Annotated in this window: 53 protein-coding genes and 2 pseudogenes (1 of these 55 cut by a window edge); 23 read left to right on the top strand and 32 right to left on the bottom strand. The window is 72.3% G+C overall.

From position 1 onward, the window contains the following. Positions 1-144: 144 nt before the first annotated feature. The 5 genes and pseudogenes from RMN57_RS27270 to RMN57_RS27250 form a co-directional block, all read left to right on the top strand. On the top strand, positions 145-1,008 hold the full coding sequence (locus RMN57_RS27270; RefSeq protein WP_313765933.1) for a helix-turn-helix transcriptional regulator: 864 nt from the start codon (positions 145-147) through the stop codon (positions 1,006-1,008). Beyond that, positions 1,001-1,204, top strand: coding sequence for a DUF397 domain-containing protein (locus RMN57_RS27265; RefSeq protein WP_313765932.1), 204 nt, complete (start codon positions 1,001-1,003; stop codon positions 1,202-1,204). Before RMN57_RS27270 ends, RMN57_RS27265 begins: the two co-directional genes overlap by 8 nt. A 41-nt stretch (positions 1,205-1,245) precedes the next feature. Further along, a complete protein-coding gene (locus tag RMN57_RS27260) occupies positions 1,246-1,464 on the top strand; it encodes a DUF397 domain-containing protein (protein WP_313765931.1) in 219 nt (72 codons plus the stop codon). Between the two features lie 56 nt (positions 1,465-1,520). Further along, positions 1,521-1,715 (top strand): DUF397 domain-containing protein, encoded by a 195-nt coding sequence (locus tag RMN57_RS27255; protein WP_313767983.1) that lies wholly within the window; start codon positions 1,521-1,523, stop codon positions 1,713-1,715. A gap of 32 nt (positions 1,716-1,747) precedes the next feature. Then, positions 1,748-2,032 (top strand): annotated as a pseudogene (locus RMN57_RS27250) (transposase); the annotation flags it as partial. 7 nt (positions 2,033-2,039) lie between these two features. Here RMN57_RS27250 and RMN57_RS27245 read toward each other — a convergent pair. After that, entirely contained in the window at positions 2,040-2,804 is a 765-nt protein-coding gene (locus RMN57_RS27245) for a maleylpyruvate isomerase family mycothiol-dependent enzyme (protein WP_313765930.1), read from the bottom strand. 224 nt (positions 2,805-3,028) lie between these two features. On the opposite strand from RMN57_RS27245, the gene RMN57_RS27240 reads away from it, so the two are divergent. After that, positions 3,029-3,532 carry an N-acetyltransferase gene (locus RMN57_RS27240; protein WP_313765929.1) on the top strand — a complete coding sequence of 168 codons (504 nt, stop codon included), beginning with the start codon at positions 3,029-3,031 and terminating at the stop codon, positions 3,530-3,532. A 373-nt stretch (positions 3,533-3,905) separates the two neighbouring features. Here the strand turns inward: RMN57_RS27240 and RMN57_RS27235 are convergent, their stop codons facing one another. The 3 genes from RMN57_RS27235 to RMN57_RS27225 all read right to left on the bottom strand — a co-directional run bounded on the left by RMN57_RS27235 (position 3,906) and on the right by RMN57_RS27225 (position 7,492). Further along, a complete protein-coding gene (locus tag RMN57_RS27235) occupies positions 3,906-5,057 on the bottom strand; it encodes a damage-control phosphatase ARMT1 family protein (RefSeq protein WP_313765928.1) in 1,152 nt (383 codons plus the stop codon). A gap of 524 nt (positions 5,058-5,581) precedes the next feature. Then, positions 5,582-6,475 (bottom strand): DUF2268 domain-containing putative Zn-dependent protease, encoded by an 894-nt coding sequence (locus tag RMN57_RS27230; protein ID WP_313765927.1) that lies wholly within the window; start codon positions 6,473-6,475, stop codon positions 5,582-5,584. Between the two features lie 309 nt (positions 6,476-6,784). Further along, on the bottom strand, positions 6,785-7,492 hold the full coding sequence (locus tag RMN57_RS27225; protein WP_313765926.1) for an LAETG motif-containing sortase-dependent surface protein: 708 nt from the start codon (positions 7,490-7,492) through the stop codon (positions 6,785-6,787). A gap of 417 nt (positions 7,493-7,909) precedes the next feature. Here RMN57_RS27225 and RMN57_RS27220 point away from each other — a divergent pair, with 417 nt between their 5' ends. Together RMN57_RS27220 and RMN57_RS27215 are read left to right on the top strand one after the other, a co-directional pair. Then, a complete protein-coding gene (locus tag RMN57_RS27220) occupies positions 7,910-8,110 on the top strand; it encodes a hypothetical protein (protein WP_313765925.1) in 201 nt (66 codons plus the stop codon). Then, on the top strand, positions 8,106-9,113 hold the full coding sequence (locus tag RMN57_RS27215) for a heme A synthase (protein ID WP_380234803.1): 1,008 nt from the start codon (positions 8,106-8,108) through the stop codon (positions 9,111-9,113). Before RMN57_RS27220 ends, RMN57_RS27215 begins: the two co-directional genes overlap by 5 nt. Positions 9,114-9,253: 140 nt before the next feature. Here the strand turns inward: RMN57_RS27215 and RMN57_RS27210 are convergent, their stop codons facing one another. Further along, positions 9,254-9,592 carry a hypothetical protein gene (locus RMN57_RS27210; protein ID WP_313765924.1) on the bottom strand — a complete coding sequence of 113 codons (339 nt, stop codon included), beginning with the start codon at positions 9,590-9,592 and terminating at the stop codon, positions 9,254-9,256. A gap of 72 nt (positions 9,593-9,664) precedes the next feature. On the opposite strand from RMN57_RS27210, the gene RMN57_RS27205 reads away from it, so the two are divergent. Beyond that, the gene (locus RMN57_RS27205) at positions 9,665-10,306 is read left to right on the top strand and encodes a DUF2461 domain-containing protein (RefSeq protein ID WP_313765923.1); all 642 of its coding nucleotides are present in this window, start codon (positions 9,665-9,667) and stop codon (positions 10,304-10,306) included. A 99-nt stretch (positions 10,307-10,405) separates the two neighbouring features. Here the strand turns inward: RMN57_RS27205 and RMN57_RS27200 are convergent, their stop codons facing one another. Then, positions 10,406-11,347: a heme o synthase gene (locus RMN57_RS27200; RefSeq protein ID WP_313765922.1), complete on the bottom strand. Its 942-nt coding sequence runs from the start codon at positions 11,345-11,347 to the stop codon at positions 10,406-10,408. A gap of 455 nt (positions 11,348-11,802) precedes the next feature. On the opposite strand from RMN57_RS27200, the gene tkt reads away from it, so the two are divergent. From tkt to pgl, 5 genes are all read left to right on the top strand, one after another. Continuing rightward, the gene (tkt, locus tag RMN57_RS27195) at positions 11,803-13,902 is read left to right on the top strand and encodes a transketolase (protein ID WP_313765921.1); all 2,100 of its coding nucleotides are present in this window, start codon (positions 11,803-11,805) and stop codon (positions 13,900-13,902) included. Between the two features lie 109 nt (positions 13,903-14,011). After that, on the top strand, positions 14,012-15,154 hold the full coding sequence (gene tal, locus RMN57_RS27190) for a transaldolase (RefSeq protein ID WP_313765920.1): 1,143 nt from the start codon (positions 14,012-14,014) through the stop codon (positions 15,152-15,154). A 91-nt stretch (positions 15,155-15,245) separates the two neighbouring features. Then, complete coding sequence (gene zwf / locus RMN57_RS27185) at positions 15,246-16,772, top strand: glucose-6-phosphate dehydrogenase (RefSeq protein WP_313767981.1); 1,527 nt, start codon at positions 15,246-15,248, stop codon at positions 16,770-16,772. Beyond that, positions 16,769-17,893, top strand: a complete 1,125-nt coding sequence (gene opcA, locus RMN57_RS27180; RefSeq protein WP_313765919.1) for a glucose-6-phosphate dehydrogenase assembly protein OpcA — start codon at positions 16,769-16,771, stop codon at positions 17,891-17,893. The genes zwf and opcA overlap by 4 nt, the downstream gene beginning before the upstream one ends. Before the next feature lie 73 nt (positions 17,894-17,966). Next, on the top strand, positions 17,967-18,755 hold the full coding sequence (gene pgl, locus RMN57_RS27175; protein ID WP_313765918.1) for a 6-phosphogluconolactonase: 789 nt from the start codon (positions 17,967-17,969) through the stop codon (positions 18,753-18,755). Between the two features lie 88 nt (positions 18,756-18,843). Here pgl and RMN57_RS27170 read toward each other — a convergent pair whose 3' ends face one another. The 12 genes from RMN57_RS27170 to uvrA all read right to left on the bottom strand — a co-directional run bounded on the left by RMN57_RS27170 (position 18,844) and on the right by uvrA (position 33,389). Beyond that, positions 18,844-19,131 (bottom strand): RNA polymerase-binding protein RbpA, encoded by a 288-nt coding sequence (locus tag RMN57_RS27170; protein ID WP_030308030.1) that lies wholly within the window; start codon positions 19,129-19,131, stop codon positions 18,844-18,846. A 206-nt stretch (positions 19,132-19,337) separates the two neighbouring features. Next, positions 19,338-19,574: a preprotein translocase subunit SecG gene (gene secG / locus RMN57_RS27165; protein WP_313765917.1), complete on the bottom strand. Its 237-nt coding sequence runs from the start codon at positions 19,572-19,574 to the stop codon at positions 19,338-19,340. Between the two features lie 88 nt (positions 19,575-19,662). Further along, the gene (tpiA, locus tag RMN57_RS27160; RefSeq protein WP_313765916.1) at positions 19,663-20,448 is read right to left on the bottom strand and encodes a triose-phosphate isomerase; all 786 of its coding nucleotides are present in this window, start codon (positions 20,446-20,448) and stop codon (positions 19,663-19,665) included. A gap of 4 nt (positions 20,449-20,452) precedes the next feature. After that, positions 20,453-21,658 (bottom strand): phosphoglycerate kinase, encoded by a 1,206-nt coding sequence (locus RMN57_RS27155; RefSeq protein WP_313765915.1) that lies wholly within the window; start codon positions 21,656-21,658, stop codon positions 20,453-20,455. Positions 21,659-21,805: 147 nt separating this feature from the next. Next, positions 21,806-22,810, bottom strand: a complete 1,005-nt coding sequence (gene gap / locus RMN57_RS27150) for a type I glyceraldehyde-3-phosphate dehydrogenase (RefSeq protein WP_313765914.1) — start codon at positions 22,808-22,810, stop codon at positions 21,806-21,808. A 300-nt stretch (positions 22,811-23,110) separates the two neighbouring features. Beyond that, positions 23,111-24,091, bottom strand: coding sequence for a DNA-binding protein WhiA (gene whiA, locus RMN57_RS27145; protein ID WP_209411690.1), 981 nt, complete (start codon positions 24,089-24,091; stop codon positions 23,111-23,113). Then, positions 24,082-25,200: a uridine diphosphate-N-acetylglucosamine-binding protein YvcK gene (yvcK, locus tag RMN57_RS27140; RefSeq protein WP_380234806.1), complete on the bottom strand. Its 1,119-nt coding sequence runs from the start codon at positions 25,198-25,200 to the stop codon at positions 24,082-24,084. Before yvcK ends, whiA begins: the two co-directional genes overlap by 10 nt. A 77-nt stretch (positions 25,201-25,277) precedes the next feature. Continuing rightward, on the bottom strand, positions 25,278-26,180 hold the full coding sequence (gene rapZ / locus RMN57_RS27135) for an RNase adapter RapZ (RefSeq protein WP_238863106.1): 903 nt from the start codon (positions 26,178-26,180) through the stop codon (positions 25,278-25,280). A gap of 124 nt (positions 26,181-26,304) precedes the next feature. Next, a complete protein-coding gene (gene uvrC / locus RMN57_RS27130) occupies positions 26,305-28,482 on the bottom strand; it encodes an excinuclease ABC subunit UvrC (RefSeq protein WP_313765913.1) in 2,178 nt (725 codons plus the stop codon). Positions 28,483-28,626: 144 nt separating this feature from the next. Beyond that, positions 28,627-29,649 (bottom strand): DUF5937 family protein, encoded by a 1,023-nt coding sequence (locus tag RMN57_RS27125; protein ID WP_313765912.1) that lies wholly within the window; start codon positions 29,647-29,649, stop codon positions 28,627-28,629. A gap of 251 nt (positions 29,650-29,900) precedes the next feature. Continuing rightward, positions 29,901-30,353 (bottom strand): Rieske (2Fe-2S) protein, encoded by a 453-nt coding sequence (locus RMN57_RS27120; RefSeq protein ID WP_313765911.1) that lies wholly within the window; start codon positions 30,351-30,353, stop codon positions 29,901-29,903. 135 nt (positions 30,354-30,488) lie between these two features. Then, positions 30,489-33,389 carry an excinuclease ABC subunit UvrA gene (gene uvrA, locus RMN57_RS27115; RefSeq protein WP_313765910.1) on the bottom strand — a complete coding sequence of 967 codons (2,901 nt, stop codon included), beginning with the start codon at positions 33,387-33,389 and terminating at the stop codon, positions 30,489-30,491. Positions 33,390-33,657: 268 nt separating this feature from the next. Between uvrA and RMN57_RS27110 the strand changes: the two genes are divergently transcribed. Together RMN57_RS27110 and RMN57_RS27105 are read left to right on the top strand one after the other, a co-directional pair. Further along, complete coding sequence (locus RMN57_RS27110) at positions 33,658-34,392, top strand: maleylpyruvate isomerase family mycothiol-dependent enzyme (protein WP_313765909.1); 735 nt, start codon at positions 33,658-33,660, stop codon at positions 34,390-34,392. A gap of 45 nt (positions 34,393-34,437) precedes the next feature. Next, entirely contained in the window at positions 34,438-35,091 is a 654-nt protein-coding gene (locus RMN57_RS27105; protein ID WP_313765908.1) for an MBL fold metallo-hydrolase, read from the top strand. A gap of 74 nt (positions 35,092-35,165) precedes the next feature. On the opposite strand, the gene RMN57_RS27100 is transcribed toward RMN57_RS27105, so the two are convergent. The 4 genes from RMN57_RS27100 to zapE all read right to left on the bottom strand — a co-directional run bounded on the left by RMN57_RS27100 (position 35,166) and on the right by zapE (position 40,518). Further along, complete coding sequence (locus tag RMN57_RS27100) at positions 35,166-36,149, bottom strand: TerC family protein (RefSeq protein ID WP_313765907.1); 984 nt, start codon at positions 36,147-36,149, stop codon at positions 35,166-35,168. Between the two features lie 238 nt (positions 36,150-36,387). Continuing rightward, on the bottom strand, positions 36,388-36,969 hold the full coding sequence (locus RMN57_RS27095) for a TerD family protein (protein ID WP_313765906.1): 582 nt from the start codon (positions 36,967-36,969) through the stop codon (positions 36,388-36,390). Positions 36,970-37,248: 279 nt separating this feature from the next. Beyond that, complete coding sequence (gene uvrB / locus RMN57_RS27090; protein WP_313765905.1) at positions 37,249-39,342, bottom strand: excinuclease ABC subunit UvrB; 2,094 nt, start codon at positions 39,340-39,342, stop codon at positions 37,249-37,251. A 90-nt stretch (positions 39,343-39,432) separates the two neighbouring features. Further along, entirely contained in the window at positions 39,433-40,518 is a 1,086-nt protein-coding gene (gene zapE, locus RMN57_RS27085; protein ID WP_380234769.1) for a cell division protein ZapE, read from the bottom strand. Between the two features lie 75 nt (positions 40,519-40,593). On the opposite strand from zapE, the gene RMN57_RS27080 reads away from it, so the two are divergent. The 4 genes from RMN57_RS27080 (at position 40,594) to msrB (ending at position 43,976) form a co-directional block, all read left to right on the top strand. Continuing rightward, positions 40,594-41,379 carry a pyrimidine reductase family protein gene (locus RMN57_RS27080; RefSeq protein WP_313765904.1) on the top strand — a complete coding sequence of 262 codons (786 nt, stop codon included), beginning with the start codon at positions 40,594-40,596 and terminating at the stop codon, positions 41,377-41,379. A gap of 143 nt (positions 41,380-41,522) precedes the next feature. Beyond that, positions 41,523-41,984 carry an indole-3-glycerol phosphate synthase gene (locus tag RMN57_RS27075; protein WP_313765903.1) on the top strand — a complete coding sequence of 154 codons (462 nt, stop codon included), beginning with the start codon at positions 41,523-41,525 and terminating at the stop codon, positions 41,982-41,984. Positions 41,985-42,134: 150 nt separating this feature from the next. Next, positions 42,135-43,544, top strand: a complete 1,410-nt coding sequence (gene murC, locus RMN57_RS27070; protein WP_313765902.1) for a UDP-N-acetylmuramate--L-alanine ligase — start codon at positions 42,135-42,137, stop codon at positions 43,542-43,544. A gap of 21 nt (positions 43,545-43,565) precedes the next feature. Further along, on the top strand, positions 43,566-43,976 hold the full coding sequence (msrB, locus tag RMN57_RS27065) for a peptide-methionine (R)-S-oxide reductase MsrB (RefSeq protein WP_313765901.1): 411 nt from the start codon (positions 43,566-43,568) through the stop codon (positions 43,974-43,976). A gap of 51 nt (positions 43,977-44,027) precedes the next feature. Here the strand turns inward: msrB and RMN57_RS27060 are convergent, their stop codons facing one another. The 8 genes from RMN57_RS27060 to RMN57_RS27025 form a co-directional block, all read right to left on the bottom strand. Continuing rightward, positions 44,028-45,194: a cytochrome P450 gene (locus RMN57_RS27060; protein ID WP_313767978.1), complete on the bottom strand. Its 1,167-nt coding sequence runs from the start codon at positions 45,192-45,194 to the stop codon at positions 44,028-44,030. 110 nt (positions 45,195-45,304) lie between these two features. After that, complete coding sequence (locus tag RMN57_RS27055) at positions 45,305-45,952, bottom strand: ATP/GTP-binding protein (protein WP_313765900.1); 648 nt, start codon at positions 45,950-45,952, stop codon at positions 45,305-45,307. Beyond that, positions 45,930-46,292 carry a DUF742 domain-containing protein gene (locus RMN57_RS27050; RefSeq protein ID WP_313765899.1) on the bottom strand — a complete coding sequence of 121 codons (363 nt, stop codon included), beginning with the start codon at positions 46,290-46,292 and terminating at the stop codon, positions 45,930-45,932. Before RMN57_RS27050 ends, RMN57_RS27055 begins: the two co-directional genes overlap by 23 nt. Beyond that, positions 46,289-46,720: a roadblock/LC7 domain-containing protein gene (locus RMN57_RS27045; protein ID WP_313765898.1), complete on the bottom strand. Its 432-nt coding sequence runs from the start codon at positions 46,718-46,720 to the stop codon at positions 46,289-46,291. The genes RMN57_RS27050 and RMN57_RS27045 overlap by 4 nt, the downstream gene beginning before the upstream one ends. Then, positions 46,717-48,705, bottom strand: a complete 1,989-nt coding sequence (locus RMN57_RS27040; protein ID WP_313765897.1) for an ATP-binding protein — start codon at positions 48,703-48,705, stop codon at positions 46,717-46,719. The genes RMN57_RS27045 and RMN57_RS27040 overlap by 4 nt, the downstream gene beginning before the upstream one ends. Before the next feature lie 127 nt (positions 48,706-48,832). Then, the gene (locus RMN57_RS27035; protein ID WP_313765896.1) at positions 48,833-49,867 is read right to left on the bottom strand and encodes an MBL fold metallo-hydrolase; all 1,035 of its coding nucleotides are present in this window, start codon (positions 49,865-49,867) and stop codon (positions 48,833-48,835) included. Positions 49,868-50,041: 174 nt separating this feature from the next. Next, positions 50,042-50,788 (bottom strand): hypothetical protein, encoded by a 747-nt coding sequence (locus RMN57_RS27030; protein WP_313765895.1) that lies wholly within the window; start codon positions 50,786-50,788, stop codon positions 50,042-50,044. A 239-nt stretch (positions 50,789-51,027) separates the two neighbouring features. Further along, positions 51,028-51,951 (bottom strand): GNAT family N-acetyltransferase, encoded by a 924-nt coding sequence (locus tag RMN57_RS27025; protein WP_313765894.1) that lies wholly within the window; start codon positions 51,949-51,951, stop codon positions 51,028-51,030. Between the two features lie 257 nt (positions 51,952-52,208). Between RMN57_RS27025 and RMN57_RS27020 the strand changes: the two are divergent. The 3 genes and pseudogenes from RMN57_RS27020 to RMN57_RS27010 all read left to right on the top strand — a co-directional run bounded on the left by RMN57_RS27020 (position 52,209) and on the right by RMN57_RS27010 (position 55,453). Then, positions 52,209-53,502: pseudogene (locus RMN57_RS27020) on the top strand (DUF692 domain-containing protein). Between the two features lie 45 nt (positions 53,503-53,547). Further along, on the top strand, positions 53,548-54,582 hold the full coding sequence (locus tag RMN57_RS27015) for a TIGR04222 domain-containing membrane protein (RefSeq protein ID WP_313765893.1): 1,035 nt from the start codon (positions 53,548-53,550) through the stop codon (positions 54,580-54,582). A gap of 88 nt (positions 54,583-54,670) precedes the next feature. Continuing rightward, positions 54,671-55,453, top strand: coding sequence for a TIGR04222 domain-containing membrane protein (locus tag RMN57_RS27010; RefSeq protein ID WP_313765892.1), 783 nt, complete (start codon positions 54,671-54,673; stop codon positions 55,451-55,453). Between the two features lie 95 nt (positions 55,454-55,548). Here the strand turns inward: RMN57_RS27010 and hemQ are convergent, their stop codons facing one another. Both hemQ and hemG read right to left on the bottom strand, forming a co-directional pair. Beyond that, positions 55,549-56,274 (bottom strand): hydrogen peroxide-dependent heme synthase, encoded by a 726-nt coding sequence (gene hemQ, locus RMN57_RS27005; RefSeq protein WP_313765891.1) that lies wholly within the window; start codon positions 56,272-56,274, stop codon positions 55,549-55,551. Then, positions 56,271-56,610, bottom strand: partial view of a protoporphyrinogen oxidase gene (gene hemG, locus RMN57_RS27000; RefSeq protein WP_313765890.1) — the 3' portion only. The gene runs 1,097 nt beyond the window's last position; only the last 340 of its 1,437 coding nucleotides appear in the window; its start codon lies off the right edge, out of view — the gene reads right to left on this strand; its stop codon occupies positions 56,271-56,273. The genes hemQ and hemG overlap by 4 nt, the downstream gene beginning before the upstream one ends.

The raw sequence follows: 56,610 nt of genomic DNA, 5'->3' as shown, positions 1-56,610 counted from the left end.
TGATGTAGACCATAGCGCACAGGGCTTAAAGCTTTAGGTGGATGCCGAAAAATTCACCCTCGGGTGACAGGCGTACCCCATCCTCGGATGGACCATGTGCGGCCGGCGCGGCAGACTGACCCCACTGCCCGCCGAGAGGACACCATGGCTGTTCGCACCAACCCGACCCTTCATCAACGTCGGCTCGGCGCCGAACTGCGCAGGATGCGAGAGCAGGCCGGCCTTGGTGGCGGTCAGCTCGCCAAGATGCTCGGCATCAGTCCTGGTCAGATGACTCAGATGGAGACGGCGAAGATCGGCGTCAGCCCCGAGCGCCTTCGCACGGTGGCCGCGGCGTGCAACTGCGCCAACCGACCACTCATCGACGCCCTCGCCGAGATGGCCTCGGATCGGCGAAAGGGCTGGTGGGATGAGTATCGCGAGGCCCTGACAACGGACTTCCTCGAAGTCGCGGAACTCGAAGGCCGAGCCGCACGGTTGAATGTCTGCACCACCACCTACATGCCCGGCCTGCTCCAAACCGGCGCCTACGCATCCGCAGTGTTCGCTCGGGTTGTTCCGCCTCTGCCGCCGCAAGACCTTGAGCTCAGGACGACCTTTCGACTCAAGCGGCAACAACTCATCCGCTCTGGCAGGACTCCCCTACAGGCCTTCATCCACGAGGCCGCGCTACGAATGCGGTTCGGCGGCCCACAGGTCCTCGCCGAACAGCTTGACGCCCTAATCGAAGACTCCGAGCGGCCCGGCATCTCGGTCCGCGTCGTGCCGTTCGCCCTCGACACCTTCCCGGGCTCGGGCGAGAACCTCACGTACGCCGAAGGCCCTGTCTCCGAGCTCGACACTATTCAGATGGACGTCTCCCAGGGCGCACTCTTCTTCGACTCGCCAGCCGACCTGGCCAAGCATCGAGCCATCTTCTCGCGACTGGACTCCACGGCGCTCTCCGAACAGGGGTCACGCGACTTCATCCGGTCCATCATGAAGGAGGCGAGGGCCGCGAATGCCTGACTCGAAGTGGCAGAAGTCCAGTTACAGCGCCTCGAACAACGAGTGCGTTGAGGTGCGCACCGTTGACGGCCTGATCGAGATCCGCGAGTCCGACGACGCCGACACCATCCTCCGCACCACCCCCGCCAACTTCGCCAAGCTCCTCCAAGCAATCAAAGCCGGCGAGTACGACCACCACGCTGGCCCCACCCCCTGACTCCTCCGGCCCTCGCTCAACCGAGCGAGGGACGGTCGCCCTTGGAAGGTGAAAACGTGGATGGCCCCGCGTGGCAGAAATCCAGCTACAGCGGCGCATCCAACGAGTGCGTCGAAGTCCGCGCCACCAACGGCCTGATCGAGCTCCGCGAATGCGACGACCCCACCACCGTCCTCCGCACCACCCCCACCAACTTCGCCAAGCTCCTCCAAGCAATCAAAGCCGGCGAGCTCGACCACCACGCTGGCCCCACCCCCTGACTCCTCCGGCCCTCGCTCAACCGAGCGAGGGACGGTCGCCCTTGGAAGGTGAAAACGTGGATGGCCCCGCGTGGCAGAAGTCCAGCTACTCCAGTGCCAATAACGCTTGCGTCGAGGTGCGCACCGCTGACGGCCTGATCGAACTCCGCGAGTCCGACGACGCCGACACCATCCTCCGCACCACCCCCGCCAACTTCGCCAAGCTCGTCCAAGCAATCAAAGCCGGCGAGCTCGACCACCACGCCAACTGATTGCCCCCAACAGCCCGTCCCGGCGTAGGAAGTTGGACCGGCCGACTTCCTACGCCGGCCTCCGGCCCACCTCACAGCATTCGCCCCGCCGAGCTGACGCTCGGCGGGGCGAATGCTCAGGAATCCTTAGAGGACATCCAGCCCGCACCGCCCGCCGCGGGAGCGAGACCTCCAACCGCCTCGGCCGGCACCGCTGGGTGATCGAGCGCACCAACGCCCGGCTCGGCGGCTTCCGCCGGCTCCACCGCCGCTACGAACGCAAGGCCGACCACTTCGCCGCCTTCGCCGGCATCGCGGCAGCCATCATCTGCACCCGCTCAGCCCTTAGCCCCAGTTCTGCAGCCGCTGGAGCAGGTCGGCATCGCCCTCCATCCGCAGCGAGCCGGCCGAGATGCGCATGTACATGAGCAGGGCCATCTCACTCGCCGTGCCGTAGATGGCGGCGGTGGGCTTGCTCTCGGCGGCCTCCGCCGCGGTGAGGCGGGTGAAGCGGGAACCGGCGGCGTCCACCGTCTGGCGCCAGGAGCCGGCCTCGGCTGCGTGGTAGTCCATGGTGGCGGGCTCGCCCGGCCACGGGACCGTGACGGTGCAGACGGTGGCGAGGAACTCCTCGATGGCGTCGACCGCCTCGGTCGTCGGCAGCTCCTGCGGGGTACCGGAGGCCAGCTGAGCGTCGTAGGTGTGGATCAGCGACTCCGGGACGCGGCGGCGGGCCGCGGCGGCCACCGTGTGCGGCGAGGCCAGCGGCTCCCACCAGGCCCAGCAGCCCCGGTCCGGGCCGGCCTCGCGCAGAGCAGCGAGCAGCTGCTCCGTCGAGTCGGCCAGCCAGGTTATGAGGGCCTCGCGCTCCCGGGGCGCCGCCAGCCCGTCCTTGCTCGGCCGCTCGTCGCCCGGCGCGGTGTTCTGCACGATGTAGGCCCAGAAGCGGTCCCCCTCACTGAGGTGGTTCGCCAGGTCGTACAGCGTCCAGCCCGGGCAGGACGGGACGTCGGCGTCGAGGCTGGGGGCCGCGGCGACGGCGGCGCGGAACGCGGCGGAACGCTCGTCAATCATCCGCAGCAGAGCGGGGAAGTGGAGATGCTCAGTCACGCAGACCTTGTATCACCCGGACCGGAACTCTCGCACCCGCTTTTAAGCCCCCAAAATCAGATGTCCTCTCAAGCAGCCGTTGCCATACCGATATTGGAGTCTGTCGATCGAACGGGAGTCTCGATCGGGTGATCGCGGGCCCTGCCCGGCATGAGAGCAGGGCCTGCCGGTACAGGGGGAGGTCCAGGGGAGCGGACGGCCGCGCGCTGCTACGGTCGGGTGCCATGAGCTGGCTTCCCGATGACTTCGTCCACCCCGTCCTGGTACCGCTGCCGGGCGGTGGCCATCACCTGCGGCCGATCCGGGAGACGGACACCCCGCTCGACTATCCGGCTGTGATGGGTTCGCGCGAGCGGCTGTGGACCATGTTCGGCCCGGCCTGGGGCTGGCCCGCGGCCACCATGACCTACGAGGCCGACCAGGCCGACCTGTTGCGGCACGAGAAGGAGATCGCCGCACACCAGTCCTTCAACTACGCGCTGTTCGACGCGGCGGAGACGGCTCTGCTCGGCTGTGTCTACATCGACCCGCCGGAGAGGGCCGGCGCGGACGGCGAGATCTCCTGGTGGGTGGTGGACGAGCTGGTGGGCAGCAAGATCGAGCAGGCCTTCGACGCGCTGGTGCCGCAGTGGATCGCCGCCGACTGGCCGTTCGAGCAGCCGCGCTTCCTCGGCCGCGAGATCTCCTGGTCGGACTGGCTCGCCCTGCCGGAGCACCCCGGCACGTGAGTGGTTGCCGCCCGTACCGACCTCGAAGGCTGTCGATCGAACGGGGGTCTCGATCGGGTGGTCGCGGCGGTTTCCGCGCGTGAAAGCAGGGCCTCCAGGTAGCTCGGGGGCTGCGATCCCATTCCGAGTGGTTCCCGGAGGCCCTGTTGTCCCTGTTGCACGTTCCCGAGCATTTCCGATGACTTCTCAGATCCAGGTCTGAGCTGCTGCGAGGAGAAGTCTGCGGGCGTCCGTGTCATACAGAGCGCTCGACGCGAGCAGATCGAACACCCTTCGGTACTGCGCGACTTCCGCTGGACGGCTGAGCCGCAACTCCGCGCTGACGACCTCCGCGATCACCTGCTGGTCGTCGAAGCCTCTGCGCGCGTTCCGGCTACCGGTGGAGGGCGACCTGGACGACGGCGTGGCGGCCGCTGGTCCGCCATGGCGTCCCGGTGCTGTCGAGGTGGGTCACGGTGTCGGGGGCAACGCCGACGACCACGTCCGACTTCAGCGTTCGCAGGGCCGCGACGGGCGTGGGGAAGTGGCCGGCCGTCTCGGTGAAGGAGGTGGTCGGCGGCCAGAGCTGATCGCCGACCAGGCGGCGGTAGTTGAGGTCGCCCTTGAGGATCGCCATCGCCGCACCGGTGAACTCGGCCCGGAGGTCGGCGGGCATGTCGTGGTACGGCAGCGGTGCACAGAAGAACGGATGCGTACGGACCACGAGAGCGCCGCTGTTCATCGCGTGCCACAGCCGCCTTCCGACCGCCGCAGCGGCCTCCGAGGGCGCGGTGCGCAGCCGTTCGACCGAGGCGAGGACGTCGGTCATCGTCGCGTCCGACACGAAGTACGGCTGGGGCTTTACGTACAGGACAATTCGTCCTGCCAGGCCGCCGCTCAGGAGGTGGTCGATCAGCACCAGGTCCGGCAGCAGCTCCCGGCCGGCGTTGTCCGCGACGACGCAGATCCGCCCGCCCCTCGTACGCTCCAGCTCGGACCAGAGAATCGCACGCTCGTCGGCGACCAGATCGGATGCGGTCGGCCCGCCGGCCTCGGCGGTGATCTGGAAGCTGAGATCCGCCCGGTTGCCCCACAGGGCGGACGACAGCAGGGCATCTGCCCTCCGCATGGTCGGCAGACCGTCGAGTTCGCTCAGAGCGGCCAGCTCCTCGTCCACCGCCGCCCCGGCCAGCTCCGCGCTCTTGAACGGCGCGAACGGGTCGACACCCTGCCAGGCACCGGGCCGGAAGTAGCCGATGGCGTCGAGCAGCCGACGGTAGAAGTAGCTCTCGGCCCACAGGAACGGCGCCTCGCTCCAGGGGCGGCCCCACAGGCCCGCGCCCCACTCCAGCCACTGGGCGTGGTCGTGGTCGCTCTCCGCCGGCGGCTCCAGAACGCCGGTGGTGCTGTCCGCGAGAAGCCGCTCCACCGCTGCGCGCTCGGCAGGGCCGTACGGCAGTGCATCGAGAACCTGCTGGACGAGCTTCGGGTGCCGCTCGTGGAACACGCCCCAGGCGAAGGACCCGGGGGCATCGATGCGAATCACGGGTGCGGTCATCACGTGGGTGCTCGTCTCTCTCGCCCTCGGCTGAAGCCGGGGGTGTCCCCGAAGGAGTTCGGATGAACGGACGGTCGAGCAACCGGTGGTCTCGCCGGCCGGGCCGACGGAACCACCGAGCAACAGCACTGTGGCATCGGTGGCTTTGCCGACCAGAGTCCGACCGGCACCCGCGTCGGTCGACGCGCGGATCAAGACCAGTCGCCGACCGCCCCATCGGCTGCCGCCGACACTAGACGATCACCGCCACCGGGAGCGCGACCGTCAGCACCCGACCCGCCGACCGAGAGCGCTTGGAAGAGAGGAACGCCCGTCCCGACAGTTCGTTATCGGACGACCGCGATCGGATCAGGCGCTGGGCGCAGGATGTGCACGCGATGTTCGGGGCCGCCGCACCCGGCGGTGCCATCGCCACCCAGGCCCCGCTCCGGGCCGGGGTCTGCAGTGTCCGGCCCCGCGGCCGAGCGGGGTCGGACACGGGGTCCTTCCGGGCGCGGTTTGCCACGGGACGGTTACGCGCCGGTCGGCACGCCCGCGTTGACGAGGATCTCGCGTGCCGACAGGGCGACGCTCTGGGCAGCGGTCAGACCGGAGGCCGCCAGGTGTGCGTCCACGATCCGCAGTCCAGCCGAGTACCCGGCGAAGTCCGGCAACCCCACGGGCTGGTACCCCATGAGTTGTGCGGTGGCGTCGCCGAAGACGTACGCGGGCAGGTTCTGCATCCCGGCCACGTCGATCCCGGCAGTGACCTTTTCGTAGGTCCTCTCCAGCTCGGCTCCGGTCAGCGCCTTCGTCCACGGGCCCATGGCCTCCTCACCGGCCAGCTCCCGCACGAACGCCTCGGCCAGTCCCTCGGCGACGACCTGCTCGCCAACCGTGACGGTCGCCGGGTTCCAGACCACGTTCGCGTAGCGCACGTTGTGATGGAGCTCGTGTGCGGCGGCGGGGCCGATCTTCTGCAGGCTGGTGTCGGTGGGCCAGATCGTCAGCTGGATCGCGCCCGGGAACCCGCCCGAACCGAAGAAACCGGCACTGCGGACCGTCAGGTGGTGATCGTCGGGGTTGCCGAGCACCACCACGACGTGCACGGTCTCAGCGTGTTTCACGCCGGGCACCGCGCGGCTGATTCGCTCCCACGCGGTGGCGAGGGAGTCCTCGATCCGGGTCCACACCCCGGTGTCCTGCATCCGACGTACGGCCGGCAGATACCGTGGGTCCTCACGGTCGATCCGGAAGCCACTGCCCAGCTGCTGGTGCATCCCCACCAGATCCACATCGCCCATCACCCTGGACATCACGCCCTGGAGCGGGCTGTAGATCTCCCGTAGGGCGTCCGGCCGTTCCTCCACCGGGCGTTGCAGGAGGTCGGTCATGGCGGACGCCGTGTCGTGAACAACGATCTTCATGACTCGGACCGTAGGGTCTTCCGCTACGTGAGGGTCAAGAGTCGGGTTGACCATGCTGGTGATGGTGGAGCATGGCGAGAGCACCGGCCGTTGGCAGATCCCTGCGGCCACCTGAGCCGAGTTCGGTGTCGGCCATCGCCGGTACCCGACTCCGGCCATGCCCACCACGCACCCCACGACGACCAACGCCGGTCTCCTTGAGCAGGTCTCGGAGACCGGCGTCACTCACCGCTGCCGGTCACTCACAGCTCACCAACGGCGCCCTCGATGGTGCGAGCGAGGGGCCGCCAGGAGCGCCTCTTGCGGAGGTCAGCTCTCGCTGCTGCCGCGGCGCTTGCGGGCGACGAGGACGAGGGCGCCGCCGAGGAGGAGGACGCCGCCGCCGACGGCGGCGATCAGCGGGGTGGCGTCGCTGCTACCGGTCGCGGCGAGTGCGGGGACCGGGGCCGGGGTGGTGGTGCTCGGCGCCGGGGTGGGCGTGCGGGTCGGGGTGGGGGTCGCCGTCCGGGTGGCGGTGGGCGAGGCGGTGGGGCTCGGCGTCGCCGTGGGGGTCGGGGTCGGCGTGACGGTCGGCGTCGCCGTGGGAGTGGGCGTGGGCGTCGGCGTCTTGGTGGGAGTCGGGGTCGGCGTCGGGGTCGGGGTGTGGCAGACCTCGATCGTCTTGGTCTCGCTCTTGTTCCAGTCGGCGTTCTTCGGGTCCTCGGTGGTGGTGACCGTGAAGGTCGCGGTGACCGGCTTGTCGTGGTCCTTCACCGGGAAGGTCTCGTGGAACTCCTTGCCGAACACCTTCTGGTCCAGGACCTTCTCGCCGTCGACCGTCAGGCTGACGACGTTCTTCACACCCTCCTTGTCGCTGTAGTTGGTCAGGTCGATGACGATCTTGTCGCAGGTCACCTGCCACTTGGGCGAGTGTGCCGAGGCGTTCCCCGCCAGGGCGAGGGGCAGCAGGACGGCGGCCGCCGCCGCCCCGGCCAGTGCCGCGCCCGTGATCCCCCGCTGCCGCTGCTGTCGCGCCATTTCGTTGTCTCCTCCGAACGGTCTTGTGCAGCAGGCGTGTTGAGCGGTCTGACGGGTGGCCCGCTACGACTTGTCCGGGGGACTCTATCGGCACTCCCGCACCGCCCCACACCCCACCGCACGACCGGATTTCGGCTGTCCGTCCGGCCACGGATGTGCATCGGAAGCCCACCACATCCACGACCTCGGAGAACATCGGATCGACACACTTGATCGGCTTCCGTCATACCGGCCGGAAAACGACGCCCCCGGTAGTCGAACCCGACCATCGGGGGCGTCGTAACGGTCAACCGCGGCCGCTCGGCGGACGGCTCAGGCCCCCCGGCCGAGCGGCGACGGGTCTGCACGACGATGGCGCCGCCCGCGGCGACGACGACCGCGCCGCCGACCGCCAGCGGGAGGACCGGGCCGGAGCCGGTGTGCGCGAGGTTCCCGCCGCCGGAGGTCGCCGTCGCGGTCGGGCTCGCCGGAGCGGTCGGCGCGCCCCCGGGGGCGGAGGCCGAGGGGGAGGCCGACGGGCTGCCCGAGGCGCCCGGGGTCGGCCGCCGGGCGCGCGGCACCGCGCCGCACCGGGCCCGGCCCCGCCCCAAGATCGCCTGTAAGGCCGCCTACGATTGACCCCGTGCGTACCCCCTTTTCCCTGCTCGCCGAGCGCTGGCAGCCGTCCGCCGCCATGGTCAGGCGCGCCGCGTTCGCCGCGCTGGTGATGAGCGTGGTGATCGTGGTCACCGGCGGCGCCGTCCGGCTCACCGCCTCCGGCCTCGGCTGCACCACCTGGCCCCGCTGCACCGGCGAGAGCCTGACGCCCACCCCCGAGATGGGCTTCCACGGCGTCGTCGAGTTCACCAACCGGATGCTCACCTACGTGCTGAGCGCAGCCGTCGGCTGGGCCATCCTCGCCGCCCGCTGCCACCGCCGGCCGTCGGCCGAGGGGTCCGCCACCCCCTGGCGGCGCAGCCTCACCAAGCTCGGCTGGGCCCAGTTCTGGCTGGTGATGAGCAACGCCGTGATCGGCGGCATCACCGTGCTGACCGGCCTCAACCCCTACACGGTGGCCGTCCACCTGATCTCCGCCATGGCCCTCGTCTGGGTCGCCCTGCTGATGTGGGAGCGCGCCAAGGAGGGCGACGGCCCGGCGCAGCCCTCGGTGGCCCGCCCGATCGTCCAGCTCTCGTACGTCCTGGTCACCGTCGTCGGCCTGCTGGTCGCGGCCGGCAGCCTGGTCACCGGCGCAGGCCACCACCCGGGCACCCCGCGGGACAACAAGATCGTCCCGCGCATCCCGATCGACTACGACCGCCTCGCCCAGGCCCACGCCGACCTGGCCTTCGCCTCGGTCGGCCTCGCCGTCGCGGTGATCTTCGTGTTCGCCGCCGTGAAGGCCCCGCCGGGCGCCCGGGCCCGGGCCAAGGAGCTGCTCGCGGTGCTGCTGCTCCAGGGCGTGCTCGGTTTCGTCCAGTACTTCACCGACGTCCCGGAGCTCCTGGTCGGCCTGCACATGCTGGGCGCCGCGCTCACCTGGATCGCCGTGCTGCGCGTCCCGCTGGCGCTGCGGGTCCGCACGGACGGCGCGCCCACGGCGTTCCGCCCCGCGGACGAGCGCCAGCCCGCAGCGGCCTGAGCCTGAGCCCCTCCGCCGCCTGATCCCCGCAGCGGCCTGATCCCCGCCCGGCCCGAGCGAGCCGAGCGCACGAAGCAGGGCCCCCGGTCACCTCGACCGGGGGCCCTGCGGCGTTCGTGCGACCGGTCCCGGTCGGACGGTCAACCGCCGATCTGGATGCCGGCCATGCGCTTCCACTCGTACTGGCCGGTCTTCACCTTGAGGGCCAGCTCGCCCTCGAAGTCGTCGTGCAGGGTGATCCCGGCCAGCTCGGCGGCCCGGCGGCCGACCGCGTAGCTCGGCGCGACCTGGTCGCCCCAGGCGCCGTCCGCGCCGACCACGACGATCCGGGTGGCGACGCCGCCGATGTACTCGACGACGCCGTCGGCGCTGCCGCCGTGCTGCTTGGCGAAGCTGGTGAGGTTCTTGGCGATGCGCTTGGCGCGGCGCTCGGCGCGGGCGTCCGGCGCGGCGGGGGTGGCGGTCTCTGCGCTGCTCATGCCCGCATGCTACCCATCGGTAGCGGCGCTGGCGACGGGAGCGGGCTGTGCACCGGGCCACATACTGGTGGCGTGACCTTCCAAGGCTGGCCCGCCGAGGCCCTCGACTTCTACGAACACCTTGAGGCCGACAACTCCAGGACCTTCTGGCAGTCCCACAAGGAGCAGTACGAACAGGCCGTCCGCGAGCCGATGGAGCGGCTGCTGGCCGAGCTGGAGCCGGAGTTCGGGCCGGGGAAGATCTTCCGCCCCAACCGCGACGTCCGGTTCAGCGCCGACAAGTCCCCGTACAAGACGCACATCGGCGCCCACCTCACGGCCGGCGGCTACGTGCAGCTCTCCGCCGACGGTCTGGCCTGCGGCAACGGGCTCTACCAGCTCGCCCCCGACCAGCTGGACCGCTACCGGGCGGCCGTCGCCGAGGACGTCACCGGCGCCGAGCTGGAGCGGGTGATCGACGCCGTCCGCGCGGCCGGCCCGCAGGTGGTCGGCCGGGACAGCCTGAAGTCCGCCCCGCGCGGCTACCCGAAGGACCACCCCCGGATCGAACTGCTCCGCCACAAGGGGCTGATCGCCTGGCAGGAGTGGCCGCCGGCGAAGTGGCTCGGCACCCGGACGGCCTACCAGCGGATCACCGCCTTCCTGCGCGACTCCCAGCCGCTCAAGGACTGGCTGGACGGCCACGTCGGCCCGTCCGAACTCCCGCCCCGCTGAGGAGCGCCGCGCGCCGGACCCCCGGGCCGCAGAACGCCGAAGGGCCCCGGTCCGCAGACCGGGGCCCTCCTGACGAACGGGACTACTCCACAAACGGGGCTACTTCACGAACGGGTCGATCGCGATCACCACGAAGAGCAGCGTCAGGTAGGTGATCGACCAGTGGAACAGCCGCATCTCCTTCAGCTTGGCGCCGACGATCCCGGCCTTGGCCCGGGCGTACAGCCCGTGCGCCTCCTTCAGCCAGGCCCCGCCCAGCACCACCGCGGAGACCGGGTACAGCCAGCTGGTCTCCGCCAGCGGCCAGAGCGCCAGCGAGACGGCCACCATCACCCACGAGTAGGCGACGATCTGCTTGGCGACCGCCAGGTTGCCCTTGATCACCGGGAGCATCGGGACGCCGGCCCGCTCGTAGTCCTCGCGCACCTTCATCGACAGCGGCCAGTAGTGCGGCGGCGTCCAGAAGAAGATGACGAGGAAGAGCACCAGCGCCGACCAGGACACCGAGTTGGTGACCGCCGCCCAGCCGACGAAGACCGGCATGCAGCCGGCGATGCCGCCCCAGACGATGTTCTGCGCGGTGCGCCGCTTCAGGCCCAGCGTGTAGACGAAGACGTAGAAGAGCAGTGCCGAGAGCGCCAGCAGCGACGACAGCGGGTTGACCAGCGCGGCCAGCCAGAGCGTCGAGCCGACCGCCAGCGTGATGCCGAAGACCAGCGCCTCGCGCGGCGAGACCATGCCGGTGACGAGGGGACGCCGCTCGGTGCGCGACATGACCGCGTCGATGTCCCGGTCGATGTACATGTTGAGGGCGTTGGCGCCGCCCGCCGAGAGGTAGCCGCCGATGACCACCTTCAGCACCAGAAGCGGATCCGGAACACCGCGCTGCGCCAGGAACATCACCGGTACGGTGGTGATCAGCAGCAGCTCGATGATCCGAGGCTTGGTCAGTGCGACGAATGCGCCGACACGGGCCCCGAACGGCCGGTGCGCAGGCGTCGCCCCGGTGACCCCGGCGGGACGGGATTCGACGGCGGTCACTAACACCCCAACTGAAGATGAACCTTCGCAGGCGTCCTCCGGAACGAAGTTCCCGAATCGTCCGCTCTGCGCGTACCACGCCACCTTAGACGCTCCATATCTCCCCACCGGCTCCGGGGTCCCCCGGCGAGGCGTAACGCACACCCCTGGGTGAACAGACGAAGCTGGTTCCGTGCGGCACCGGTCCCCCGTCCCGGTCCTCGGGCAGGCGGAGGCCACGAAAACAGGAGAGCCTGGGACAAACCAGCCCACAGGGCTCTCGTGGGAATCGCCATACCGAAATCACCGTTCTCTCAGCACGGAGGGTGAGCCTCGGCCCGGGCGGTAGGCTCACACCGAGAAGCGGGATCTACCCTCCGTGACCGGCACCACCCAAACGTCAGGCCCCAGCGACGTGGCCGACCCGGTCCCCCTCACGGGGTCACTCTTCAATACGGAAGGAGCCCTGAGACAGGGTGAGCACGACGCCGACGAATGCATTTGAGTGGTCCGAACTGGACGAGCGGACCGTGGACACGGCGCGCGTCCTGGCGATGGACGCGGTCCAGAAGGTCGGCAACGGGCACCCCGGGACGGCCATGTCGCTGGCCCCGGCCGCGTACCTGATCTTCCAGCGCTTCCTGCGCCACGACCCGACCGACCCGTCCTGGGCCGGCCGCGACCGGTTCGTCCTCTCTCCCGGGCACACCAGCCTGACCCTCTACACCCAGCTCTACTTCTCCGGCTACGGCCTGGAGCTGGACGACCTCAAGGCCTTCCGGGTCGCCGGCAGCCGCACCCCCGGCCACCCCGAGCACGGCCACACCGCGGGCGTCGAGACCACCACCGGTCCGCTCGGCCAGGGCATCGCCAACGCCGTGGGCATGGCGATGGCCGCCCGCTACGAGCGCGGCCTCTTCGACCCGGACGCCCCGGCCGGCGAGTCCCCGTTCGACCACACCATCTGGGCCATCGTCTCCGACGGCGACCTGGAGGAGGGCATCTCCGCCGAGGCCTCCTCGCTGGCCGGCCACCAGAAGCTGGGCAACCTGGTCGCCCTGTACGACGACAACCACATCTCGATCGAGGGCGACACCGAGACCGCCTTCTCCGAGGACGTCCTCAAGCGCTACGAGGCCTACGGCTGGCACGTCCAGCGGGTGACGCCGAAGCCCAACGGCGACATCGACGTCGCCGCGCTGGCCGACGCGCTGGCCGCCGCCAAGGCCGAGACCTCCCGCCCGTCGATGATCGCTATGCGCACGATCATCGCCTGGCCGGCCCCGGACGCCCAGAACACCGCCAAGGCCCACGGCTCCGCGCTCGGCGCCGCCGAGATCGCCGCCACCAAGAAGGTCCTGGGCTTCGACCCGGAGAAGACCTTCGAGGTCAGCGACAAGGTGATCGAGCACGCCCGCCAGGTGATCAAGCGCGGCAAGGCCGCCCGCGACGCGTGGCAGCAGACCTTCGAGGCCTGGCGTGCGGCCCACCCGCACCGCGCCTCCGAGTTCGACCGCATCCAGGCGGGCGAGCTGCCCGAGGGATGGAAGAAGACCGTCCCGGTCTTCGAGGCCGGTAAGGAGGTCGCCACCCGCAAGGCGTCCGGCGAGACCCTCAAGGCGATCGGCGCGGTGATCCCGGAGCTGTGGGGCGGCTCGGCCGACCTCGCGGAGTCCAACCTCACCACGATCGACGAGGACAGCTCCTTCCTGCCCGGGGGCAACCCGCTGAAGAGCGCCAGCCCGTACGGCCGGACGATCCACTTCGGCATCCGCGAGCACGCCATGGGCTCGACCATGAACGGCATCGCGCTGCACGGCCGGACCCGCGTGTTCGGCGGCACCTTCCTGGTCTTCGCCGACTACATGCGCCCGGCCGTCCGCCTGGCCGCGCTGATGAAGCTGCCGGTCACCTACGTCTGGACGCACGACTCGATCGGCCTCGGCGAGGACGGCCCGACCCACCAGCCGGTCGAGCACCTGGCCTCGCTGCGCGCCATCCCGGGCCTCGCCATGGTCCGCCCGGCCGACGCCAACGAGACGGCCGTCGCCTGGCGCACGGTCATCGAGCGGCAGACCAGCCACCCCGGCCCGGTCGGCCTGGCGCTCACCCGCCAGAACGTCCCGACCTTCGACCGCGAGGTGTTCGGCTCCGCCGAGGGCACCGCGAAGGGCGGCTACATCCTGGCCGAGGCCTCCAACGGCGACCCGCAGGTGATCCTGATCGGCACCGGCTCCGAGGTCCAGCTGGCCGTCAAGGCCCGCGAGGTGCTGGAGGCCGAGGGCGTGGCGGTCCGCGTGGTCTCGATGCCGTCCTTCGAGTGGTTCCAGGAGCAGGACCAGGCCTACCGCGACAGCGTGCTGCCGCCGTCGGTCAAGGCCCGCGTCTCGGTCGAGGCCGGCATCGCCCAGGGCTGGCGCGAGCTGGTCGGCGACCACGGCCGGATCGTCTCGCTGGAGCACTTCGGTGCCTCCGCCGACTACAAGGTGCTGTTCGAGGAGTTCGGCCTGACCGCCGAGCGCGTCGTCGCCGAGGCCCACAACGCGCTGCGCTCGCTGGAAGCCGTCAACCGCTAGCGGTCGCCCCGGCCCCCGCGGGCCCACGGCCGCGCGCTCGCCCGCACAGCGGGCGCGCGGCCCTCTGATCTACCCCACGAAGAACAGAAGAAATAAGGACTGAAGCACCATGACTGACGCACTGAAGCGCCTCAGCGACGAAGGCGTGGCGATCTGGCTGGACGACCTCAGCCGCAAGCGACTGAACACCGGCAACCTGGCCGAGCTGGTGCAGAACAAGCACGTGGTCGGTGTCACCACCAACCCGACCATCTTCCAGAAGGCCATCGCCGGCAGCGGCGACAGCTCCTACGACGGGCAGCTGCGCGACCTCGCCGTCCGCAAGGTCACCACGGACGAGGCCGTCCGCATGATCACCACCTCGGACGTGCGCGACGCCGCCGACGTGCTGCGCCCGGTCTACGACGCCTCCAACGGCCGCGACGGCCGGGTCTCCATCGAGGTCGACCCCCGTCTGGCCCACGAGACCGCGGCCACCGTGGCCGAGGCCAAGCAGCTGTGGTGGCTGGTGGACCGCCCGAACGTGTTCATCAAGATCCCCGCCACCAAGGCCGGCCTGCCCGCGATCGGCGAGGTCATCGGCAAGGGCATCAGCGTCAACGTCACGCTGATCTTCTCGCTCGACCGCTACAAGGCCGTCATGGACGCCTACCTGACCGGTCTGGAGGCCGCCAAGGCCAAGGGCCTGGACCTCTCCCAGATCGAGTCGGTCGCCTCGTTCTTCGTCTCCCGCGTGGACACCGAGATCGACAAGCGCCTGGACAAGGTCGGCGGCGACGCGAAGGACCTGCGCTCCAAGGCGGCCCTGGCCAACGCCCGCCTCGCCTACCAGGCGTACGAGGAGGTCTTCGGGACCGTCGACGGCAAGACCGCCGGCAGCGACCGCTGGAAGGCCCTGGAGGCCGCCGGCGCCAAGCCGCAGCGCCCGCTCTGGGCCTCCACCGGCGTCAAGGACCCGGCCCTGCCGGACACCCTGTACGTCACCGAGCTGGTCGCCCCGGGCACCGTCAACACCATGCCCGAGGCCACCCTGGACGCCACCGGCGACCACGGTGTCGTCACCGGCGGCACCATCGTCCCGAACTACGCGGACGCCAAGGCCGTCATGGACGCGATCGCGGCCGCCGGCGTGGACTACGACGACGTGGTCCAGGTCCTGGAGGACGAGGGCGTCGAGAAGTTCGAGCAGTCCTGGAACGAGCTGCTCGACACCGTCACCGCCTCGCTGGCCTCCTTCGCCGCCGAGAAGTGATTCCTGCTCACAGCCAGCGCACGAAAGCGGAGCACATCAAGTGAGCAATGATTTCCCTGAGTTGACGTCGGACTCGGACGCGGACAACCCCCTGCCGACCCCCGTCAACCCGCTTCGTGACCCGGCAGACCGGCGGCTCCCGCGCATCGCGGGGCCGTCCGGCCTGGTCATCTTCGGGGTCACCGGCGACCTGTCCCGCAAGAAGCTGATGCCCGCCATCTACGACCTGGCCAACCGCGGCCTGCTGCCGCCGGGCTTCTCGCTCGTCGGCTTCGCCCGCCGCGAGTGGGAGGACGAGGACTTCGCGAAGGAGGTCCACGACGCGGTCAAGGACCACGCGCGGACCCCGTTCCGCGAGGAGGTCTGGCAGCAGCTCGCCAAGGGCATGCGCTTCGTCCAGGGCGACTTCGGCGACGACGACGCCTTCGACAAGCTCCGCGAGACCATCGAGGAGCTCGACAAGGCGCAGGGCACCAGCGGCAACTTCGCCTTCTACCTGTCCGTCCCGCCGAAGTTCTTCCCCACCGTCGTCCAGCAGCTGAAGAAGCACGGCCTGGCCGACCCGCCGCAGGGCTCCTGGCGCCGCGCCGTCATCGAGAAGCCCTTCGGCCACAACCTGGAGAGCGCCCAGGAGCTGAACCGGATCGTCCACGAGGTCTTCCCCCGGGACGAGGTCTTCCGGATCGACCACTACCTGGGCAAGGAGACGGTCCAGAACATCCTGGCCCTCCGCTTCGCCAACCAGATGTTCGAGCCGATCTGGAACCGGTCGTACGTCGACCACGTGCAGATCACCATGGCCGAGGACATCGGCATCGGCGGCCGCGCCGGCTACTACGACGGCATCGGCTCCGCCCGCGACGTCATCCAGAACCACCTGCTGCAGCTGATGGCGCTCACCGCCATCGAGGAGCCGGCGTCCTTCCACCCGAAGGCGCTGGTGGCCGAGAAGCTCAAGGTGCTCAGCGCCGTCAAGCTCCCGGCCGACCTCGGCAAGCACACCGTGCGCGGCCAGTACGCGTCCGGATGGCAGGGCGGCGAGGAGGTCGTCGGCTACCTCGACGAGGACGGCATCAACCCGGACTCCAAGACCGACACCTACGCCGCCATCAAGCTGGAGATCAACAACCGCCGCTGGGCGGGCGTGCCGTTCTACCTGCGCACCGGCAAGCGGCTGGGCCGCCGGGTCACCGAGATCGCGGTGGTCTTCCAGCGCGCGCCGTACCTGCCGTTCGACTCCTACGCGACCGAGGAGCTGGGCCAGAACGCCCTGGTCATCCGGGTGCAGCCGGACGAGGGCGTGACGGTGCGGTTCGGGTCCAAGGTGCCGGGCACCTCCTTCGAGGTCCGGGACGTCACGATGGACTTCGCCTACGGCGAGTCCTTCACCGAGTCCAGCCCGGAGGCGTACGAGCGGCTCATCCTCGACGTGCTGCTCGGCGACGCCAACCTGTTCCCGCGCCACCAGGAGGTCGAGCTCTCCTGGCAGATCCTCGACCCGATCGAGGAGTACTGGGACGCCCACGGCAAGCCCGCCCAGTACGCGGCGGGGACCTGGGGCCCCGTCGAGGCGGACGAGATGCTCGCACGAGACGGCAGGAGCTGGCGCCGGCCATGAAGATCGACCTCACGGACACCACGTCCGGCAAGATCAACGCCGCCCTGATGGCAGCGCGCCGGGCCGGCGGCTCCACCGCGGCCGGCATGGTGCTCACCCTGGTGATCGTGACCGACGAGGGCAGCGCGTACGACGCCCTCAAGGCCGCCAACGACGCCTCCCGCGAGCACCCGTCGCGCACCCTGGCGGTCATCAAGCGCGCCGGGCGCTCGCCCCGGGCCCGCGCCGAGACCCGCCTGGACGCCGAGGTCCTGGTCGGCTCCGACGCCGGCTCCGGCGAGACGGTCATCCTGCGCATGCACGGCGAGCTCGCCTCGCACGCGCAGTCGGTCGTCCTGCCGCTGCTCCTGCCGGACGCCCCGGTGGTGGTCTGGTGGCCCGACAACGCGCCGCTGCACCCGGCCCAGGACCCGCTGGGCTCGATCGCCCAGCGCCGGATCACCGACGCCGTCACCGCCGAGTCCCCGGTCGGACAGCTCGCCCAGCGGGCCGAGAGCTACACCCCGGGCGACACCGACCTGGCCTGGACCCGGATCACCGGCTGGCGCTCGATGCTGGCCGCCGCGCTGGACCAGCGGCCCTCCACGATCGTCTCCGCGGTGGTCGAGGGCGAGTCGTACAACCCCAGCGTCGAGCTGCTCGGCCTCTGGCTGCACAACCGGCTGCACGTGCCGGTCGACCGGGTCGTCACCGGTGGCCCGGGCATCACCGCGGTGCACCTGCGCACCAAGGACGGGGACATCACCCTGGACCGCCCGGACGGCCTGATGGGCACGCTCTCCATGCCCGGCTCGCCGGACCGCCAGGTGGCGCTCAAGCGGCGCGAGACCTCCGAGCTGATCGCGGAGGAACTGCGCCGGCTCGACCCGGACGACATCTACGCGGCGGCCGTGCGCACGCCCGTGGACCGCCTGCGCGAGCCCACCCCCACCGAGATCGCGGCGGCCGAGAAGGCCGTACCGGCCGTCTCCGAGGCCGCGGTGGCCAACCCGGTGCGGGTGACCGCCAAGCTGCCGGCGGCCGGGACCGACGCGGCCGAGCCCGCGGCGGCCGAGGACGGCGCGGCCAAGAGCCCGGCGAAGACGGCGGGCAGGCGGACGACCCGGAAGAGCGACTCGTGAACCGGCGCAACGGGTTCACCGTCGCGCGGTCGCCCCGGCGGTCCGCCGCCGGCCGGCCGCACGGGGAGGGCGCATGACCGCCGCCACCCCCCAGCTGGTCGTCCACCGGGACAAGGAGCTGATGGCCCAGGCGGCCGCGGCCCGGCTGATCACCCGGATCGTGGACGCCCAGGCCGCCCGCGGCACCGCCTCGGTGGTGCTCACCGGCGGGCGCAACGGCAACGCGCTGCTGGCCGCGATCGCCGCCTCCCCGGCGCGGGACGCGGTCGACTGGGGCCGGCTGGACCTCTGGTGGGGCGACGAGCGCTTCGTGCCCTCCGGCGACCCGGAGCGCAACGCCGTCCAGGCCCGGGCGGAGCTGCTCGACGCCGTCCCGCTCGACCCGGCGCGGGTGCACGAGATGCCCGCCTCGGACGGCGTGGACGGCTCGGACGTGGAGGCGGCCGCCGCCCGTTACGCCGAGGAGCTGGCCGCGGCGGCCGGGCCGGGCGACCGGATCGGCGTCCCGGCCTTCGACGTGCTGCTGCTCGGCGTCGGCCCGGACACCCATGTCGCCTCGCTCTTCCCCGAGCACCCGGGCGTCCGGGAGACCGAGCTGACGGTGGTCGGGGTGCGGGGCGCACCGAAGCCCCCGCCGACCCGGGTCTCGCTGACCCTCCCGGCGATCCGGGCGGCCCGCGAGGTCTGGCTGCTGGCGGCGGGCGAGGACAAGGCGGACGCCGTGGCGCTCGCCCTGTCCGGCCCCGGCGCGCTGCAGGCGCCCGCCTCGGGCGCGTACGGGCGGGCCCGCACCCTGTGGCTGCTGGACCGGGCCGCGGCGGACCGCATCCCGCCCCAGCTCTACCCGCCGGCCTCGGCCTGACCGGCCCCGGGCCCGGAGACACCGAAGGGCGCCACCGTCGGAAGACGGTGGCGCCCTTCGCCGTTGCTCGTCACTCGCCGGACAGGGCTCAGATCTCGCCGCGCAGCTTGGCCAGCGCCTCGGCGAGGATCGCCTCGCCGTCCGCGTCGGTGCGCCGCTCGCGGACGTAGGCCAGGTGGGTCTTGTACGGCTCGTTGCGCGAGGGGGCGGGCGGGTTGTGCTCGTCCTGGCCGGCCGGGAAGCCGCAGCGCGGGCAGTCCCAGGTGTCCGGGATGACCGCTTCGGCGGCGAAGCTGGGGCGGGTCTCGTGCTTGTTGGCACACCAGAAGGAGATCCGGTTGCGCGGGGCGGACTCGCCGCGCTCCGCCTCCCCCATCGGGCCGGCTCCGACCCTGCTGCCACGGATGGCGTTGCCACTTGCCACGGTCTGACTCCCTGCGTGCTGGTGCGCCGACCCGCCGCGGTGCGCGTCGGTGGCGAAAGTCGTCCTAGTGTAAGCAGGAGTTAAGGATGTGCGACCCACCGGCTCCGCCCCGGACCGTTCCAGCATAGGCCGCGGGGCGACGGGGCGTCAGAGATACGTCAGCTCTTGTACTTCAGCACCAGGCCGAGCACGATGATGCAGGCGAACCAGGCAACACCGATCACGATGGTGATGCGGTCCAGGTTGCGCTCGGCCACCGCCGAACCGCCACCGGTGGACATCGCACCGCCGCCGAACATGTCGGACAGGCCGCCGCCCTTCCCCTTGTGCAGCAGCACCAGGAGGATCATCAGCAGGCTGAAGATGATCAGGGCAATCGAGAACCCGATAACCACGACGGGACCAACTCTCTCGTATCTTCGGCGAAGGGGCCGGGCCCGCGATTGGCGGTCCGGCCCCAAAGCCTACGTTGCTGCGGCGGCGTTAGCCTACTGCCTGCTCACGGTAGCGCACGATCTTGACGAACTCCTCGGCGTCCAGGGAGGCACCGCCGATCAGGCCGCCGTCGACGTCGGGCTTGGCCATCAGGCCGGCCGCGCTGGAGGACTTGACCGAACCGCCGTAGAGCACCCGGACCTTGTCGGCCAGCTCGGCGCTGTAGAGCTCGGCGAGCCGCGCACGGATCGCCGCGCAGACCTCCTGCGCGTCCTCGGGGGTCGCCACCTCGCCGGTGCCGATCGCCCAGACCGGCTCGTAGGCCACCACCAGGGTCTCGGCCCGGTCGGCCGGGACGTCCTGGAGGGCGCCGTCGAGCTGGGCCAGGGTGTGCTCGACGTGGGTGCCGGCCTTGCGGACGTCCAGCGGCTCGCCGATGCAGAGGATCGGGACGATCCCGCTGCGGAAGGCGGCCTTCACCTTGGCGTTGACGATCTCCTCGTTCTCGCCGTGGTACTGGCGGCGCTCCGAGTGGCCGATCACCGCGTAGGTGCACTTCAGCTTGGACAGCATCGGGCCGGAGACCTCGCCGGTGTAGGCACCGGAGTCGTGCTGCGAGATGTCCTGCGAGCCGTACTTGATCTTCAGCTTGTCGCCGTCGACCAGGGTCTGCACCGAGCGGAGGTCGGTGAACGGCACCAGCACCGCCACCTCGACCGACTCGTAGTCCTTGTCGGCCAGCGCGAAGGCCAGCTTCTGGGTGTGCTGGATGGCCTCAAGGTGGTTGAGGTTCATCTTCCAGTTGCCCGCCATCAGCGGGAGACGCTCAGTCATTGCTTCAGCCTTCCAGGGCGGCGAGACCGGGGAGCGTCTTGCCCTCCAGGTACTCGAGGCTCGCGCCACCGCCGGTCGAGATGTGCCCGAACTTCTCCTCGTCGAAGCCCAGGATGCGGACGGCCGCGGCGGAGTCGCCGCCGCCGACCACGGTGAACGCGTCGCTGTCGAGCAGGGCCTGCGCGACGGCCTTGGTGCCCTCGGCGAAGGTGGGGTGCTCGAAGACGCCCACCGGGCCGTTCCAGAACACCGTCTTCGCGTCGGCCAGCTTCTCGGCGAACAGGGCCCGGGTCTTCGGGCCGATGTCCAGGCCCTCCTTGTCGGCCGGGATCCCGTCCGCGTCGACGATCTCGAAGTCCTCGACCGGGGCGTGCGTCTTGGTGTCCGGGAAGCTCGCGGAGACCGCGACGTCCACCGGGAGGACGAACTCGACGTTGTTCTGCTTGCCCCGCTCCAGGTACTCCAGGACGGTGGGGACCTGGTCCTTCTGCAGCAGCGAGATGCCGACCTCGTGGCCCAGCGCGTACAGGAAGGTGTACGCCATGCCGCCGCCGATCAGGATGCGGTCGGCCTTGCCGAGCAGGTTGTCGATCACGCCGACCTTGTCGGACACCTTGGAGCCGCCGAGCACGACCACGTACGGGCGCTCGACCTCCTCGGTGAGGCGCTTGAGCACGCCCACCTCGGTGGCGATCAGGTCGCCGACGGCGTGCGGCAGGCGGGCCGGCAGGTCGTAGACCGAGGCGTGCTTGCGGTGCACCGCACCGAAGCCGTCGCCCACGTACAGGTCGGCCAGCCCGGCGAGCTCGTCCGCGAACGCGCCGCGCTCGGCGTCGTCCTTGCTGGTCTCGCCGGCGTTGAAGCGCAGGTTCTCGAGCAGCGTGACCTCGCCGTCGGCCAGGGCGGCGACGGTGGCCTTCGCGCTCTCGCCCACGGTGTCGGCCGCGAACGCGACCGGCCTGCCGAGGATCTCGCCCAGCCGGACGGCGACCGGGGCGAGGGAGAACTGCGGGTCCGGCTCACCCTTGGGGCGGCCGAGGTGGGAGGCGACCACGACCTTGGCGCCGCGCTCCAGGAGCTTGGCGATGGTCGGGGCGACAGCGCGGATCCGGCCGTCGTCGGTGATCGTCCCGCCGGACAGCGGCACGTTCAGGTCAGCGCGCACGAACACGCGCTTTCCGGCGACGTCGAGGTCTTCGATGGTCTTCACGGTCTTCGGTCTCCTGGCGAGATGGTGGAGCAGGCGACGGCACAACGGCGGGCCGTCAAGGGGGAGTTGAGGGTGCGCAGACGAGGGCCCGGATGGCGTCGAAGCCTTCCGGGCCCTCCCCCTTACTTCACTTCAGCTCCCGCTGCGTCAAAGCCGGCCGCCGACGAGGGCGGTCAGGTTGACGAGGCGGTTCGAGTAGCCCCACTCGTTGTCGTACCAGCCGAAGATCTTGACCTGGTTGCCCTGGGCCATGGTCAGCAGCGAGTCGAAGATCGTGGAGAACGGCGAGTTGACGATGTCGGAGGAGACGATCGGGTCCTCGGTGTACTGCAGGATGCCGTTGAGCGAGCTCTCCGAGGCCTTCTTGAAGGCCTCGTTGACCTCGGCGACGGTGACGTCGCGCTCCAGGGTCACGACCAGGTCGGTGATCGAGCCGGTCGGCACCGGGACGCGCAGCGAGGTGCCGTCCAGCTTGCCCTTGAGCTCCGGCAGCACCAGCGCGGTCGCCTTGGCGGCACCGGTCGACGTCGGGATGATGTTGAGGGCCGCGGCACGGGCGCGCCGCAGGTCCTTGTGCGGGAAGTCCAGGGTGACCTGGTCGTTGGTGTACGCGTGCACCGTGGTCATCAGACCCTTGACGATGCCGAAGCTCTCGTTCAGCACCTTGGCCAGCGGCGCCACGCAGTTGGTGGTGCAGGACGCGTTGGAGATGATCGTGTGCTGGGCGGGGTCGTACTTGTCGTCGTTGACGCCCATGACGATGGTGATGTCCTCGTCGGTGGCGGGCGCCGAGATGATGACCTTCTTGGCGCCGGCGGCGACGTGCTTCCTGGCCGCCTCGGCCTTGGTGAAGATGCCGGTGGACTCGATGACGACGTCGGCACCGAGCTCGCCCCAGGGCAGGTTCGCCGGGTCGCGCTCGGCGACGACCTTGAAGGTCTTGCCGTCGACGGTGATGCTGTCCGCGGTGTGGGACACCTCGCCCGGGAAGGTGCCCAGGATCGAGTCGTACTTGAGAAGGTGCGCCAGGGTCTTCGTGTCGGTGAGGTCGTTGACACCGACGATCTCGATGTCCGCGCCCTGGGACTTCACCGCTCGGAAGAAGTTGCGGCCGATGCGGCCGAATCCGTTGATGCCTACCCGGATCGTCACGAACCGATCTCCTCGTTAGGTACGCCGGAGCTAAGCCGACGGGGTGGAATTTTGGGATGTCCCCGACCGCCTCCGACCCTACCCCTCCAAAGCCTGGTTGGGCACATCACGCCCGGTACGCCGCCCGGGCGTGGCGTGTCAAGAGGATGTGACCAGGTCGTCCACCCTTGTCCGCTTTGAAAGTTGGGGCGCGCGCCGCGCGGCCGCGCGCGGACCGCGCCGTCCCACGGTTCGGACACGGAACGGCCGGTGCCCCGGAGACCCGGGACACCGGCCGTTCGCCGCGACTGCGCGCGGGCGTCAGTTGAGCGCCATCTCGTCGGTCAGATTGGCCTCGGTGCTGGGCAGTCCCAGCTCGGAGGCGCGCTTGTCGGCCATCGCCAGCAGGCGGCGGATCCGGCCGGCGACCGCGTCCTTGGTGAGCGGCGGGTCGGCCAGCGCGCCCAGCTCCTCCAGCGAGGCCTGCTTGTGCTGCATCCGCAGCTGGCCGGCGGCGGCCAGGTGCTCGGGCACCTCGTCGCCGAGGATCTCCAGCGCGCGCTGCACCCGGGCGCCGGCCGCCACCGCGGCACGGGCCGAGCGGCGCAGGTTGGCGTCGTCGAAGTTGGCCAGGCGGTTGGCGGTGGCGCGGACCTCGCGCCGCATCCGGCGCTCCTCCCAGGCCAGCACCGACTCGTGGGCGCCGAGCCGGGTCAGCAGCGCGCCGATGGCGTCGCCGTCGCGGATCACCACCCGGTCCACGCCGCGCACCTCGCGGGCCTTGGCCGGGATGCCCAGCCGGCGGGCGGCGCCGACCAGCGCCAGCGCGGCCTCGGAGCCGGGGCAGGTGATCTCCAGGGAGGACGAGCGGCCGGGCTCGGTGAGCGAGCCGTGGGCCAGGAAGGCTCCGCGCCAGGCCGCCTCGGCGTCGCAGGTCGCCCCGGAGACGACGGCCGGGGGAAGGCCTCGGATCGGTCGGCCGCGGCCGTCGACCAGACCGGTCTGGCGGGCCAGGAGCTCGCCGTCCTTGACCACCCGGACCACGTAGCGGCTGCCGCGGCGCAGGCCGCCGGGGGCCATCACGACCAGGTCCGAGGAGTGCCCGAAGATCTCCAGGAGGTCCTTGCGCAGGCGCCGGGCCGCCGCGCCGGTGTCGAGCTCCGCCTCGATCACGATGCGGCCGCTCACGATGTGCAGCCCGCCCGCGAATCGCAGGATCGCCGACACCTCCGCCTTGCGGCAGCACGCCCGGGTGACCGGGAGCCGGCTGATTTCGTCCTTCACCGCTGGAGTCATCGCCATGGCCCGATCCTTCCATGTGTCCGGAAAATCCGGTCGTACGCGGCGGCCAAGAGCTCCGGGTCGTGTCGCGGCGTCCCGTCCGCGCGGGCGACCCGGCCGAGCACCAGAGCGGCGCCCATCCGCTCCGCGGCCTTCTCCAGACCGGCCAGGTCCGCCTGGCCGAAGGCGCCGCCCGAGACGGCGCGCTCGTCCACCAGGATCGCATCCACCGCGAGGTCCGGGGCGTGGTCGGCGATGACCTCCAGGTGGCGCTGCGGGGTGAAGCCCTCCGTCTCGCCGGGCTGGGGGGCGAGGTTCAGGGTGAGCAGGCGGCGGGCGCGGGTCTCGGTGAGCGCCTTGGCCAGCTCGGGCACCAGCAGGTGCGGCAGCACGCTGGTGAACCAGGAGCCCGGGCCGAGCACCACCCAGTCCGCCTCGCGGACGGCGGTGACGGCCTCCGGGACGGCCGGCGGCTCGTCCGGCAGCAGCCGGATCGACTGCACGGTGCCGGGCGTCACCGCGACGCTGGCCTGGCCGCGGACGCGGGACAGCTCGGCGGGGCTGGCCGGGTCGTGGCCCCGGACGACCGCCTCGATGTCCAGCGGGACCGCCGACATCGGCAGCACCCGGCCCTGGACGTTGAGCAGCCGCCCCACCCAGTCCAGCGCGGCGACCGGGTCGCCCAGCTTCTCCCAGAGCGCGACGATCAGGAGGTTGCCGACGGCGTGGCCGCCGAGGTCGCCGGAGCCGGTGAAGCGCTGCTGGATCACCTCGGACCACGTCCGGCCCCAGTCGTCGTCACCGCAGAGCGCTGCCAGCGCCTTGCGCAGGTCGCCCGGGGGCAGCACGCCGAGTTCCGCGCGCAGCCGGCCGCTGGAGCCGCCGTCGTCGGCCACCGTGACGACCGCGGTGAGGTCGCTGGTGAGCCGGCGCAGCGCGGAGAGCGAGGCGGACAGGCCCTGGCCGCCGCCGAGGGCGGTGATCCGGGGGGCCTGGTTGGTGCGGGGTGCCTGGCTGGCACGGCTCTGGCTGGTGCGGACCGGCCCGGTGCGCGCCCGGCCGGGCGCCGCGGCTCGCGGCGGGACCCCCGTCCGGTCGGCGGTCCTGTTCTGCAGCTGCCGCCCGGGCACGTATCCCGTCACACCCACCTCGCGTTCCAACTTGCCGGCCGCCGGCCTCCACCGGCGGCCCGGCAGGGGTGCGGCGGCTACTCCCGTCCCATGTCACGGTGGACCAGCACCGTTTCCACACCGTCGGCGATGAGGCGCTTGGTCAGGCGCTCGGACATCGCGACGCTGCGGTGTTTGCCACCGGTGCAGCCTACGGCAAGCGTCATGTAGCGCTTCCCCTCGCGGCGGTACCCCTCGGCGACGATGCGCAGCAGCTCCGCGTAGCCGTCGAGGAACTCGTTGGCCCCGGGCTGCTGGAACACGTAGTCGGCGACGTCGGCGTCGGTGCCGGTACGGGCCCGCAGCTCGGGGACCCAGTGCGGGTTCGGCAGGAAGCGACAGTCCACCACGAGGTCGGCGTCGACCGGAAGACCGTACTTGAAGCCGAAGGACATCACGGTGGCGCGCAGCTCGGGCTCGTCGTGGTCGGCGAACTGGGCGTCGAGCTTGGCCCGCAGCTGGTGCACGTTGAGGTTGGAGGTGTCGATCACCAGGTCGGCCTCGCCGCGCAGCTCGCGCAGCAGGTCGCGCTCCTGGGCGATGCCGTCGACGATCCGGCCGTCGGCCTGCAGCGGGTGCGGGCGGCGGACGTTCTCGAAGCGGCGGACCAGGGCGTCGTCGGAGGAGTCCAGGAAGACGACGCGCAGCCGGACGCCGCGCTTCTCCAGCTCGTCCAGGGAGGTGAGCAGGTCGTCGAAGAACTGCCGGCCGCGGACGTCCACCACGACGCCGATCCGGGCCACGTTGCCCTGGGAGCGGGCGCCGAGGTCCACCATGGTCGGGATCAGGGCCGGCGGCAGGTTGTCCACCACGAACCAGCCCAGGTCCTCCAGGCACTTGGCGGCGGTGGACCGGCCGGCTCCGGACATTCCGGAGATGATCACCAGCTCCGGGGCGTTCTCCTCGCCGGCCATCGGCCGGGTGCCCCCATCGTCGGACATGCTCACTTCGGTTCCCCGCTCTCGGTGGTTCTGCTGAGGAGAACGCGCGTCGCGCGGGCACGCTTCCCCGGCTCACTCGGGCGAGTGGGCTCGGGACGCGCCGGCTGACGGGCGGCGTCGGCCGTCATGGCGTCTCCTGGGATGGTGCGGTCTGGGGCGCTGCGTCGGCCACGGTGTCGCCGGCCGGGCCGGCCGCGTCCACGCTGTCATCGATGATCTCGCCGGTGGCGGTGTTCACTGCGGGTGCCGCGGGTGTACGGGACGACAACGCTGCCGCAACAGTCTCCGCCGTCCGGCGTCCGATGCCGGGGACGGCGCAGAGTTCGTCGACAGTGGCCGCCCGGAGCTTCTTCAGCGAGCCGAAGTGCTTGAGCAGTGCCTGGCGGCGAGTCTCGCCGAGGCCGGGGACGGAGTCCAGTTCCCCGGCGGTGAGTCGCTTGGAACGCTTGTTGCGCTGGTAGGTGATCGCGAACCGGTGGGCCTCGTCGCGGACCCGCTGGAGCAGGTAGAGGCCCTCGCTGCTGCGCGGCAGGACCACCGGGTCGTCCTCGCCGGGCAGCCAGACCTCCTCCAGGCGCTTGGCCAGGCCGCAGAGGGCGACGTCGTCGATGCCCAGCTCGTCCAGGGCGCGCCTGGCGGCGGCGACCTGCGGCTGCCCGCCGTCGACGACCAGCAGCTGCGGCGGGTAGGCGAAGCGGCGCGGGCGGCCGGTGTCGGGGTCGATCGGGCCGGCCGGGGCCTCGGCGCCGTCGGTGGCCCCGGGGGCCAGCGGTGCGCCGAGGGCAGCCGGCGGCCCGGGGACCGCCTGGGCCCCGGCGCTGTTCGGGTCGGGCCGGTCGTCCGGGCCGACCGGGTCGTCGGCCTCGGGGACGGCCCACTCCCCCGTCTGCTCGCGCTCCTGCAGGTAGCGGCGGAACCGGCGGCTGATCACCTCGTGCATCGAGCGGACGTCGTCCTGGCCCTCGAAGCCCTTGATCTGGAACCGGCGGTACTCGCTCTTGCGGGCCAGGCCGTCCTCGAAGACCACCATCGAGGCGACCACGTCCTCGCCCTGGAGGTGCGAGATGTCGAAGCACTCGATGCGCAGCGGGACGGAGTCCAGCTCCAGGGCGTCGGCGATCTCCTGGAGGGCGCGGCTGCGGGTGGTGAGGTCGGAGGCCCGCTTGGTCTTGTGCAGCGCCAGCGCCTGCTGGGCGTTGCGCTGCACGGTGGCCATCAGGTCCTTCTTGTCGCCGCGTTGCGGGACGCGCAGGTCGACCTGGCTGCCCCGCAGGCCGGACAGCCACTCGCGGACCGGCTCGGCCGGCTCGGGCAGCGCGGGCACCAGCACCTCGCGCGGGACGGACTCGCTCCGTTCCTCCGCACCGGCGCCGCCGTAGAGCTGCTGCAGGGCGTGCTCGACCAGCCCGGCGGTGTCGACGTCCTCGACCTTGTCGGTGACCCAGCCGCGCTGGCCGCGGACCCGGCCGCCGCGGACGTGGAAGATCTGGACCGCCGCCTCCAGTTCGTCCTCGGCGACCGCGAGCAGGTCGGCGTCGGTGGCGTCGGCAAGGACGATCGCGTTCTTCTCCATCGCGCGCTTGAGCGCCCCGATGTCGTCGCGCAGGCGGGCGGCCTTCTCGTACTCCATCTCCGCCGCGGCCTCCTGCATCTGCTCTTCCAGCCGGCGCAGGTAGTTGCCGGTGCGGCCGGCCATGAAGTCGCAGAAGTCCTCGGCCAGCGCCCGGTGTTCGTCCGCCGACACCTTGCCGACGCAGGGCGCGGCGCACTTGCCGATGTAGCCGAGCAGGCAGGGCCGGCCGACCTGGCGGGCGCGCTTGAAGACGCCGTTGGAGCAGGTGCGGACGGGGAAGACGCGCAGCAGCAGGTCGACCGTCTCGCGGATCGCCCAGGCGTGGCCGTAGGGGCCGAAGTAGCGCACGCCCTTCTTGTGCGCCCCGCGCATGACCTGGACCCGCGGGTACTCCTCGTTGAGGGTGACCGCGAGCTCCGGATAGCTCTTGTCGTCGCGGTACTTGACGTTGAAACGGGGGTCGAACTCCTTGATCCAGGAGTACTCCAGCTGGAGCGCCTCGACCTCGGTGGCGACCACCGTCCACTCCACCGAGGCCGCGGTGGTGACCATCGTCGCGGTGCGCGGGTGCAGCCCGGCGAGGTCCTGGAAGTAGGACGACAGCCGGGGGCGCAGGCTCTTGGCCTTGCCGACGTAGATGACCCGCCCGTGGGCGTCGCGGAACTTGTAGACCCCCGGCGACGTCGGGATCGCGCCGGGCGCCGGGCGGTAGGTGGACGGGTCAGCCATGGGTCCACCGTACCCAGTCGGCGGGGCGTCCCGTGGGCCGGTCCGCAGCTCGGGCGGCTCGGACGGCGGCTCGGACGGCAGCGCGGCCGGGGGCTCGCTCCGCGGCCCGGCCGGTGGCCCGGTCGGCGGCCGGGGTGCGCGGGGTCACCGGCCGCCGCCCCGGTTGAGCAGGTCCGTGCCGAGCGGGGTGATCGAGTGCAGGACGGCGCCGCCGCGGCGCCGGGTGGTGATCAGGTTCGCCTCGCGCAGGACGCCCGCGTGCTGGCTCGCCGCCGCGGGCGAGATGTTGAGCCGGCGGGCCAGTTCGCCGGTGCTGCAGCCCTCCGCGACGACGCCCAGGGCGGCGGCCCTGGTCCGGCCGAGCAGCGCGCCGAGGGGCTTGTGATCGGGCTCCCCGTCCCCCCAGAGCGCGGCCGCGGCGAGCGGATCGGCGAGGGCGGGGACGGCCAGGATCGGCGGTGCGCTCTCGTCGGCGAGGTCGGTCAGCAGTTCCGCATGGCCGACCATGAACACCGTCGGCACCAGGACCAGCCCGCGGCCGTTCAGGCAGACGTCCAGCTCCCGGGGGAAGCGGACCTTCAGCACGGGGGCCTCCCACCGGACCAGCGTCGGGGAGACGGCCTCCAGCAGCCGTTCGATGCCGCCCTCCAGCACGGTGCGCGCCCAGTCGGCCCGGACGGCGTCCAACTGCCCGCGCATCCGCTGCCAGTGGGGCTGCACCACCGCGCGGTAGCAGGCGTCCAGCGAGTCGGCGAGGACGCGCCGGGCCTCCTGGTCGCCGTCCGCCAGGGCCCGCAGCCACCCCGGGGCGGCCCGGGGCAGCGACAGGTGCTGCAACTCCAGGCGCAGCAGGGCGTCGGGGGTGCTCAGCAGGCGGTCGACGCCGGACTCGATGGTCGGCTCGGTGCCGGTCAGGGCGATCAGGTCGAGGCCCGGCCCACTGCGCGGCAACAGCGAGGCGAGCGGGCGCGCCTCGTGGCTCAACTGTCCGTCGAGCCGGCCGCGCAGGCTCTGGCGCCAGGGGTGGAAGACCGCCGGGACGTTCGGGCAGGTCAGCAGGATCAGCGCGTGGCCGGTCTCGGCTGCCGCCCCGACCGTGGAGACCGTTCTCGTCCGCGCCAGGTCGTCGGCCGTGAAGTGGATCCGCAGCACCGAAGTCCCTCCCATGCCTCCGCCGCTGCCGGAAGTCTCGCGCCCCCGGCCGTGCGCCGTCCAGCAGGGGCTTTAAGCCTGGGCCGAAAAGCCTGTCGCTGCACGGCCCGGCCACCGCACGATGGAGCCGTGCAGCCCGTGCAGGAGGTCTCGCCGCCCCGACGGGGGTGGGGCGGCGGGACGGGGTGCCGAGGTGGCCCGGCGGTGGGCGCGGGCGCTCAGGCCGGGGCGGGCGCGGGCGCTCACGCCGGGGTGGGCGCGAGCGCTCAGGCCGGGGTCACCTTGAGGTTGCCGCCGTCGACGGCCACCTGGTACTCGGGCAGCGGCTTGATGGCCGGACCCTCGACGCGGGCGCCGGTGGACATGTTGAACGAACTGCCGTGGCACGGGCACTTGATCAGCTGGTCCTCGACCTTGTCGACCACGCACCCGGCGTGGGTGCAGACGGCGCTGAAGGCCTCGTACTGGCCCGCGGCCGGCTGGGTGACGACGATCTTCTTCTCGCGGTAGACCTTGCCGCCGCCCACCGGCACGTCCGTGGCCGGGCCGACCACCACCGGCTCCTTGGCCGCGGCGGGGGCCGAGCTCTTGGCCGTGGTGGAGGAGCTGTCGGAGGCGCAGCCGGACAGGGCGACGGTGCCTCCGGCGGCCAGGACGGCGGCGGCACCGCAGAGCACGGTGCGACGGGAGGCGGCGGGGCTCTCGGGGGCCTCGGACATCGGTGGCTGCTCCTGGGGGGGGTGGGGGCGGTCGACGGTCAGCGGCAGTCTATGCGCCGCACCCGGCCGTCCCGTGGCGGGACGGCCGGGTGCGGTACCGGAGGGCCGGGTGGGCTGTCGGCGGTGCCGGGCCGGCTACTTCTTGGCGGCGGCCCGCTTGCGCGGGGCCTTCACCGCGACCGGGGCGTCGTTGAACTCCCCCGGCAGGATGTCCCGCAGGAACTTGCCGGTGTGGCTGTCCGGGACGGCGGCGATCTGCTCCGGGGTGCCCTCGGCGACCACCGTGCCGCCGCCGGAACCGCCCTCGGGGCCCATGTCGACGATCCAGTCGGCGGTCTTGATCACATCGAGGTTGTGCTCGATGACGATCACCGTGTTGCCCTTCTCCACCAGACCGGTGAGGACCTTGATCAGCTTGCTGATGTCCTCGAAGTGCAGACCGGTGGTCGGCTCGTCCAGCACGTAGACCGTCCGCCCGGTGGAGCGCTTCTGCAGCTCGGAGGCGAGCTTCACGCGCTGCGCCTCGCCGCCGGAGAGCGTCGGCGCGGACTGGCCGAGCCGGACGTAGCCGAGGCCGACGTCGTTGAGCGTCCGCAGGTGCCGGGCGATCGCCGGGACGGCCTCGAAGAAGTGCAGCGCCTCCTCGATCGGCATGTCCAGCACCTCGGCGATGGACTTGCCCTTGTAGTGCACCTCCAGCGTCTCCCGGTTGTACCGGGCGCCGTGGCAGACCTCGCACGGCACGTAGACGTCCGGCAGGAAGTTCATCTCGATCTTGATCGTGCCGTCGCCGGAGCAGTTCTCGCAGCGGCCGCCCTTGACGTTGAACGAGAACCGGCCGGGCAGGTAGCCGCGGACCTTGGCCTCCTGCGTCTCCGCGAAGAGCCGCCGGACGTGGTCGAACACGCCGGTGTAGGTGGCCGGGTTGGAACGCGGGGTCCGGCCGATCGGCGACTGGTCGACGTGCACCACCTTGTCCACCAGGTCGGTGCCGGTGATCCGGGTGTGCCGGCCGGGCACGCTGCGGGCGCCGTTCAGCTCCCGGGCGAGGTGGGTGTAGAGGATGTCGTTGACCAGCGTCGACTTGCCGGAGCCGGAGACACCGGTGATCGCGGTGAAGGTGCCGAGCGGGAAGCCGACCGTGACGTCCTTGAGGTTGTGCTCGCGGGCGCCGTGGACGGTCAGCTGGCGCTTGCCGTCCCGCGGGCGGCGGGCGGCCGGGATCGGGATGCTGCGCTTGCCGGAGAGGTACTGGCCGGTGAGCGACTCCTTGTTGCCGAGCAGCTCCTTCAGCGAGCCCGAGTGCACCACCTTGCCGCCGTGCTCGCCGGCGCCGGGGCCGATGTCGACCACCCAGTCGGCCGTCTTGATGGTGTCCTCGTCGTGCTCGACGACGATCAGGGTGTTGCCGATGTCCCGCAGGCGGACCAGCGTCTCGATCAGGCGGTGGTTGTCCCGCTGGTGCAGGCCGATCGACGGCTCGTCCAGCACGTAGAGCACGCCGACCAGACCGGAGCCGATCTGGGTGGCCAGCCGGATGCGCTGGGCCTCGCCGCCGGAGAGGGTGCCCGCCGCGCGGTTGAGCGAGAGGTAGTCCAGGCCGACGTCGACCAGGAAGCGGAGCCGCTCGTTGACCTCCTTGAGGACGCGCTCGGCGATCTTCTTGTCGCGGGCGTTGAGCTTCATCGCGCCCAGGAACTCGGAGCAGTCGCTGATCGACATCGCCGAGACGTCGGCGATGGACCGGCCCTCGACCGTCACCGCGAGCACGATCGGCTTGAGCCGGGTGCCCTCGCAGGTCGGGCAGGGCACCTCGCGCATGTAGCCCTCGAAGCGCTCGCGGCTGGAGTCGCTCTCCGCCTCGCTGTGCCGGCGCTGGATGAACGGCACCGCGCCCTCGAAGCCCGTGGTGTACGAGCGGTCCCGGCCGTAGCGGTTGCGGTAGCGCACCTCGACCTGGTGCTTGTGGCCGTACAGCAGCGCCTTCTTGGCGCGGGCCGGAAGGCCGGCCCAGGGGATGTCGGTGCGGAAGCCCAGCTCGCCGGCGAGGGCGTCGATCAGGCGCTGGAAGTACTCCTTGGTGTGGCCGCCGGACCACGGGTGGATGGCGCCCTCGTCCAGCGAGCGCTCCTCGTCCGGGACGACCAGCTCCGGGTCCACCTCCATCCGGTTGCCGAGGCCGGAGCAGTCCGGGCAGGCGCCGAACGGCGAGTTGAAGGAGAACGAGCGCGGCTCCAGCTCCTCGAACGACACGTCGTCGTACGGGCAGTAGAGGTGCTCGGAGTACATCCGCTCGCGCTCCGGGTCGTCCTCCGCGAGGTCGACGAAGTCGAGCACGACCATGCCGCCGCTCAGCCGCAGGGCCGTCTCCACCGAGTCGGTCAGCCGCCGCTTGGCGCTCCCCTTGACGGTGAGCCGGTCGATGACCACCTCGACCGTGTGCTTCTCCTGCTTCTTGAGCTTGGGCGGCTCGGCGAGCTGGATCGTCTCGCCGTCCACCCGGGCGCGGGCGTAGCCCTTGGACTGGAGGTCGGCGAAGAGGTCGACGAACTCGCCCTTGCGCTCGCGCACCACCGGGCTGAGCACCTGGAACCGGGTGCCCTCGGCGAGCTCCAGCACCTTGTCCACGATGGCCTGCGGGGACTGCTTGGCGATCGGGCGGCCGCAGTGCGGGCAGTGCGGCTTGCCGATCCGCGCGAACAGCAGGCGCAGGTAGTCGTAGACCTCGGTGATGGTGCCGACGGTCGACCGCGGGTTGCGGTTGGTGGACTTCTGGTCGATCGAGACGGCCGGGGAGAGGCCCTCGATGAAGTCGACGTCGGGCTTGTCCATCTGCCCGAGGAACTGCCGGGCGTAGGAGGAGAGCGATTCGACGTAGCGGCGCTGGCCCTCGGCGAAGATCGTGTCGAAGGCCAGCGAGGACTTGCCGGAGCCGGAGAGGCCCGTGAAGACGATGAGGGAGTCGCGGGGCAGGTCGAGCGAGACGTTCTTGAGATTGTGCTCGCGAGCACCGCGGACGATGAGGCGGTCGGCCACTGCTTCTGGCGCCTTTCTCCGGGGCGAGACGGCTTGCGGTGAGAGGTGTTCTTCTTCCAGGATGCGGCAGCCAGCCTATAGCGCAGGCGTTCGATTATCGAGCTCGTCCAGCGGAGTCCACCCGAACGAGTGACGGCCCGGCCCCGACCGTCCGCACCCGGTCCCGGAAAGCACCTGCTCAGGGCCCGGATCGGCGATAGCGTCACCTGGTGAACGAGCGGTGCCCCCCGCGGGCAACGCCCCGCCTCCCACCGGAAGGCCGATTTCGATGACCGACCCGCAGACCGCCGCCGCCCTCGCCGCCGACCGGCTGAGCCTGGTCGAGGAGGGCACCCGGCACCTGCTGCACACCGTCTCCGGACTGAAGCCCGAGGCCGTCGCCGAGCCCTCCGCGCTCCCCGGCTGGACCAGGGGCCACGTGCTGGCGCACGTCTCCCGCAACGCCGACTCCCTGGTCAACCTCCTGAACGGCGCCCGCACCGGCACCGACATCCCGCAGTACCCCAGCAGCGAGGTGCGCGACCAGGGCATCGAGGACGGCGCCCCGCGCCCGGTGGACGTCCAGCTGGCCGACCTGCGCACCTCGGACGAGCGCTTCGCGGCCGCCGCCGCGCTCCTGCCCGCCGAGGCCTGGACGGCCGACGTCCGCCACCGCACCGGCTACGTCTTCCCGGCCTCCGACATCCCCTGGAAGCGCCTCGCCGAGGTCGAGTACCACCACGTGGACCTGGACGCCGGCTACACCCCCGCGCACTGGCCGGAGCTGTTCGCGGTCACCGAGTTCCGCAAGCTCTCCGCACGGCTGGCCGGCGCCGACCTGCCCGCCGTCGAGCTGGTCTCCGACGACACCGAGGACCGCGCCGTGATCGGCACCGGCACACCGGCGCTGACCGTCGAGGGGCCGGTCCGGGCGCTGCTCGCCTGGCTCTCCGGCCGCTCCGACGGCGACGGCCTGCGCCGCGCCCCCGACGCCGCGCTCCCCCAGCTTCCCCCGATGGGCTGACCGCGCGAGGATGATCCCAGGACCGACAGAGCGAGGAGCGGACGGATGACGTACCACGGAGCGGTCAAGGTCGGCGGACCGCCGGACGTGCGCGAGCTGGCCCACCTGATCATCACCAAGGTGGCCGTCGGCCCGTACGACAACAACGCGTACCTGCTGCGCTGCCGGGCCACCGACGAGCAGCTGCTGATCGACGCCGCGGCCGACGCGCCCGTCCTGCTGGAGACCGTCGGCGACGACCTCGCCACCGTGGTCACCACGCACCGCCACCACGACCACTGGGGCGCGCTCGCCGAGGTGGTCGCCACCACCGGCGCCCGCACCGCGGCCGGCGAGCACGACGCCGAGGGCATCGACGTCCCGACCGAGCTGCGGCTGGCCGACGGCGACCGGCTGCGGGTCGGCCAGGTCGAGCTGACCGTCCGGCACCTGGTCGGCCACACCCCGGGGGCGATCGTGCTGGTCTACGACGACCCGCAGGGCCACCCGCACGTCTTCACCGGCGACTGCCTGTTCCCAGGCGGGGTGGGGAACACCTGGGGCGACGCGGCGGCCTTCGAGAGCCTGTACCGGGACGTCAACGAGAAGATCTTCGACGCCCTGCCGGACGAGGCCTGGGTCTACCCCGGGCACGGCAACGACACCACGCTCGGCGCCGAGCGCCCGCACCTCCAGGAGTGGCGCGAGCGCGGCTGGTAGCCCCGAACGCGCAGTGGCCCCCGCGACCGGAGACGGTCGCGGGGCCACTGCCGTGCGCGGGGTGGTGCGAGGGGTCAGGCGTCGACCTTCTCCGCCGGCTCGACCGCCTCCCGCTCCTGCTTCTTCGCGGCCATCAGGCTGGTCACGGTGGTGACGGCGAGCACCACCACGATGAAGCCCAGCGAGAACGGGATGCCGATCTCCGGCACGTGCACACCCTGCTCGTGCATCGCGTGCAGCACCAGCTTCACGCCGATGAAGCCGAGGATCACCGACAGGCCGTACGAGAGGTGGACCAGCTTCTTCAGCAGCCCGCCGATCAGGAAGTACAGCTGGCGCAGACCCATCAGGGCGAAGGCGTTGGCGGTGAAGACGATGTACGGGTCCTGGGTCAGACCGAAGATCGCGGGGATCGAGTCCAGCGCGAACAGCACGTCGGTGGTGCCGATCGCCAGCATCACGATCAGCATCGGCGTCATCAGCCGACGGCCGTTCTCCCGGATGAAGAGCCTGGTGCCGTGGTACTTGTCGGTGGACGGGAAGCGCCGCTCGATCGACTTGAGCAGGCGGTTCTCCTCGAACTCCTCGTCCTCCTCCTCGGCCCGGGCCTCCTTGATCAGCTTCCACGCGGTCCAGACCAGGAAGGCGCCGAAGATGAAGAACACCCACGAGAACTGGGCCACCAGGGCCGCGCCGCCGGCGATGAAGACCGCGCGCAGCACCAGCGCGATGATCACGCCGAACATCAGCACGCGCTGCTGGTAGATCCTCGGCACCGCGAACTTGCCCATGATCAGGATGAACACGAACAGGTTGTCGACGCTGAGCGACTTCTCGGTGATGTAGCCGGCGAAGAACTCACCGGCCGGCTGCGAACCGGAGTGCCACCAGAGGAACCCGCCGAAGACCGCTGCGAGCACGATCCAGACCGTGGTCCAGATTCCCGCTTCCTTGACCGAGACCTCGTGCGGCTTGCGGCCGCCGATGAAGAAGTCGGCCACGACCAGCGCCAACAGCACACCGATCGTGCCGACCCACATGCTTACGGAAACGTCCACTACTGCTCCTCCGGCAGGTAGGCGAGACAGTCATCGTCACTGCCGGAGGTCTCTTCCGCCCGTGGGGCTCGCGACCGCGAGCGCTCGGACCAGCGCCCCGGGGCGCCGCTACCGGGGCGCCCGTGATGACGGGACTACTGCAGGGAATACTCCCCTCCGCTGCCATCGAGGGTAACAGGAATTCCAAGTGAAGGTAAAGAAGGTAAAGAACGCCCCCGGGGGGCGGGGCGGCGGCCGCCTAGAGGAACGGCTCGATGGCCGGCAGCAGGTCCTGGAAGGTCCGGCCGCGGGCGGGCGCACCGATCGCCTGCATCCCCCAGCCGCCGGACGGCTCGCGGAAGACCTTGGCCATGATCTGACCGGTGTGCGGCCCGCCACCGGCGAGCTCGTACCGGGCGAGCTCCAGCCCGGTGGACTCGTCCACCAGCCGGCAGTAGGCGTTCTGCACCTCGGCGAAGGTCTGCCCGGTGTAGGAGCTGACCGTGAACACCACCTGGGTGATGTGCGCCGGCACGTGCACCAGGTCGACCAGGATCGACTCGTCGTCGCCGCCCGCGCCGGTGCCGCCGACCAGGTTGTCCCCCGTGTGCCTGACCGAGCCGTCGTTGCTCTCCAGGTGCTGGAAGAAGACCACGTCGGACGGGGTCTGCTCGGCGTAGAGCAGCGCCGAGGCGTCCAGGTCGATCTGCCGGGTCCGGCTGCCGAACAGGCCCCGCTTGGGCGCCGCCCTCCAGCCCAGCCCCATCCGGACGACCGTCAGCGACTCGCCCGTCCCCTTCTGCAGGCTGACCTGCTGCCCCTTGGCAAGGTTCACCGACACGGCGTCGTCCTCTCTGCCCGGCCGCGCGGCGGTTCGCCGCGCAGGCTCCACGGTGGAACACCCCGTTGCCGTCCCCCGGCTGAGGCCCCCTGGTGCTCCCGCCCCGTCCCGGAGGCGGCACCGCAGGAAAGCCTAGGGCCTGCGGTCCGGCGCTTCGCCCGCCGCCTACCCGTTTGTGGCAAGGATGAGACACCGCCGGGCTTGACCGGTGCCGGAACCGGCCAAACCCGGCGGGGGTGAAGGTGCCCGAGGCCCCTGGGCGGGCCCCCGGGACGGGGCCTACGCGATCCCGGCCTCGCGCATCTGCCGCAGCTCCTTCTTCAGCTCCTTGACCTCGTCCCGCAGCCGGGCCGCGACCTCGAACTGGAGGTCCGTCGCGGCGGCGTGCATCCGGTCCGTCATCGACTGGATCAGCTCGGCCAGCTCGGCGGCCGGCATCGACTTGGCCGGCTTGCGGTCCGCACCCAGCGCCGGCACCGGGGCCTTGCCCTTGGCCGCCGCGCCCCGGTACCCGGTGGAGAGCAGCTCGTCGGTGTCGACGTCCTCGCGGGCGAGGGTGTCCAGGATGTCGCCGATCTTCTTCCGCAGCGGCTGCGGGTCGATCCCGTGCTCCTTGTTGTAGGCCTGCTGCACGGCCCGGCGGCGGTTGGTCTCCTCGATCGCCCTCTCCATCGAGGGGGTGATCCGGTCCGCGTACATGTGGACCTGGCCGGAGACGTTCCGGGCCGCGCGGCCGATGGTCTGGATCAGCGAGGTGCCGGAGCGCAGGAAGCCCTCCTTGTCCGCGTCCAGGATCGCCACCAGGGAGACCTCGGGCAGGTCGAGGCCCTCACGGAGCAGGTTGATGCCGACCAGCACGTCGTACCTGCCCGCGCGCAGCTCGCGCAGCAGCTCGACCCGGCGCAGCGTGTCGACGTCGCTGTGCAGGTAGCGGACCCGGATGTCCAGGCCGAGCATGTAGTCGGTGAGGTCCTCGGCCATCTTCTTGGTGAGCGTGGTGACCAGGACGCGCTCGTCCCGCTCCACCCGCTTGCGCACCTCGTGGACCAGGTCGTCGATCTGGCCCTCGGTGGGCTTGACGATCACCTCGGGGTCGATCAGGCCGGTCGGGCGGATGATCTGCTCGACCTGGCCGTCGCCGCGGGAGAGCTCGTACGGGCCGGGGGTGGCCGAGAGGTAGACGGTCTGGTCGATCCGCTCCAGGAACTCCTCCCACTTCAGCGGGCGGTTGTCCATCGCGGAGGGCAGCCGGAAGCCGTGCTCGACCAGGGTGCGCTTGCGCGAGGCGTCGCCCTCGTACATCGCGCCGATCTGCGGGACGGTGACGTGCGACTCGTCGACGACCAGGAGGAAGTCCTCCGGGAAGTAGTCGAGCAGGGTGTTCGGCGGGGAGCCCGGCTCGCGGCCGTCGAAGTGCATCGAGTAGTTCTCGACGCCCGAGCAGGTGCCGATCTGGCGGAGCATCTCGATGTCGTACGTGGTGCGCATCCGCAGCCGCTGGGCCTCCAGCAGCTTGCCCTGCTTCTCCAGCCTGGCGAGCGTCTGCTCCAGCTCCTGCTCGATGCCGTTGACGGCGCGTTCCATCCGCTCCGGGCCGGCCACGTAGTGCGAGGCGGGGAAGACGTGGACGGCGTCGTCCTGGCTGATGATCTCGCCGGTGAGCGGGTGCAGCGTGTACAGCGCCTCGATCTCGTCGCCGAACATCTCGATCCGGACGGCGAGCTCCTCGTACACCGGGAAGATCTCGATGGTGTCGCCGCGGACCCGGAAGGTGCCGCGGGTGAAGGCGAGGTCGTTGCGGGTGTACTGGATGTCGACGAAGCGGCGCAGCAGCACGTCGCGGTCGATCTCCTCGCCGACCTTGAGCCGCACCATCCGGTCCACGTACTCCTGCGGGGTGCCGAGGCCGTAGATGCAGGAGACGGAGGCGACCACGACCACGTCCCGGCGGGTGAGCAGCGAGTTGGTGGCGGAGTGGCGCAGCCGCTCGACCTCCTCGTTGATCGAGGAGTCCTTCTCGATGTAGGTGTCCGTCTGCGGGACGTACGCCTCGGGCTGGTAGTAGTCGTAGTACGAGACGAAGTACTCGACGGCGTTGTTCGGCAGCAGCTCGCGGAACTCGTTGGCCAGCTGGGCGGCCAGCGTCTTGTTCGGCGCCATCACCAGGGTGGGGCGCTGCAGCTTCTCGATCATCCAGGCCGTGGTGGCCGACTTGCCGGTGCCGGTGGCACCGAGCAGGACGACGTCCTTCTCCCCCGCGCGGATCCGGCGCTCCAGCTCGGCGATGGCCGCGGGCTGGTCGCCGTTGGGCTGGTAGGGACTGACGACCTCGAAGGGCGCCACTGACCGCTCAATGCTCGTGATGGGTCGCACGTGTCCACCGTACGACCCGCCACCGACAAAGATGACCGACTCCCGCGACCCGGGCCGCGGAGGCCCGGGCCCGGGCCCGGCCGGTGCTTCCTAGCGGGCGCTGTCCCGGGCCAGGGCGACCAGGCGGGAGATCGCCCGGAGGTACTTCTTCCGGTAGCCGCCGCGCAGCATCTCCTCCGGGAACACCTGGTCGAAGGGGACGCCGGAGGCGGTGATCGGCAGCTCGCGGTCGTACATCCGGTCGGCGAGGACGACCAGGCGCAGCGCCGTGGACTGGTCGTCGACCCGGCGCACCCCGCGCAGGCAGACCGCGGTCACGTCGTCCAGCATCGCGCCGTAGCGGCTGGGGTGGACGGCGGACAGGTGGTCGAGCAGCGCGCCGAAGTCGTCCAGCGAGGCGCCCGGGGTCCGGGCGGCCACGGCCTCGACCCGGGCGTCGGTGTACGGCGGCGGGGCGTCCGGCAGGCCGCGGTGGCGGTAGTCCTGGCCGTCGATCCGCATCGGGCGGAAGTGCGCGGACAGGCCCTGGATCTCGCGCAGGAAGTCGGCGGCGGCGAACCGGCCCTCGCCGAGCTTCTCGGGCAGCGTGTTGGAGGTGGCGCAGAGCTTCACGCCGTTGTCGACCAGCCGGCCGAGCAGGGTGGAGACCAGCACGGTGTCGCCCGGGTCGTCCAGCTCGAACTCGTCGATGCAGAGCAGCTTGTGCCCGGAGAGGGTGGTCACGGCCTGCTGGAAGCCGAGCGCGCCGACCAGGTTGGTGAGCTCGACGAAGGTGCCGAAGGCCTTGGGGCCGGGGGCGGCGTGCCAGAGCGAGGCGAGCAGGTGGGTCTTGCCGACGCCGTAGCCGCCGTCGAGGTAGACGCCGGCCGGGCCGGTGGGCGCGGGGGCGCTGCGGCGGAACCAGCTGCGCCTGGGCGCGGACCCGTTTCCGCCGTTGAGGCCGCCGGCGAACTGCTCCAGGACCTGCACCGCCTCGTACTGGCTGGGCTGGCCCGGGTCCGGGAGGTACGTCCCGAAGCCGACCTCGGAGAAGCGCGGCGGCGGGACCATCTCGGCCACCAGGCGCTCGGCGGGGACGACGGGCCGCCGGTCGGTGAGGGCGGTCGGGGCGGCGGACGGGGCGGCGGTCGCTATGGACTCGGTCGCGGCGTCGGGGTGTGGGGCTGCTGCGGGCACGGTACTAGAGGGTACGCCTGGTCGCGCGCCGGCCTGTTCGGGGCCGCCGGCGGGGGCCGGTGGAAGACTGGTGGCATGCATCAGTTGATCAGCCCGCTGGCCGAGCCGTTCGCCGATCCCGCCTCGCTGGAGTCGCTGGCCGCCGTCTACGCGTACCCCGACCAGGTGAATCACGGCCGGCCGTGGCTGCGCGCCAACATGGTGGCCGGCCTGGACGGGGCGGCGAAGCTGGACGGGCTCTCGGAGGGGCTGTCCGGGGACGCCGACAAGCGGATCTTCGGGGTGCTGCGGGCGCTGTCCGACGTGGTGCTGGTCGGCGCCGAGACGGTCCGCGCCGAGGGCTACCGGCCCGGGCGGGCGCGGGCCGAGTTCGCCGCGGCGCGCCGCGCGGCCGGGCAGGCCCCGGCGCCGGCGATCGCGGTGGTCAGCCGGTCGCTGCGGCTCGACCTGGCGGCGCCGCTGTTCACCGAGCCGCTGGTCCGGACGGTGGTGATCACCACCGGGGACGCGCCCCCCGCGCGCCTGGCCGAGGTCGCCGAGGTGGCCGAGGTGATCGTCGCCGGGCGGGGTTCGGTGGACCTGGGGGCGGCGGTGGCGGCACTGGTCGAACGGGGCCGGACGCGGCTGCTGACCGAGGGCGGCCCGCGACTGCTCGGGCAGCTGGCCGCGGCGGGGCTGCTGGACGAGCTGTGCCTGTCGGTCGCGCCGCTGGTCACGGCAGGCGACGCGCCGCGCATCATCCGCGATGCGCAAATGCCTGACGTGCAGCGGATGCGGCTGGTCTCATTGATCGAGCAGAAAGGATTCCTCTTCACCCGCTACCTGCGTCTTCACCCGCAGTCCGCCTCCTCGGCCCCCTGATCGCCGGACGTGGCCGCGCCCCCTCCGGGGACGGCCCGACCGCGCGGCCCGGGCGGCCCGCGGAGCAGCGTGCGGAAAGCTTCCGCCGGGCAGTATGGGATGCGATGCCGGGGCCCGGGGGCCGGCCACTGGAAGGGACTCACGTGTTCAAGACGGTACTGATGATCGAGAAGGCGCTCTCCGACGCCGACGTGGAGCTGGTCACCACGCTCCACAGCGACGAGAAGGTGTCCTTCGTCGTCCTGATGCAGCCGCGCGGCAAGCAGGACGAGCTGCTGCGGGCGCTGGACGACGTCGCCCTCGGCCACCTGGACAAGGTGGTGCACGAGCACGACGAGTCCGAGAGCGGGCCGACGGTGGGCGACGAGTCGCTGGCGCACAGCCTGCGCCACCTGCGGGCCGCCGGGGCCGAGGCGGTCGGCGAACTGGTCGAGGACAAGCCGCTGGACCGGCTGCGCTCGGTGGTCGAGGAACACCGGGCCGACGAGGTCGTCGTGCTGACCTCGCCGCACTTCGTGGAGGAGTTCTTCCACCGCGACTGGGCCTCCCAGGCCCGGCACAAGGTGGGCGTCCCGGTCCTGCGGCTGTTCGCCAGCGACTCCTGACCGGACGCGCACGTGGTGCAGAATCGTCCTTGCGGTCCGCCCGCGAGGACGATTCGCACATCGGCTCGCGGACCCCGCCGCACAACCTGTCCTTCCCTCCTGGCCCGCCGTACGGGCGGGAGGGGCCCATCGCCCGTACGGAGCCCCGCCTTGAACGACGCCGCGCACGACCTGCACGCCCCGCACTTCATCGGCATCGGCGGCGCCGGGATGTCCGGCCTGGCGAAGATCCTCGCGGTGCGCGGCGCCAGCGTCTCCGGCAGCGACTCCAAGGAGTCCGAGACCGTCCTCGCGCTGCGCGCACTCGGCGCCAGCGTGCACATCGGCCACGCCGCCGAGCACGTCCCGGACGGCGTCAGCAGCGTCGTGGTCTCCAGCGCGATCCGCGCGGACAACCCGGAGCTGGTCGCCGCCCGCGAGCGCGGCATCCCGGTCGTCCACCGCTCCGACGCACTGGCCGCGCTGATGGGCGGCCGCCGGGCGCTGGCGGTGGCCGGCACCCACGGCAAGACCACCACCACCAGCATGCTCGCCGTCGCCCTCGGCGAGCTGGGCCTCGACCCCTCGTACGCGATCGGCGGCGACCTCGACGCACCCGGCTCCAACGCCCACCACGGCACCGGCGAGATCTTCGTCGCCGAGGCCGACGAGAGCGACCGCAGCTTCCACAAGTACGCGCCCGAGGTGGCGATCGTGCTCAACGTGGAGCTGGACCACCACGCCAACTACGCCTCGATCGACGAGATCTACGAGTCCTTCGAGACCTTCGTCGGCCGGATCACCCCCGGCGGCACCCTGGTCGTCTCCGCCGACCACGACGGCGCCCGCGAGCTGACCTCCCGGGTCGCCGGCCGCGCGGGCCTGAACGTGGTCACCGTCGGCGCCGCCGAGGACGCCGACGTCCGCGTCCTGTCGGTCACCGCCCGCGGCATGACCAGCGAGGTCACCGTCCTGCTGGACGGCCAGGAGCTGGCCTTCACCGTCTCGGTGCCCGGCCGCCACTACGCCCACAACGCGGTCGCCGCGCTGGCCGCCGGCGTGGCCCTCGGCGTCCCCGCCGCCGACCTCGCCAAGGCGCTCGGCTCCTACACCGGCGTGCGGCGCCGGCTCCAGCTCAAGGGCGAGGCCGGCGGCGTCCAGGTGATCGACTCCTACGCCCACCACCCGACCGAGATGACCGCCGACCTGGAGGCGATCCGCGAGGGCCTGGAGGGCTCCGGCCGGGTGCTGGTGGTCTTCCAGCCGCACCTGTTCAGCCGCACCCAGCAGCTCGCCGAGGAGATGGGCCGGGCGCTCGCCCTCGCCGACGCCTCGGTGGTGCTCGACATCTACCCGGCCCGCGAGGACCCGATCCCCGGCGTCACCAGCGAGCTGATCATCGACGCCGCCCGCCGGGCCGGCGCCGACGTCACCGCCGAGCACGCCTTCGACGCCGCCCCCGCCCTGCTGGCCGGCCTGGCCCGCCCGGGCGACCTGCTGCTCACCATGGGCGCCGGCGACGTCACCAACCTCGGGCCGGAAATCCTTCGGCACCTCGAAAGCGTTGCCACCAACGTCTGATTCCGCCCGACGGGAGCCGTGATGAGCTACGAGATCGAGAAGTCCGACGCCGAGTGGCGCGCCCAGCTCACGCCGGAGGAGTACCACGTCCTCCGCGAGGCGGGCACCGAGCGCCCCTTCGCCGGCGAGTACACCGACACCAAGACGGTCGGCGTCTACGGCTGCCGGGCCTGCGGCGCCGAGCTGTTCAGCTCGGAGACCAAGTTCGACAGCCACTGCGGCTGGCCGTCCTACTTCGCGCCGCTGGCCGAGGACCGCGTCCAGTACATCGAGGACACCTCGCTCGGCATGCGCCGGGTCGAGGTCCGCTGCGCCCGCTGCGGCGGGCACCTCGGGCACGTCTTCGAGGGCGAGGGCTACGGCACGCCCACCGACCAGCGGTACTGCATCAACAGCATCTCGCTGACCCTCAAGCCGGCCGACGGGGCCTGACGAAGCGGGGCCGTGGGCCCGGGAGCCGTGACCGGCTCCCGGGCCCACGCGCTATCCGGAGACCGGGTGGAAGCGGACCGGGAGGTGGACCAGGGCGCGGTGGAACGGGCCCGGACGCCAGAGGAGTTCCTCGGCGGGGGTGGCCAGTTCGAGGTCGCTCAGCCGGCTGGTGAGCTGCTCGATCGCGGTGATCGCGATCAGCAGCGCGGGGTCGCGGGCCGGGCAGGCGTGCGGGCCGGCCGCCCAGGCCAGGTGCGCGGACTCGCCGCTGCGCAGGCCGGTGCCCTCCGCGGGCGGCGCGGCCTGGGAGTTGGCGGCCGCGTAGGAGACCAGCACCAGTGAGCCGGCCGGGATCTCCCGGCCGTGGAAGGTGATGTCGTACCGCGGGTAGTGCGCCGAGAGGTTGGCCATCGGCGGCTCGTGCCAGAGCACCTCGTCGATCGCCTGGTAGGCCGTCATCGCGCCGCCGATCAGCGAGCCGGCGTAGCGGGCGTCGGTGAGCAGGCGCAGCAGGGCGTTGCCGATCAGGTTGGTGGTCGGCTCGTGCCCGGCGATCATGGTCAGGGTGATCTGCCGGATCACCTCCTCGTTGTCCAGCCCGGCGGGGTGGGTGACGAACCACGAGGTGAGGTCGTGCCGGGGGCGCTCGCGCCGCTCGGCGACCATGGCGGTGACCACCGCGACGAGGTCCCCGTAGGCGGCCACGGCCTTCTCGGTGGACTCGATCATCCCGGCGATGCCGGCCACCAGCCGCGCGCCGTGCTCCTCGGGCACGCCGAACCAGGTGGTGACGACGGAGATCGGCAGCTGCCGGGCGTACTCGGCGATCAGGTCGGCGGTGCCGACCGCCTCGAAGGCCCCGATCAGCCGGTGGGCCACCTCGGCCACCCGGCGCTGGAGCAGGTGCGGTTCGAGCAGGGCGAGCCCGTCCGTGATCACCCGGCGGTAGCGGGCGTGCACCTCGCCGTCGCTGAACAGGGCGGTGGGGCGGTAGCCGAGCATCGGCAGCAGCGGGGAGGTCGGCGGGACGGTCTGCTGCCAGGCCCGGGAGTCCTTGGAGAAGGTGTCGGTGTCGCGCAGCAGGTCCAGGGCCGCCTGGTAGTCGGTGACCAGCAGGGCCTCGACGCCGGGGGCGATCTCCACCGGGGCGACGGCGCCGTGCCGGCGCAGCCGGTCGTAGACGAGCTGCGGGTCGGCGGCGAACGCCGGGCCGTAGATCGGGGTCGGTCGCTGGGCCGACGCGGGTGCCGGGACGGCGGGTGCGGCGGCGTCGCAGCCCGGGACGGCGGCGGCCGGGGTGGCGGCGTCGGGGGCGGTGCGGGTGTCGGTCACGGCCCCTCCGGGGCGGGATCGGGGGCTGGGGGCAGACCGTGCAGGACGTGCTCGGCGAGCGCGATCAGCGCGTCCAGGCTGGAACGGCGCTCACGGGCGTCGCAGAGCACCAGCGGAGTGGCGGGGTGCAGGTCCAGGTGGGCCCGGAGCACGTCCACGGAGTGCACCGGCGCGTCGGGGAAGCCGTTGACGGCCACCGCGTAGGGCAGGCCCTGCTCCTCGACCATGTCCATGATCTCGAAGGAGTCCGCCAGCCGGCGGGTGTCGGCCAGCACCAGCGCGCCCAGGGCGCCGCGGGCGATGTCCTGCCAGAGCGGGAAGAACCGGCGCTGCCCGGGTGTGCCGAAGAGGTACAGCACCACCTGGCCGGGCAGGGTGAGGCGGCCGAAGTCGACCGCGACCGTGGTGGTGCGTTTGCCGGGCAGCAGCGCGGCGTCGTCGACGGGCGCCCCGGTCTCGGTCATCGCCTCCTCGGTGTGGAGGGTCGCGATCTCCGACAGGGTGCGGATCAGCGTCGTCTTGCCGACGCCGAACGGGCCGGCGACGACCAGCTTCATCAGGGTCTGGTCCCGGTCGGGCAGGTAGCCCACGCGGCTCGCCCGACCGGTGCGGTCGGCCGGCCTACCGGAGTGCGCGGAGTCCAACGAGGAGCCTCTCGACGATGGTGCGGTCGGTCTGCTGGGCACGGGGGATCGGGGCGCGGGCGCGGAGGCAGCCCGCCTCGACCAGATCGGCCGCGAGGAAAACGGTGGCGCTCACCGGGAGCCGCAGGTGCGCGGCGGCCTCCACCACGGTCAGTGCGCCGGGCTGCAGCAACTCCCAGAGCCGGCGGTGCTCGGCCTCCAGCTCCGGCGACTCCGGCGACGGCGCGGTGCCCGTCGTGCACAGCACGGTGAGCCGCTCGAAGCCGGCGGTGCCCGGCCGGGACCGGCCGCCGGTGGCCAGGTAGGCGGGGACCATCCGCCTGCGGGGGACGGCGGTCATGACCGCGCTGTGGCGTCCTGCCGCCTGGCCGGGCTCGCCAGGGCGCGGCCGAGGGCGGCCACCTGGACCTGCATCTGGTAGGCCACGTTGCCGAGTTGGGCCTCCGGGGTGGTGAACACCGCCAGCGAGGTGTTCTCGCCGGCCGGGACGACGACGGCGAAGCCCAGGTCGGACTCGACCACGGTCTGGGCCAGCCGGGGCTGTTCGACGTCGGTGAACGAGGTGGTGAACGCCCGGGAGGCGGCGTGCAGGGTGGCCGTCATCGCGGCGACCCGCTCGGCGGAGGCGCGGCCGAGGCCGTCCGAGGCGCCCTCGACGAGACCGTCACCGGTGGCGATGAGCGCGTGCAGGACGCCCGGCAGCTCCAGCAGCGGGGTCAGCACCCACGAGATCTCGTCGGTGGCGGTGGGGCTGGACGTGCTGCTCACTGCTCGGCTCCTTCGGGGGACGGGGCGGGACGTTGGCCGGTCTGGCCCGTACGGGCGGCAGCGGGGCCGGTGTGGTCGGCCGCGCCGCCGTCGGGGTCGCCGTGGTCGGCGGCCCGGGCGTCGGTGCTGGTCCTCGCAGTGAGGGGCTGCGTGGTGGTCGGGGCGGGGGCGGTGCCGGCTGTGGGGGCCGGGTCGATCACGGGGTCGGTCGCGGGGTCGGGGTCGACAGCGGGGGCGGGGTCGGCGTCGGTCGCGGGGTCGGGGGCGACGGCGGAAGCGGCGGCGGCCGCGGCCTCGTCGGCGGCGGCGGCCGCTGCGACGGCGGCCCGGCCGGAGCCGGTGCCCTGCTGCAGCGCCTGCCAGCGGGCCGCCGCCTGCTCGGGCGTCCGGACGTCCGCGTCCACCGGGCCGTCGGCCGTCGGAGCCCCCGAAACAGCCCCCGGCGCGGCCGCCGGGTCCGCCGCGGCCGCGCCGTCGGCAGGCTGCGGACGGTGGGCGAGCGGCTGCCGCCGGCGCCGGCTGGGCAGTCCGCTGCCGTCGTCCGGCACGGCGTGCACGGACGGCACGACGTGCATGGCCGGCGCGTGCTGCCGGTCCGGCACCTCCTGCCCGGCCGGCTCCTCCGACCCGCCCCGCCGCACGGGCAGGGCCTGCACGGTGGGGGCCGGGGCCGGGCCGGAGCCGGACCGCAGCGGCAGCGGGGTGAGCACCGAGAGCGGCTGCTCACCGTCGACCACGGTCAGCAGCGCGGCCGGGATCCGCACGATGGTCCGCATGCCGCCGTACGGCGAGGGCTCGATGTGGCAGGAGAAGCCGTACTGCCGGGCGAGCTTGCCGACCACCGCGAAGCCGGTCTTCGGCGGGTTGCCCAGCTCGGTCAGCAGCACCTCGGGCGGGCCGGCCAGCAGCCGGCGGGCCCGGCCCAGCTGGTCCTCCTCCATCCCGATCCCGCTGTCGTCGACGATCACCAGCGCACCGCGGCCGCCCTGCTGGACGGTGACCGGCACGTCCGTCTCCGGGTGCGAGTACGAGGTGGCGTTGGCGAGCAGCTCGGCGATGGTGATGGCGAGCGGCTCGGCGGCGCGGGCCACCACGGCCAGCCGGTTCTCCCGCAGATGGTTGGCCACCTTGATCCGGGCGTAGCCGGGCACCCGGGAGAGCGCACCGATCACCACCTCGGCCAGCGGCGAGTCGGTCCGGGCCAGGCCGGGCCAGGCCTCGCAGAGCACGGCGATGGTCTGGATCCGGCGCAGCGCGACCTCGTTGCGGAAGTCGACCTCCAGCAGCCGCGGGTCGTCGTTGTCGTTCTGGAGCTGCTGGACGAGGCTCTGGATCTGGTAGAGCAGGGTCTGGATCTTGGAGGTGGCGCCGCGCATCGCGGCCCGGGCGGCGGCGTCGACCCGCTCGCGCTCCGCGGTCACCGCGGCGGCGGAGGCGTCCAGCACGGTCTGGAGCAGCCGGACCGCCTCCGGGCCGACCGCCTCGGCGTCCAGCGGCCCGGCGGCGGGGGCGTTGGGGTGGCTGAGCCGCAGCGCGGCGGTGGCCACCCGTTCCTCGGCCAGGTGGCCGATCTCGGCCAGCAGCGCCGTCTCGCGCTCCTCGGCGGCCGTCAGCAGGCGGCCGGCCTCGGCGGTGCGGTCCTCGGCGGCGCGGGCGTGCAGTTCGGCCTCGGCGGCCCGGTGCTCCGCCGTCGCGGTGCGCTGGTCCGCCTCGCGCACCCGGCCCTCGGCGGCCAGCGCGCGGGTCTCGGCCCGCTTGGTCTCCTCGGTGGCCCGGCGGGTGACCGCCTGCGCGTCGCGGAGCTGTTGCTCGCCCCGGGCCTGCCGGGCGTCGGCGGCGCGGGCGCGCTCCTCGCCGTGGGCGGCGGCCGTCTCGGCCGCGCCGGCGCGGGCGAGGGCCCGGGACCGTCCGCGGGCGAGGACACCGGCCGCCGCGAGCGCGGCGACCGCCGTCACGGTCAGGGCGAGCAGCGCGATCTGCGTCATCGAAGTCCTCGGAGGTCCTCGGTCGAAGGGGCTGGCGGGTGGCGCGGGACGGCGGGCGCCGGACCGGGACCGGGTCCCGTCCGACGGCGGACCCGGTCGGGGCGCGGCCCGGCCGGTCGCGGCCGGATCAGGCCGGGGCGGGGGCGTCCTGCGCGGAGCGCGGCCCCGGGGTGCCGCCGGGCTGTCCCGCCGACGCCTCGATCTCGCGGGCCACCAGCGCCACCTGGGTCATCGCCTCCAGCACGTTCGGCACGGCGCTGCCGTCCAGGTGCCGGTACTCGGCGGACACGGTGAGCACCAGCCGCTCGGGCAGGCCGAGTTCGGGGTAGCGCTGCTCGGCGATGATCCGCCGGGCGGCGTCCAGCGCGGGCGTGCCCTCGGCGTGCAGCGCGTGCGCGCGCTCGCGGACGTGTTCGAGGTAGGCGATGTGCGCCTGGACGCCGGAGCGGTCGAGCACCGGGCCGTGGCCGGGGACGAAGATCTCCGCGCCGGTGGCCAGGGCCTGCTCGCAGGCGCCGATGATGTTCTCCAGCGGGCCGGACCAGTGCGAGGGGTGGTCGCCGGGCTGCTCGGGCGTCGAGCCGAAGACCACGTCACCGGTGAACACGGCGCGCTGGTACGGCAGGTGGACCATCAGGTCGCCGCCGGTGTGCGCGGCGGGCAGGCCGGTGATCTGCACGGGGTAGTCCCCCACCCGCAGCTCCAGCTCGCCGCGGAAGACGGTGTGCGGGTGCACCGGCTCGGTCTGCGACCAGTCGAACTGTCCGAAATGGCGCTGCAGGTAGCCGCCGAGCGGCGACTCGGGGTCGCCACCGGCGACCAGCGCGTGCTGCTGCTTCGGGGCCGGCTCGTAGTGGATGTGCTCCAGCGCCTCGTGGGTGGCGATCACCTCGGCGTCGGGGAGCACGCCGGCGCCCCACAGGTGGTCGCCGTTGGCGTGGGTGACGACCACGCGGTCGACCTCGACGCCCTCGGGGAGCCGCTTGCGGCTCTCGGCGAGGAACTCCGCGGCGAGGGAGGGGTCGTAGGGGGTGTCGATCCAGAGCGCGGCCCTCGGCGAGGCCAGCAGACCGCAGTTGGCCAACCCCCAGCCCCGCTTGGGCGGGAGCCACACGTACAGGTCTTCGGCAATCGCGCTCACGTTCGCGCGGCTGGTCGTCATGGGCGCGATTATGCCGATGATGTGACTGTGGTGAGGCGAAACCCTTGCGATTCCAGCCAGTTCCGCCCCGAACTCGCCCGACCCGTCCGGATTGTCCGTATCACGGTCTGGACCATTCTGCCGCATCGGGCGCGGTGGCGGCACAGCCTGCGCGGCGGGCGGGCAGCCCGGCCCTCACACCGCCGGCAGCAGACGGCAGACCTCGACGGTCACGTCCACGGTGTCCAGGCCGATGACCCGGCCCTCGACCGCGGCGAATCCTTTCTCCCCCGACCGGAACAGCGCCGCCAGCGGGGACTTCCGGGTCGCCGCCGCCAGCGCCTCCACCGCCATCGCCGAGCCGAAGGCGAAGACCCCGCAGAGCACGACGCAGGGCGCGTGCCGGGGCGTCCGGGTCACGAAGACGAAGCCGTGGTCCCGGATCAGCTCGTCGGCCGCGTTGTACTGCGCCTCGAAGGTCATCCCGCCCCACCGGGCCCGCGCCGCCTCCGGGTACTCCATGCGGAAGTCGGGGAAGGCGGCGCCGAGCACACCCGCCGAGTACGTGTTGACGCTCGGCCCGCCGATCGAGAACGTCGGCATCCTCGGGTCCTGGGCACCGGCCGCGACCAGCTCGATTGTCGCCTTCCGGTTCACCTTCCGCAGCAGGTCTATGAGTTGGGCGATCGCCCGGGCCTCGGCCATCGGCATGAACAGCACGTTCCGCGGACCCCGGCTGGTCAGCCGGCGGCCGTCCTTGGCGAAGGTGTACTCCGCCACCTCGATGCTCGGGGTGATGATCTGGACCCGGCCGTACGGCGCGAGCAGCGCCCGCAGGAAGCCGTACTGCAGGAACAGCCGGGTGCGGGCGAGGGAGCGGGCCGCCAGGAAGCCGATCACGGCCGGAACGAACCCGACCAGGACCTGAAGCAGGATCTCCATACCATCCCCCGCGCGGAAGACTCGGGCACGAACTGTCTGCCGTGAGGTGATGCCCCGTTGGACAGCGGTGATGCGCGGAGACCGGCGGTGATGGGTGGGCGGCCGGCGGTGAGGTGATGGGTGGGCGACCGGCGGTGATGCGCCGGAGAACAACCCGCGACTCCCGCCCCGGCCCCGGGGCGCACCCGGCCACGCACCCCGGCCGCGCGGCGCGGGGCCCGCGCGACCGGGGCGACGGATCAGCCGTCGAGCCGCCTGGTGAACTTCCGCTCGCTCGCGCACCGCTCGTAGCCGAGCCAGGCGTTGATCGCCAGCATCGGCGCGTTGGTCGCGTCGTTGCTCGTGTACGCGCGGCGGTAGCCCGCCTCCCGGGCCCGGCGCAGCGACTCCAGCTTGGCCAGCTTGCTCAGCCCCCGACCGCGGAACGCCCGGCGGCAGGCGGTGAACGCCGACCAGTACCGGTCCACGCCGTCCGTCTGGGCCGCGCTGAACGCGACCGGCTCGCCGTCCACCACGGCCACGACGGTGAGGTCGCGGTCGAGGTCCGGGCGGGCCCAGTCGCCGTTCAGGAACTCCTCGTAGTCCGCGGCGTCCATCTCGACCTCACCGGGCTCGTCCCGGGCAGCGTCCGCCTCGACCAGGAAGATCGGGTACGGGTCGGCCACCCAGTCGCTCGCCGGGCGCAGCTCCACGCCGGCGGGCGGCGCCGGGGCCTCCGGCAGCGGCAGGGCGAGGTCCCGGCCGCCGAAGTACGCCTGCCGGCCCCCGGTGTAGCCGCGGGCGGCCGCGAAGGCCAGCGACCCCGGCTCCTCGTCCACCCAGCTGTGCACCTCCACCACGCCCTGCTCGGCCAGGTGCCGCTCCGCCGCCGCCAGCAGGGCGGTGAACGCGCCGCGCCGGCGGTACTCGGGCAGCACGCTGCCGTTGGCGAAGCCGACGCCCCGGGTCGTCGTCCCGGTGACCACGCCGCAGCGGACCGAGCCGACCACCCGGCCGTCCAGCTCGGCGACCAGGCAGCGGTAGTGCGCACCCTCGGGCTGGTGGCCGTTCAGCCAGGTGAAGACCTCCGGCGTCAGCACCAGGTGGTCGCGCCCGGCACGGTGGGCGGCCGCCGCGGCCTCGGCGTCGTCGGCACGGAAGTCACGAATCGTCAGTGTCGTCATAGGGGCGACACGATAGGCCCCGAACGACCCGGTCCGCCTCCGAATTTCGGCCCCCACCTGCGAGGACGCGCCGGGAGCCCGGGTAGGGTCGTCGGCACCGGGCCGACAAGCTCAAATAATCCTCTGAGAAGACCGGATGAGGCTTGGCAGGCTCCCCGCCCGGGGACATCCTCAGCAGCACGGCCCGGTCCGGCCCTGGCGACGATGCCCGCGCCGACCGACGGCTTCCCACCCAGCCCTCAGAAGGGGGCGCACCGATGACTTCCCCTGCCCCGAGCGCGCCCACCCGCGGCGCGGCCCTCGGCGTCGGCCTCGGCTGGCGCAGCGAGATCGACGTCGTGGTCGAGCGCCAACCGGGCCTGGACTGGGTCGAGGTGGTCGCCGAGAACGTCTGCGCCGGCCACCTGCCCGAGTCGCTGCAGATCCTGCGGGCGCGCGGCGTGACCGTCGTCCCGCACGGCGTCGCGCTCGGCCTCGGCGGCGCCGACCGGCCTGACCCGGACCGGCTCGACAGGCTCGCCGAGACCGCCGCCGCGCTCGGCTCGCCGCTGGTCACCGAACACCTGGCGTTCGTCCGGGCCGGTGGCCTGGAGGCCGGACACCTGCTGCCGGTGCCGCGGTCCCGGGACGCCCTCGCGGTCGTCGCCGAGAACGTCCGGATCGCGCAGGACCGGCTGCCGGTGCCGCTGGCGCTGGAGAACATCGCCGCCCAGCTGGTCTGGCCCGAAGACGAGCTGACCGAGGGCCAGTTCCTCGCCGAGCTGGTCGAGCGCACCGGCGTCCGGCTGCTGATCGACGTCGCCAATCTGCACACCAACCGGGTCAACCTCGGCCTGGACCCGGCCGCCGAGCTGGACCGCCTGCCGCTGGAGGCCCTCGCCTACGTCCACGTGGCGGGCGGGCAGCTGGTGGACGGCGTCTGGCACGACACCCACGCCCACCCCGTCACCGAGCCGGTGCTGGAGGTGCTCGCCGAGCTCTGCGCCCGGGTCGACCCGCCCGGCGTGCTGCTCGAACGGGACGCGAACTTCCCGCCGCCGGCCGAGCTGGCCGAGGAACTGGACGCCATCCGGGCCGTGCTGGCCGGGGCCGGGCGCCGTGGCTGACGCCGCGGTCCGGGACGCGACCGCCGCCCGTGCCCGGCTGGCCCGCCGCCAGGAGGAGCTGCTGGCCGCCCTGGTGGCCGGCGGGCCGGTGCCGGACGGCTTCGACCCGGCCCAGGTCCGCAGCCAGGCCGCCGCACTGGCCGCCAAGCGCCGTGACACCGTCGCCAAGGTGGCGCCGGAGCTGCCCCGGCTGCTCGGCCGGCCCTACGGACCGCTCTTCCTGGCCTACGCGGCCGCGCAGCCCCAGACCGGCGGCTACCGCGCCGACGCCCGTGCGTTCGCCGCGTGGGCGCTGGCCGACGCCGCGCCGGAGGCCGGCGGGCGGCTCGGCCCCGAGCAGCGCCGGGCCCTGGAGCAGTGGCTCCACGGCCCGGCCACCGAACGGCGACCCGGGCCGCTCGCCCGCCTGGGCCGGGCCCTGCTGCCCGGCCGGCGCCGGCCCTGACCCCACATCTCCATCGCACCGTTTCACCATCCGGGGGGACAGCCCATGTGGCACAACACCTACTTCGTCGTACCCACCGTGCTACTGATGGCGGCCGTGCTCCACGCGTCGCAGGCCAAGCAGCTGGTCAAGCGGGTCCCGCAGGCCAAGGGCCTGCCCGGCCGCGGACTGCCGCTGCTGGACGCCGCGTTCCTGGCCGGCGGTCCCGGCCGGGTCTTCGACACCGCGCTGGTCCGGATGCACCAGGCCGGCCTGGTCGTGGTCAACCGCGGCGGCCTGGTCACCCTCACCACCGGCCGGCCGTACGACGCCGTGGACCTCGCCGTCATCGAGGCGATCGGCCCCGGCAAGCAGCGCGAACTCGCCCCGCTGCGGCGTGCGGTGATGCGCTCGGCGGCTGTCCAGGAGCTGGGCGACAAGCTCGCCGACCGCGGGCTGCTGCGCAACCCGCAGCGGATGGCCCGGGCCCGGGCGGCGCACCGGCGGATCTGGCTCGCCCTGCTGGCCGTGGTGCTCACCACCGCGCTCGCCTATCTGCTCGACCGGGGCGACGCGGAGCACCCGGCGCTCTGGTTCCCGCTGCTCCTCGTGGCCGTCGGGCTGGTCTCGCTGATCGCCACGCGGCCGTTCAAGAGCCGGATCACCCCGGCCGGGGTCCGCCAGCTCGGTCTGATGTCCACCGCCGGCAACCCGTGGAAGCCCAGCGCCGGGCTCTCCTCGGCCAACGGCGGCCTGCTGCTCGGGGCGGTCGCGCTCGGCGGGCTGACCGCGGCCGGGCTCGGCGACGAGGAGCTCCAGGAGGCGATGCTCGCCGCGGCCGCCGCCGATGAGCAGGCCCGGGCGATGGCCGCCGGATCGCTCTCCTCGTCCTCGTCCTCGTCCTCGTCGTCCTCGTCCTGTGCCGGCGCGGCCACCTGGTGCGGCTCCTCCTCCGACTCGGGCTCCTCCACGTCGAGCTGCGGCAGCAGCAGCTGCGGCTCCTCGTCGTCGAGCTGCAGCTCCGGCTCCAGCAGCTGCGGCTCCTCGTCCTCCAGCTGCGGCTCCAGCTGCGGGGGCGGGGGCGGCGGCTGCGGCAGCTGAGCCCGACGGGGCCGGCCCGCGTCACAGTTCGGTATCGCGATTCGAAAGTCAGTTCCGCGCACGCCGAGCGCCGGACTACAACAAGCCCATGTGGTTGCTCTTCCTGATCCCGGCCTGCGCCGCCGCGGTGCTCTCCTGCATCCGGCTGGTCCGGACGGCCGCCACCGCCGACACGCTGGCCGAGCAGGAGGGTCCCCGGCCGCCCGAGGCGGTCGGGATCGGGCTGTACGAGACGGCGTACCTGGCGGGCGGCCCGGACCGGGTGGTCGAACTGGCCCTCGTGCTGATGGCCTCCCGGGGCCGGCTGCACCTCGCCCACACCGGCTGGACCACCGTCGTCGACCCGCGGGGCCGCAGCCGGCTGGAGCGGGCCGTGGTGGCCACCGTCGGGCCGGAGGGCCAGTGCCGCACCGACGAGCTGCGCCGGGCGATGGCCGCCCACCCCACCGTGCTGGAGATCGGCAGCCGGCTCTCGCTGGCCGGCCTGGCGACCCCCGCGGCCGTGCAGCGGCACACCGTCCTGGCGGTCCGCCAGGTCCGACAGGCGCTGCTGCTCTCGGTGCTGCTACTGGTCGCCGCGCTGGTGGTCGGCGGCTTCGCGGACGGCAGCGCCTCGGCGGCGCTCGCCTGGTTCTCGCTGCCGGTGGTGCTGACCTCCGGCACGCTGCTGATGGCCCGGGTCGACGTCTACCCGTACACCCGCTGGGCCTCCCCGGTCGGCCAGGAGGTGCTGCGCGAGGTGCGGCCGCAGCGCCAGCACGGCCTCACCGACGACGACGAGCGTGAACTCCTCACCGCCGTCGCGATGCTCGGCTCCGCCGCCCTCCCCGACGCCCGCCTCCGCGCTGCCCTGCGGCCCCACCGCCACTGACCGGGGCGACCACCACCGACCGGGCCCCGGCCCGGACAGGCCGAAGGCCCGGCCCCGGGGCGGATCCCCGGGGCCGGGCCTGCGGCGTACCGTGCTCAGACCAGGCCGTTGAGCAGCTCGCTGACCGGCTTGCGGCGGCCGGTGAAGAACGGCACCTCCTCGCGGACGTGCAGCCGGGCCCGGGACGGGCGCAGGTCGCGCATCAGGTCGACGATCCGGTGCAGCTCGTCCGCCTCGAAGGCGAGCAGCCACTCGTAGTCGCCGAGCGCGAACGAGGCCACGGTGTTGGCCCGCACGTCCGGGTAACCGCGCGCCATCTGGCCGTGCTCGGCGAGCATCGCGCGCCGCTCGGCGTCCGGCAGCAGGTACCACTCGTAGGAGCGGACGAACGGGTAGACGCAGACGTAGTCGCGCGGCCGCTCGTCGGCGAGGAACGCCGGGATGTGCGACTTGTTGAACTCGGCCGGGCGGTGCAGCGCCATGTTCGACCAGACCGGCTCCAGCACCCGGCCCAGGCCGGTGCGGCGGAAGCGGTTGTACGCCTCCTGCAGGTCGTCCGAGTCGGCCGCGTGCCACCAGACCAGGATGTCGGCGTCGGCGCGCAGACCGGACACGTCGTAGGTGCCGCGCACCGTGACGTCCTTCGCGGCGAGCTGGGCGAACAGCTCGTCCACCTCGGCGGCCAGCGCGGTGCGGTCCTCGGGCAGCTCGCCCTTGAGCTTGAACACCGACCACATGGTGTAGCGGATGACCTGGTTCAGGTCGCGGGCCTTCTTCTTCTCGGGCTGCTGCTCCGGCTGCTGCTCAACGCTCTCAGTCATGCGCCCATTGTCCTCTCCGTGACGTGTTCCCCGGTCGGCGGGGTCAACGAGTTGTCGAGCTCGGCGACGGCCGCCCGCGCGCTCGCGATGCAGGCCGGGATCCCCACCCCGTCGTACGCGGCCCCGCAGAGCGCCAGCGCGCCCGCGCGGGCGGCCGCCGCCCGGATCCGCCCCACCCGGTCGACGTGGCCGACCGGGTACTGCGGCAGGCCCGCGCCCCAGCGGGTCACCGCGGTGTCGTACGGCCGGGCGGTGAGCCCGATCGCCTCGCCCAGGTCGGCCAGCGACTGCGCGACCAGCTCCTCGTCGGGCAGCTCCAGCGGCTGCTCCTCGCGC

Source organism: Kitasatospora sp. CM 4170, from assembly GCF_032110285.1.
Lineage (GTDB): Bacteria > Actinomycetota > Actinomycetes > Streptomycetales > Streptomycetaceae > Kitasatospora > Kitasatospora aburaviensis.
This window is presented reverse-complemented; position numbering and strand designations above follow the sequence as displayed.

Coding starts and splice junctions, on each gene's coding strand:
- RMN57_RS27270 (WP_313765933.1), top strand. CDS start 145: ATGGCTGTTCGCACCAACCCGACCCTTCATCAACGTCGGCTCGGCGCC.
- RMN57_RS27265 (WP_313765932.1), top strand. CDS start 1,001: ATGCCTGACTCGAAGTGGCAGAAGTCCAGTTACAGCGCCTCGAACAAC.
- RMN57_RS27240 (WP_313765929.1), top strand. CDS start 3,029: ATGAGCTGGCTTCCCGATGACTTCGTCCACCCCGTCCTGGTACCGCTG.
- RMN57_RS27230 (WP_313765927.1), bottom strand. CDS start 6,475: ATGAAGATCGTTGTTCACGACACGGCGTCCGCCATGACCGACCTCCTG.
- RMN57_RS27225 (WP_313765926.1), bottom strand. CDS start 7,492: ATGGCGCGACAGCAGCGGCAGCGGGGGATCACGGGCGCGGCACTGGCC.
- RMN57_RS27210 (WP_313765924.1), bottom strand. CDS start 9,592: ATGAGCAGCGCAGAGACCGCCACCCCCGCCGCGCCGGACGCCCGCGCC.
- tal (WP_313765920.1), top strand. CDS start 14,012: ATGACTGACGCACTGAAGCGCCTCAGCGACGAAGGCGTGGCGATCTGG.
- opcA (WP_313765919.1), top strand. CDS start 16,769: ATGAAGATCGACCTCACGGACACCACGTCCGGCAAGATCAACGCCGCC.
- pgl (WP_313765918.1), top strand. CDS start 17,967: ATGACCGCCGCCACCCCCCAGCTGGTCGTCCACCGGGACAAGGAGCTG.
- RMN57_RS27170 (WP_030308030.1), bottom strand. CDS start 19,131: ATGGGGGAGGCGGAGCGCGGCGAGTCCGCCCCGCGCAACCGGATCTCC.
- tpiA (WP_313765916.1), bottom strand. CDS start 20,448: ATGACTGAGCGTCTCCCGCTGATGGCGGGCAACTGGAAGATGAACCTC.
- whiA (WP_209411690.1), bottom strand. CDS start 24,091: ATGGCGATGACTCCAGCGGTGAAGGACGAAATCAGCCGGCTCCCGGTC.
- rapZ (WP_238863106.1), bottom strand. CDS start 26,180: ATGTCCGACGATGGGGGCACCCGGCCGATGGCCGGCGAGGAGAACGCC.
- uvrC (WP_313765913.1), bottom strand. CDS start 28,482: ATGGCTGACCCGTCCACCTACCGCCCGGCGCCCGGCGCGATCCCGACG.
- RMN57_RS27125 (WP_313765912.1), bottom strand. CDS start 29,649: ATGGGAGGGACTTCGGTGCTGCGGATCCACTTCACGGCCGACGACCTG.
- RMN57_RS27120 (WP_313765911.1), bottom strand. CDS start 30,353: ATGTCCGAGGCCCCCGAGAGCCCCGCCGCCTCCCGTCGCACCGTGCTC.
- RMN57_RS27110 (WP_313765909.1), top strand. CDS start 33,658: ATGACCGACCCGCAGACCGCCGCCGCCCTCGCCGCCGACCGGCTGAGC.
- RMN57_RS27105 (WP_313765908.1), top strand. CDS start 34,438: ATGACGTACCACGGAGCGGTCAAGGTCGGCGGACCGCCGGACGTGCGC.
- RMN57_RS27080 (WP_313765904.1), top strand. CDS start 40,594: ATGCATCAGTTGATCAGCCCGCTGGCCGAGCCGTTCGCCGATCCCGCC.
- msrB (WP_313765901.1), top strand. CDS start 43,566: ATGAGCTACGAGATCGAGAAGTCCGACGCCGAGTGGCGCGCCCAGCTC.
- RMN57_RS27050 (WP_313765899.1), bottom strand. CDS start 46,292: ATGACCGCCGTCCCCCGCAGGCGGATGGTCCCCGCCTACCTGGCCACC.
- RMN57_RS27040 (WP_313765897.1), bottom strand. CDS start 48,705: ATGACGCAGATCGCGCTGCTCGCCCTGACCGTGACGGCGGTCGCCGCG.
- RMN57_RS27035 (WP_313765896.1), bottom strand. CDS start 49,867: ATGACGACCAGCCGCGCGAACGTGAGCGCGATTGCCGAAGACCTGTAC.
- RMN57_RS27030 (WP_313765895.1), bottom strand. CDS start 50,788: ATGGAGATCCTGCTTCAGGTCCTGGTCGGGTTCGTTCCGGCCGTGATC.
- RMN57_RS27025 (WP_313765894.1), bottom strand. CDS start 51,951: ATGACGACACTGACGATTCGTGACTTCCGTGCCGACGACGCCGAGGCC.
- RMN57_RS27015 (WP_313765893.1), top strand. CDS start 53,548: ATGTGGCACAACACCTACTTCGTCGTACCCACCGTGCTACTGATGGCG.
- RMN57_RS27010 (WP_313765892.1), top strand. CDS start 54,671: ATGTGGTTGCTCTTCCTGATCCCGGCCTGCGCCGCCGCGGTGCTCTCC.
- hemQ (WP_313765891.1), bottom strand. CDS start 56,274: ATGACTGAGAGCGTTGAGCAGCAGCCGGAGCAGCAGCCCGAGAAGAAG.